Origin of the sequence: Actinopolymorpha alba DSM 45243, assembly GCF_000373925.1 — a bacterium.
GTDB classification, from domain to species: Bacteria; Actinomycetota; Actinomycetes; order Propionibacteriales; family Actinopolymorphaceae; genus Actinopolymorpha; species Actinopolymorpha alba.
This window is the reverse complement of sequence record NZ_KB892757.1, coordinates 115,344-173,014: the sequence shown is the minus strand read 5'-3', so window position 1 is coordinate 173,014 and position 57,671 is coordinate 115,344. Positions and strand designations below refer to the sequence as shown.

Sequence of the window (57,671 nt, the reverse complement as noted above, 5' to 3'; positions counted from 1 at the left end):
TCCCGTCAGTGGTGCGGTGACGATCCGACCGGCGTTCGCGCGCAACAACCCGGGATTCACCAACTGTGAAGGCAATCCCGGCCCTCCTGGTGAAGGCACCCGGCCCCCGTGCGGTGAGTGGGGTTCCTCGGCGCTCATGCTCCGCACCGAGCCCCGCGCCGGCGCGCCACTGCTGCGCGACGTCGGCAGCAATCCTCCTGACGGCACGAGCACGATGGACGTCGCCGACATCGGGAGCCGGGTCTCCACCGGCCAGCAGTACGCTGTTGCCGAGGTACGAGGTGACTGGACCGCGGTGTGGTATCTCGGCCAGAAGGGGTGGTTCTTCAACCCACGAAGGGCGCCGACCGCGCTGTGGGCCACCACTGTCGTCGCGACTCCCAAGCCAGGCAGGGATTCCATCCAGGTGTACGGTCGCGCCTATCCGGAGGCCGCGGCCTATCCCGAAGACGTACCCCCACAGGCATTGGTGCCCCTGCAGTACACCCTGCCGGCTGGCCAGGAGTACGTCGTCGGCATGAAGGCTGACGCGGAGTACTACCGGGCCGTGACGTTGGATCCCAGCAACCATCGGGTGATCCGCGGAGCGCTGACGTACTACCAGATACAGTTTGGCCACCGGATCGCCTACGTCCTGGCGGACGACGTCGACCTCAAGCCATCCTGGCGTTGAAAACTCTTCACAATCACGTCAACGTCCGCTTGACAACGTGGCATCGCCAAACAAGTCTGTGCCTATGGCTGACAACGACTTGGACCTGGACCAGATCATTGCCGCAATCGAATCGGCGCAGGCAGAGGGTGCGCCGCTGGATCGGGTGACGGCGGCACGCGACGTGGCAGCCCGCCTGGAAACCCTTGCCCAGCACGTGGTCGCGCACTTTGTCGACCAGTCCCGCCAGTCAGGTGCGTCGTGGACCGACATCGGCGGCGCCCTCGGCGTCACCCGCCAGGCCGCGCAGCAGCGGTTCGTGCCCGCGGACGGAGTGGATGTCGAGGCGGTCATCAACAAGCCCGCGATCCCTTACACCGCGCGGGCTTCGGCTGCGCTGACCGCGGCCCGCGACCTCGCGGCCGAACATCATCATGAGAGCGTCGAAGACATCCACCTCTTGCTTGTCCTTCTCGACAACCGCACCGGCGGTGCCATCGGTGTGGTGAAGGGCCTTGGTCAGCGTGCTGCCGACATTCGCAAGGCAGCCAAGGCTGTGCTGCCTCCCGATGGTCCCCGCCGGGCCAAGAGCCCGGTCCTCGGGCGTACAGCGGTGAAGGCATTGGACGTCGCGACCCGCGAGGCGCTCCGGTTGAAGAGCCCCGAGGTCGGCACCGAGCACGAGTTGCTCGCTCTGGTGAGTGACCCGCAGTCCCTGGCCGGACAGACGCTTGCCCAGACCGGGGCGACATACGACGGCGTCCGGACCGAGGTCGCCAAGCAGGCGGCGGCCGGCGCCGAACGCGCCGCTCAGAAGCGCACCCGGCGCAAGCGGGCCTGACGCTTCATCCAGATCAATTCACGGTGGCGGGTCCGCCGGCATCCTTCGCCGGTGTACCCGCCACCGTGCGCGTACGGACCCCTCGGCGCCGGTCGCTGCTTACCAACCGTCGGAGGTGAGTAGCTCGCCGAGCCAGCCGGGTACGGATCCGGCGTAGGTCGCTCGTTCCGTCGCACTCGCGCCGGCGAGCGCACGCTGCCAGGCCAGCGCCCGGCCGACCTTGGCGAGCTGGGTCGCCCAGCGCACCGCGTCAAGGAGGTCCGCTCGATCGAAGCTGGCGCTCCACGGCTCGAGGTAGGCGTCGCGCAGCTTCTGGAGTTCGGCCGCGTCCATGGGTACGTCGAGGCGGCTCGCGACGTTGCGCAGGCTGGCGAGCAGGGATCCGAACGGATGCGCGAAGGACGCGTCTCCCCAGTCGAGGAAGACGTACGCCGGCCCGCCACTGGCCTGGCGGACGAAGACGTTCCCATCGTGGAAGTCGTCGTGCTGCAGGGTCGGCGGGATGCCCACCGCGGCCAACTGGCGGGCCCACCGCGAGACCTCAGAAGCGAGGGCCCTCAGCCGGTGCGCGTCCGCGACGGACAACCCGTCAGGTGCGCCGATCCGCAACCACCCGGTGTCGGCGAGGAGCCCGACGTAGGCGCCGGAGATCGCCTCGGGTCGCAGGTCAGGAACGCCGATCGCCAACAACTCCTCCGTGCGAGGAGTGAGCCCGCGCTGGAGTTCGGCGTACGTGGGCAGGACGTCCACCCAGTAGCCCACCTCGGGTCGGGCGGCGAGGAGGCTCCGCAGGGATGTGCCCGCGTCGGGAAGCAGGCACCATCCGCGGTCGAGGTCGACGGCGAGCGGGGTGAGGACGTGGGGGGTTCGCCACCGACCGAAGCTGGCGAGCAGCCGGGGTTCGTACGCCGTACCCGGACCGCTGGCCTTCAACCAGACCGGGCCGTCGCTCGTCGGGACCCGGAGCAGGGTCGACCACGGGCGCAGGTGGGGCTGCTCGGCGGGGCCGGTCACCCGCAGCCCGAGGTCGGCGAGCCGCTGGGTGGTCCAGGCGAGCGCATGCGTGCGCCACTCCGCGGTCTTCCAGACCCGCGTCCTGGCGTCGTACGGCGACATCACCGTGGGGTCAGCTCCCGCTCATCCGCATCGTGCGGACTTCTTCAGTCGAAAAGGTCTTCCAGGAAGGAACGCTTCTTCTTGTACGGCCGCCCATGTCCATAGCCATACCCATGCTTGCGGCGGTCGTCATCGTCATCATCATCGTCGTCATGCCTGTCGTACGGCGCCGCACGTCGCGGGGAGTCCCCGCGGCCGCCGTGCCAGGTTGTCTCGCCATCGACCAGGCGCTCGAGTTCGCCACGGTCGAGGAAGATCCCCCGGCATTCGGTGCACTGGTCAATGGTCACGCCGCTGCGTTCGTACTGGCGCATGGACCCAAGACATTTGGGGCAGCTCATCGTGGTCATGCTGTGCAACGTAGCCGATGTGTCCTGAAAGAAGGCTGAGCCCAAGGAACCGTGGGACGCGTCGATCGACCCAACGATTGAAAGCGTCCCGCCCGGAATGCCCGGAACGTAGCGGTCAGAACATCGTGTGGGCGATCTCGACGATTCGGTCGTCATCGTCGAGCACCGGCACCAACCGCCACTTGTCGAATGCCGTGCACGGATGGGAGATCCCGAACCACACCAGGTCACCGACCGCGAGGTCGGAGTCGATGGGGATGTCGAGGAACCCGTGCTGGTCGTTGAGCGCGGTGACCCGCATCCCCTCGACCGACCGGCGGGTGCCGTCCGGCGCCACGGCGCCGTGCACGAACGGCAGGTGGACGTCGAAGGGCACGTCCCGCCGACCCGCGCCGACGAGGACCCGCCCGGGCTCCGGCCGCGACAGGACGTACGCCCACGCCTCCAGCGCGGGCCGCAGCGCGTACGGAGATCCCCCGGCTGGCAGCGGCGTCGCATGGGCGTACAAACCGTCGTCGTGGGTGACATAGCCGCCGCTGCGGACCACGGCCGTGCCGGGCCCGCCCACCAGCTCCCGGGCCACCACGTCGAAGTAGGTGCTGCCTCCGGCTGAGAGCAGGAGCTCCTCGTCGGGTACGTCCAGCAGGCCCTCCTCGACCAGCCGCTGACCGAGTCGGCGTACCTCCCGGCAGAAGTGCGCGGCGGCCTCGAGGCCAGCGTCGTCGCGCGCATGCCCGAGCACACCCTCGTATCCGGTCGCTCCGACGACCGCCAGTCGGGTGCTGGCCGAGGCGGCGCGGGCAACGTCGAGGGCCGCATCAATGCTCCGCGCGCCCGTGCGCTTGCCGGGTACGCCGAGTTCGACGAGCACGGGAAGCGGTCGCGTCGCGCCGCGCCGGGTCAGCTCCCGATCGAGGAGGGCGACGCTGTTGGCGGAGTCGACGTACCCCACGACCGTGAGCGACGGATCCGCCGACATCGCCCGGGCGAGCCAGCCGATTCCGGCCGGGTCGACGAGTTGGTTGGCGAGAAGGATCCGGCGGACTCCGATGTCGACGTAGGCGCGCACCTGTCCGATGGTCGCCGCGGTGATGCCCCAGGCGCCGGCCGCCAACTGCCGGGCGGTGACCTCCGGCGACATCGAGGTCTTGCCGTGCGGCGCCAGGACGACGCGGTGTTGGGTACACCACGCGGCCATCGTCGCGACGTTCGAGGCGAGCGCGCTTTCACGGAGCACCATCAAAGGAAAGGTCAGCTCACCGCCGCGCAAGGTCACCTTGCGGTCGACGAGCTCCGCGGCGGTGGCGGAGTCCAGGGCGGCGAAGCCCTTCTCCGCTGGGTCGATCGGGCGGTGGGCGAGCATGTCCAGCGTCTTGCGGAGTGCCTCCGCGTCGTACGCCGTCGTACCCGTGACTGCTGTCATAGTCCAGGCTCTCCTCGTCGCAGGGCGCGTCCTGGGGTCGCGCCGGTGAGCGTGCCCGCCGAGAGCACGAGTTCGCCGCCCACAAGGACGTCGCTCACGCCGACCGCCAACTGCCGCGGGTCATCGTAGGTGGCCCGGTCCGCCACGGTGTGGGGATCGAAGACCACGATGTCCGCGACCGCGCTTTCGGCGAGCATTCCCCGTTGGGCGAGTTGGAACCGCTCCGCCGGCCGTCCCGCCAGGTGCGCCGCGGCCTGCGCCCACGTCCAGTCGCCCAGGTCACGGGTGTGGTGACCGAGGAACCGCGCGAACGCACCCCACCCGCGCGGATGCGGATGCCCACCGAGATAGATGGCGTCCGAACACCCCATGTGCCGGTCGTCGCGCAGTAGCGCGCGTAGGTCGCTCTCGTCACCGCCCGGTGTCGGGATGATCGCGCCGACGGCCAGGTCGGAGGCGAGCAGGATCTCGCAGATGAGGTCGGCGAAGGCGAGTCCGGTCCGGGCGCTCGCCTGCGCGACGGTGAGCCCCTCCGCCCAGCGGTACTTCTCGCTGGCGACGTAACCGAAGATCGCCGGTGCGGTCGATGGCTTGATGGCGGGGAACCACTCGCGGGCGAGGGTGGCACGCACCTCCGGCTCGGCGAGCCGGCGCAAGGTCGCGTTGACACCACCGGCCTGGACGTGTGGTGGCAGGGCCTTCATCGCGAGGATGGTGTTGCCGTACAGGTGCGGATAGGAGTCGAACGTCGCGTCCACACCGTCGGCGCGGCAGTCCTCCAGACGCCCTACCAGCGGCTCGGCCAGTCCGCGGTAGTGCGAGACGTGGACCGGGATGCCGGTGGCCCGCCCGAGTGCCTGGGCCTCAGGCATGCCGGGCGCGGTACCGCCGTCGTAGCTGCGCAGGTGGCTGACGTACGGAGCGCCAAGCCGGGCACCCGGCCGGCACAGCGCGGTGAGTTCGGCCAGGTCGGCGAAGGCGCCGGGGACGTACTCCAGTCCGGTCGACACTCCGACCGCACCGTCGTCCAGCCCCTGCTCGACCAGGCGGACCAGGGCGGGCAGGTCGGTGCCGGCTGGGCGGTCGTCGGGGCCGAGGACCTCATGCCGCACTGTGCCGAGCGGGACGAGGTAGGCGACGTTGAGCGGAGTCCGGCGGTCGTAGTAGGCGAGCAGGTCAGCGACTGTGCAGCCGGCGGCCAGCGGCTCCGGTGGCGTACCGTCCACCGCCGCGAAGTACCTCGCGACATAGTCGACGGTGGCGGCGGACCCGGGAGCGAACGACAGGCCGTCCTGGCCGAGGATGACCGAGGTGATGCCCTGCCGCAGCATCGCCTCCTGCACGTCGGGCCTGGTCAGCACCGCGTCCGCGTGCACGTGGGTGTCGACGAACCCGGGCAGCACCATCCGCCCGGTCGCGTCCACCTCCGTGCGGCCCGTCGCATCCGTGAGCTGGCCGATCGCTTCGATGCGCGCGCCGCGCACTCCGATGTCCGCGGTGTAGGGCGGGCCGCCCGCACCGTCCACGACTGTGCCGCCACGCAGGAGTACGTCGTACGCGCTCAATCGAACACCTCCGGCGGGAAGCCACCTCGTCGAGCCCGCATCGGCCCGGCCCGTCAGATGAATCGCTCGTCTGAGGCTATCCGGTCCGCACCGTAAGACCCGCTACCAGGTGACCGGGCCCGCTTCAGCCCATGCGCCGGTGTCGTCGTGCGCGGCGGGTAGTGTGATCGAACACGATGAGTTCTGAACGGCGGCCCGACGGCGCACCCCCACCGTCCGAGGCGACGCTTCTGTGGGTCCGGGAAGCCGTCGGGCAGGGCAGCATCATCGTCTCCGTACGCCTGATGAGCGTGCATTCCACGACCCTTCACGCGGTGGACGTCATGAGCGCGACCGGCGTGGTCCACCAGTTGGCGTTACGTCGCTTCCATCGCGTCGACCGGCTCCAGACCGACCCGTGGTACGTCCCCGCCAACGAGGCGACCGTGCTCGGCCTGCTCGGCAGCACCGTCGTACCCGCACCGCGACTCCTCGCCGCCGACACCGGCCCGACCATGTGTGACCTGCCCACGCTGCTGACCACCCGGGTGCCCGGCACGCCGCCGGGTGCGACAGAGAGCCCGGCGTACCTCACGACCCTGGCGGAGATGCTCGGGGTCATTCACGCCGTCGACCTGCCGGTGGTGCGCGCGCTGCCGCCGTACCGCCCCTACTACGACCCACACCTCGACGGACTGCGCCGGCCACCGGCCTGGTCCCCCAACATCCGCCTCTGGGAACGCGTGTTCACCATCCTGGGGAGCGGTCCACCATCGGCGAGCCTCGGGTTCATCCACCGCGACTACCACCCGGGGCAGACTCTCTGGCAGGACGACCGGCTCGTCGGCGTGGTCGACTGGACGACCGGCTGCCTCGGCCCGCGCGGCATCGACCTCGCCCGGATGCGGCTCAACCTCGCGGGGAGGTACGGCGCCGAGGTGGCCGACCGGTTCCTCGCCGCCTACCGCGCGACCGGGACACCGGACGCGCACCATCCCTACTGGGACCTGCTCGACGCGGCCGACGGGATCCTCGACCTGCCCGAGCCAACGACCCTCGCGACCCGGCTGGAGTACGCGAGGTTCGAGGAGTGGGTGGCCCGGACCGTTGCTCACCTCTAGCCGGCCCGCCGCTGCCCACGTGCTGACATTGTTGGCCGGCGATGCGGACGCCTGACGTCTCGAGTGCTCGCCCGGGCGGCACAATGCGGGGGTGGCGGAATACCTCGACGGCCTCGGCGCCGACCCCTCGCTCGAGGAGTTGGTACGGTCGCAGACCCGCCTCGCCCCCGTGCCCGGCGTACCCGAGATCCGGCTCCATCTCGCCGCCGACGTGATGAGTCTGTGGGAACGAACCGAGCAGGCGGAATGGACCGGGCTGCCTGCCGCGAGTACCGAAGCTCCGCCGCCGTACTGGGCGTTCGCGTGGGCAGGTGGTCAGGCGCTCGCGCGCTACCTCATCGACCATCCGGAGGTCGTCGCCGGGCGGCGGGTCCTCGACCTCGCCGCCGGCTCGGGGCTGGTCGCCATCGCGGCGGCCAAGGCCGGCGCGGCAACGGTCATCGCGAACGACATCGAGCCTCTGGCCAGCGCGGCGGCCGGTCTCAACGCCCGGGCGAACGCGGTCGAGTTGACGTTCAATCTGAGGGACCTGCTCGACGACGACCAGGTCGACGCCGAGGTCCATGCCCAGGTCATCCTCGCCGGCGACATCTTCTACGAACGCCGGACCGCCGATCGGGTGCTGCCGTTCCTCCTCCGGGCGCGGTCGCACGGTGCGGCCGTCCTCATCGGCGACCCGGGGCGCGCCTATCTGCCCCACCGCCACCTCGAACGCCTCGAGAGCTACGAGATGCCGGTGGCGGGAGCACTCGAAGACGCCGAAACAAAGCTGACGAGCGTGTGGCGCCTGCGCTCGGATTGAACCTTGAGTAGATGACCAGTTTCGGGTTGAGAGCGGAATTGCGAATGCCGCCCTGGTTGATCTGGTAGGGAGTGGAGACTCCTTGACGTCCAAACCCGCCAACCTCACGCGGCAACAAAGTCTCCACGATCTGACATGGGCCGCTGGATTGGCCTGGTTTCCGGACGTACGAGCGGCCGGTTCATACGCCGGGGATCACCCTAGGCTGCGTCGTGGATCACGTGGACGCGGCTCACGTGCGTGTTGCTCGGAGGTGGACGGGTGAGGACAAGGGCGTTCGGCACGACAGGGTTCGCGGTCAGTGAGATCGGCCTCGGCGCCTGGCAGCTTGGCTGTGCGGGGTGGAACGGCCCACGGGACGAGGCTGCCCATCGCGTTGTCGACGAGGCGTTGGCCCTGGGCTGCACGTTCATCGACACCGCACCGCCGTACGCCGACGGCCGCAGTGAGGAACTCCTCGGCGAGGTCCTCGAAGGGCGCCGGGACCAGGTCGTTCTCTGCACGAAGTTCGGGCACACACCCGAAGGGACCACCGACTACAGCGCCGACCGGATCGAGGCGTCCGTCGAGGGGAGCCTGCGTCGCCTGCGCACCGACCACCTCGACATCCTGTTGATCCACAGCCCGCCGCGTGACCTCATGAACGGCACGGCTCCCCACTACCGCGTTCTCGAACGCCTCAAGGACGCGGGCGTCATCCGCGCATACGGCGTCTCGCTCCGCGAGGGCAGCTGCGACGAACTCCGCGAGGTGCTCGATACGACCGGGAGCGAGGCGGTCGAGGTGCGGTTCAACCCCCTGTGCCAGGAGCCGGCTCCCGCGATCGCCGAGGCTGGCGAGAAGGGCGTCGGGATCATCGTCAACGTGCCGCTGGAGTCTGGCTGGCTCTCCGGGCGTTACCGCGCGGACAGCACCTTCGATCCGGTCCGCAGCCGCTGGACCCGTGCGGAGATCGCGCGGCGGGCCGCGCTCGTCGAGGAGTTCGAGCAGGCACTTCCGGCGGGGACCAGCACCGTGCACGGCGCCCTGCGCTTCATCCTGGCTCAGCCGGGGGTGGCCACCGTGATCCCGGGTGCGAAGTCGGTCGAGCAGGTCCGCGACAACGTCGCCGGCGCGGACCGCTCCCTGCCCGCCGAGTCGGTCGACGCCATCCGTGCCTTCTGGGAGACACGGCTGCGCGACGACCCCCTGCCCTGGTGACCAGATGACCGCCACGTAAGTTCGATCGGCTGCCTGCCCTCCGCAAGAAGGCAATCCCTTGAGCCGATTCGTCCGACCGCGCACAGCATCACATGTCAGTAGATGAACCGTTCAGGAGCGCCAGTCCGATCGCGGGTGTCAGCGGAGTGTCTGCGCTCCGAGGACGGACAACAGCCGCAGCTTCTCGTGGCTCTCGCTGCCGGGAAGGGCGGTGTAGACGAGCAGCCGGTGCGACTGGTCCGGGTCGAGGAGGGATTGGCAGGTCAGCTCCAGTGCGCCGATCTCGGGATGCACGAAGCGCTTGACGTCCTTCGGGCGGATGCCGACCTCGTGGTCGTCCCACACCTGCCGAAACTCCTCGCTCCGGGCCAGCAGGAGACGGGCGAACTCCGCCGCGCGGGAGTCCGGGCCCCGCAGTGTGACGATCTGCCGCAGGCCCGCGGCGAACATGCGCGTGAGGAACGGATGGTCCTCGGGAGCGTAGAGCCGCCGGGTGGCGGGGTCGGTGAACCAGCGGTAGCCGATGCTGCGGGCCGGGCCGCTGTAGCTGGTCGTGTCGCCGGTGAGCGCGACGCCGAGCGCGGTCTGCCGCAGGGTCTCGCCGAGCTCGGTGACAATCTCGGCGGGAGTGTCGTCGAGACGGTCGAGGATGCGTAGCAGGCCGGGGCTGATGTGCTCGCTGGTCACGCCCCGTGTCGGTGCGTTGTGCCCGGCGAGCCGGAACAGGTGGTCGCGTTCGTCGAGCGAGAGGTGCAGCCCTTGCGCGATGGAGGCGATCATCCGCTCGGACGGCTGGGGTCCGCGGCAACCACAACATGACGGAGCAGAACCAATGCCACGTACACCAATCGACATCACCGTCCCCGACCTGTCCGGAAAGCGCGCCGTCGTCACCGGGGCGAGCGACGGAATGGGCCTGGGGATGGCCGCGCGGCTGGCCGCGGCCGGCGCGGAGGTGATCATGCCCGTTCGTAACCCGCGCAAGGGCGAGGCCGCGATCACCACGATCAGGCGGGCCGCGGGCGCGAACGTCTCGCTGCGTAGCCTCGACCTGTCCTCGCTCGACTCCGTCGCGGCGCTGGGCGACACCCTGCGCGAGGAGGGCCGCCCAATCCACCTCCTGATCAACAACGCCGGCGTCATGAGGCCGCCGAACCGGCAGACCACGGCCGACGGGTTCGAGCTGCAGTTCGGCACCAACCACCTGGGCCACTTCGCCCTCGTCGGCCGGCTTCTCCCGCTCCTGCGCGACGGTCACGCCCGCGTCACCTCGCAGATCAGCGTCGCGGCCCGTCGCGGCACCATCAACTGGGACGACCTGAACTGGGAACGCTCGTACGACGGCATGCGCGCCTACATCCAGTCCAAGATCGCGTTCGGGCTGTTCGGCCTGGAGCTGGACCGCCGCAGCAAGGCCCACGGGTGGGGCGTCACCAGCAACCTCTCCCACCCCGGGGTGGCCCCCACCAGCCTCCTGGCCGCCCGCCCCGAGCTCGGCCGCAGCCAGGACACCTCCCAGATCCGCCTGATCCGGGCTATGTCTGCTCGCGGCATCCTGATGGGCACCGTCGAGACCGCCAAGCTGCCCGCCCTCCTGGCCGCGACCGACCCCAGCGCCAAGCCCGGCGCCCTCTACGGCCCCAGCGGCCCCGGGAACCTCGGCGGCCCTCCCGCCGAACAGCGGCTGTACCCGCCGCTGCGCAGCAGCGAGGAGGCCCAGCGCGTCTGGCGAGTCTCCGAGGAGCTGACGAAGACCGCCTTCCCGACCGCCTGACATTCCCGCCCCGAGAACCGCGGAGCCACCGGAGCAGCCACATGAGTTCTGTCACCCATCCGACCGCCAAGCGACGAAGCCCCTGGTGGGTGGTCGTCGGCGGTGGTACGGCCAACGCCGTCGGCCCTCAGATGTACCTGGCCACCATCGGCCCGTTCGTCCTGCCGATCGTCGAGGAGACCGGATTCAGTCGCACGACCGTCACCGGCGCCTACTCGGTCGCCGCGGTCGGGATGGCGATCGGCCTGGTCATCGTCGCGCAGCTCGTCGACGGATACGCCGCGCGCTACATCCTCGTGCCGGGTGGCCGCATCGCAGGTGCTGAGCGACATCGCCGAGAGCAGCGACACCCACGTCTCATCAGGCAGGCCACGCGCCCAGGTCCATGACTGATCGACTCAAGCCGTTAGGCCACCGGACGATTACGGGTCCAGGGACCACAGTCTCGCCCCGTCTGCCCAGGTCAGGGCGTATGGAGATCCCCTGACCTGGGCAGACGGTCAGCACTTCCAAGGAGACATCGTGATCGAGCACGTTGAGTGGCCGACGGGCGGGCGGGACGGTCGACCGTTCTCGCTCAGTTCGGCCAAGCCCGGGCGGGTCATCCTCGCCGGACGCATCGGCAACACGGGCTCCTACGAGTCCGGCATGCAGCTCTGGAAACTGGCGCCCAACCCAGTCGATCTCATGGTGATCGACGGCGCCGGCCACTACGAGATGTACGACGAGCCCGAGTACGTCGACGCCGCCGTCGATCGGCTCGTCGACTTCTACTCGGACAACCTGTAAGTCGGCGGCGCCCAGGCCAGCCGGCGCTGTTGACCTAAACCAAGGTTGAGGTCCTAGCGTCCTCTCCAGGTCGCCGGACCGTCGGCGAGCTCGTGAAGTCCCAGAGAGGAACGCCGAATGACAGAGCAGGACCTGATCCTGGTGACCGGAGCGACTGGAACCGTCGGCCGGCAGGTCGTCTCCCAGCTGCTCGACGCCGGCGCCCGGGTGCGCGCGCTGGCACGCCACCCCGAGTCGGCCGACCTGCCCAGCGAAGTCGAGGTCGTCCGCGGCGACCTGTCCGCGCCCGACACCCTGGAACCGGCCCTGGACGGGGTCACCTCGGTGTTCCTGGTCTGGCCGTTCCTCACCGCCGACCTCGTACCGGCGGTCCTGAGCGTGGTCGGCCGGCACGCCCGCCGGATCGTCTACCTGTCGTCGCTGGGCGTCCGCGACGACACGGACCAGCAGAGCGATCCGATCAACCAGTTCCATGCCGACGTGGAGCGCGCGATCGAGCGGTCCGGGATGGCGTGGACCTTCCTGCGTCCCAGCAGCTTCGCGAGCAACATCCTCGGCTGGGCTGACCAGATCCGTGCTGGCGGCGTAGTCCGCGACCCGTTCGGCGGGGCTCGACCGCTGATTCATGAGCGGGACATCGCCGCCGCCGCCGTACGCGTTCTCACCAGCGACGGTCATGCGGGCGCGAAGCTCCCGTTGACCGGACCCTGGGCACTGACCGGCGCTGAGCAGGTCCAGGCCATCGCCGAGGCCATCGGTCGGCCGCTGCGTTACGAACAGATCCCGCCGGAGGTCGCGCGGGAGCAGATGCTCGCGGCGGGTTATCCAGCTCCGTTGGTCGACGCCCTCGTCGTGGGCGCCCAAACTGCCGCGCCCGCGCCGCAACAGATCACCAGTGTGGTGGAGGAACTCACCGGGAAGCCTGCCCGTACGCTCCAGGAGTGGGCGCTCGACCACGCCGATGACTTTCGGGCGCCACCGCAGTCCTAACCGGGAGGGCGCCGCTACCGGGCGCCCTCCCTTTGATGTCACCGAGTAGCCCAGCACTGAAAGGACCCAGTCCGGATGGACATGGAGACGACCGCGTGGATGTCGCTCTACCACGCGATGAACGCCGAGGAGGACCGCCGTCCCTTCTCCCGGGCAACCCTGCGCCGGATCGGGTCGTTCGCCACACCGCACCGCCCTCTCCTGATCACGTTCCTCATCCTCAGCGTCGCCAGCGCGGTCCTGGCAGTGGCGACACCGGTGCTCGCGGGACGGGTCGTCAACGCGATCGTCACCCGTGCGGAGCTACGGATCGTCGTCAGTCTCGCGTTGATCATCGCGGTCATCGCGGTGGCCGAGACCGGGATCGGGATCGTCTCGCGCTGGCTTTCGGCCCGGATCGGTGAAGGGCTGATCCTCGACCTGCGCACCACGGTGTTCGACCACGTCCAACGCATGCCGATCGCGTTCTTCACGCGTACCCGCACCGGCGCGCTCGTGAGCCGCCTCAACAACGACGTCATCGGCGCCCAGCGGGCGTTCAGCGACACGCTGTCCGGGGTTGTCAGCAACCTCGTCGCACTGGCCCTGACGCTCGTGGTGATGGTCAGTCTGTCCTGGCAGGTCACCGTGCTCGCACTGGTGCTGCTCCCGATCTTCGTGGTGCCCGCGCGCCGGATGGGCAACCGGCTGGCCCGGATGGAGCGGGAGGCCGCCAACCACAACGCGACGATGAGTACGCAGATGACGGAGCGGTTCTCAGCTCCCGGAGCCACGCTGGTCAAGCTGTTCGGCCGGCCGGCGCACGAGTCCTCCGAGTTCGAGCTGCGGGCGCGGCGGGTCCGCGACATCGGTGTGCGCGCCGCGATGGTGCAGTGGGTGTTCATCTCCGCGCTGACCCTGGTGTCGGCGCTGGCACTGGCCCTCGTCTACGGCCTCGGCGGCTTCTACACCCTGCGTGGCCAACTCGACGCGGGTGACGTGGTTGCCCTCGCCCTGCTGCTGACCCGGCTCTACGCGCCGCTGACCGCACTCGCCAGCGCCCGGGTGGAAGTGATGAGCGCGCTGGTCAGCTTCGAGCGGGTCTTCGAGGTCCTCGACCTCGCTCCCCTGATCCAGGAGAAGCCCAACCCGGTCACCGTGCCGGACGGTCCGGTCTCGGTGGAGTTCGACGACGTTCACTTCAGCTACCCCTCCGCCGACAAGGTTTCCCTGGCCTCACTGGAGGAGGTCGCCAAGCTGGACCGGCGCGGAGGCGTGGAGGTGCTGCACGGTGTTTCGTTCCGCGCCGAGCCGGGCCAGATGGTGGCGCTGGTGGGTTCCTCCGGTGCCGGGAAGTCGACGATCGCCCAGCTCATCCCGCGGTTGTACGACGTGGACTCAGGAGCGGTACGCCTGTCAGGCGTCGACGTTCGCGACCTTTCCTTCGACGCGATCCGCGACACTCTCGGGATGGTGACCCAGGACGGGCACCTTTTCCACGAGACGATCCGCGCGAACCTCGCCCTGGCCCGACCTGACGCCACCGAGGACGAGGTGTGGGCGGCCCTGCGGCGTGCTCGCCTCGACGACCTCGTGGCCTCGCTTCCGGATGGGCTCGACACGGTGGTGGGCGAGCGCGGGTACCGGCTTTCGGGTGGCGAGCGGCAGCGGCTGACGATCGCCCGGTTGCTGCTGGCCCGTCCCCGCGTGGTCATCCTCGACGAGGCGACCGCACATCTGGACTCCACGTCGGAGGCGGCGGTCCAGGCGGCGCTCGGCGAGGCGCTCGCCGGTCGGACCGCGGTGGTGATCGCACACCGGCTGTCGACGGTGCGGGCGGCCGACCTGATCCTCGTCATCGAGGACGGCCAGGTGATCGAGCGCGGCACCCACGTGGAGCTCCTCGCCGCCGGAGGTCGCTACGAGCAGCTGTACCGCACGCAGTTCGACCAGGACGAGCCCGCCGGGTTGGGGGTGGGCCCGGATGGGCGAAGCCCGAGCGGGGCCGGAACAACACCGTTGGGGGTGTCGGTCGGCGGTCAGGACCGGTAGCCCGACAGGGCCTCGATCACCTTCGCCTGCGCCGTGTCCTGACCGAGGCCGAGCTGGGCGAGCACCCGCGCCGCGATGCCGGCCGAATCCTGGTAGAGCGCGAGCAGGATGTGTTCGGTACCGACGTAGTCGTGGCCGAGCTCGAGAGCCACGATGACCGCACCCTCAAGTGCGGCGTTCGCACGGGGGGTGCGTGGCAACGCGCCCTCGGGGGTCTCGGCCCGCTTCGGCGTTAGCGCCAGGACGGCCGTCGCGACGTCGTCCGAGGTGGCCCCGACCGACAGCAGGACCTTCGTGGCGATGCTCTCGGGCTCGGCATAGAACCCAAGGAGCAGGTGCTCGGTGCCGACGTAGGCGTGCCCGAACCCTCGGGCCGCCTCGGTCGCGGCCGCCAGAGTGTTGCGTGCGCGGTCGGTGAAGCGTTCGAACTCCCCTACCGGCACCCCGCTGGTCGCGAACCGCTTGTGGACCGCTTGCTTGGTGACGCCGAGAACGTTGCTGATCTCGGTCCATGACCGGCCGGTGCCGCGGGCCCGGTCGACGTAGTGCCCGAGCAGCGCGTCGCCGGTCTCGCTGAGATCGGCGACCATCGCGCGGGCGGTGGCGAGTTGGTCGAGGACATCGTTGGAGGAGTCGCGCCGGACGATGTCGATGAGGTCCTGAAGGCTGGGTGGCGGCGTCATGCAGTCAACCCTAGGTTGACCGCACGGGTGCGTCAACCCCAGGTTGATGGGATCCTGATCATGAATCACCGGACAGCCCGCCACTGACCCGGCATACTTCCGGCGTGCCCGCGACGTCACGCAAGCGCCACTACCCGTTCCTCGACCACCCGGGGCCGATTCCGTTCGCCCACCGAGGTGGCGCCCGCTACGGGCCCAACCTCGGCATCGAGAACTCCATGGCCGCGTTCGCCAACGCCATCGAGCTCGGCTACCGCTACCTCGAGACCGACGTCCACGCCACGGCCGATGGCGTCCTGGTGGCCTTCCATGACGACGACCTCGACCGCGTCACCGACCGGACCGGCACGATCGCCGAGCTGCCGTACGCCGAGGTCGCCAGGGCGAGGATCGGCGGCCGCGAACCCATCCCGACCCTCGAGGAGATCCTCGGCACCTGGCCGGACATTCGCATCAATATCGACGTGAAGGAGGACAACGCGGTCCGGCCACTCGCCGAGGCGGTCGTGAGGACCGACGCGCATGACCGGATCTGCGTGTCGTCGTTCGCCGGTCACCGCGTCCAGGCGGTCCATCGCCTCCTCGGTCCGCGGGTCGCGACCGGTCTGGCACCACTCGGCGTCGCGCTGCTCAAGCTCGGACTCCCCCGCTTCCTCACCAACCTGCTCGCGAACGACGCGCCCTGCGTACAGGTGCCACTCGGCTACAAGGGGATCCGCCTGATCACGCCGAAGTTCGTCGAACGCGCCCAGAACCTTGGTAAGCAGGTACACGTCTGGACCATCGACGACCCGGCCCAGATGAACGCCCTCCTCGACCTCGGCGTCGACGGCATCATCACCGACCGGATCGACATCCTGAGGGGGGAGCTGGCCGCACGGGGCCAATGGGCGGAATGATCCTCCCATGACAGCAGCGACGACGGCGTCGTATCCGGACGCGGCCGAACGCCAACGCGAGCAACGGGCGTGGTACTTCTACGACTGGGCCAACTCCGCCTATGTCACGACCGTCCTCACGGTGCTGTTCAGCCCCTACCTCGCCTCGGTCGCCGAAACCGCGGCCTGCGGGGCCCCGGGCACTCCCGGGCACCCGTGCACGACGAATCTCCGCATCCTCGGGATCCCCGTCTCCCCCGGCTCGCTGCCGCTGTACGTCATCACGGCCACCACGCTCCTGTCGGCCATCCTGCTCCCGGTCATTGGAGCGCTCGCGGACCGTTCCCGCCGCAAGAAGGACCTTCTCGGCGGATTCGCCTGGGTCGGTGCGGCCGCCGCCACGTCGATGGTGTTCGTCGCCGGCAGCAACTGGCAGCTCGGCGTCCTGCTCCTCTTCGTCGGCAACCTCTGCCTCGCGTCGTCGATCGTCGTGTACGACGCGATCCTGTGCGACATCGCCACACCCGACGAACGCGACCGCGTGTCCTCGCGCGGCTGGGCGCTCGGATATCTCGGTGGCGGGCTACTGCTGGCGCTCAACCTGGGCCTGGTCCAGACCCACGAGCTGCTTGGCCTGTCGACGACCGCCGCCGTCCGCATCAGCCTGCTGTCCGCCGGTTTGTGGTGGGGTGGGTTCACCCTGATCCCCTACCTCCGGCTGCGGAGCCGGCCGCCGCTCGCGGTCGTACCCGAGCACGGGAACGCCGTACGCCAGAACCTCGGGCAGCTGTTCACGACGCTGCGCGAGGCGCGTGCCTACCCGATGACGCTGCTGTTCCTGATCGCGTACCTCTTCTTCAACGACGGCGTCCAGACGGTCATCTACGCGTCGTCGATCTACAGCGCGCGCGAGCTTGGTCTCGGTCAGAACATCCTCATCGCGACGATCCTGCTCGTGCAGTTCGTGGCCTTTGGGGGCGCGTTGTGGTTCGGGCGGCTGGCCGGAAGGTTCGGCAGCCGGCGAACGATCCTCGGGGCGCTGTGGGTGTGGATCGCGATCGTGGTGGCGGCCTACTTCCTCCCCGAGCGGACGGCGCTGCCGATCCTCATCCTCGGCATCTTCATCGGCATCGTGTTGGGCGGCACCCAGGCGCTGTCGCGCTCGCTCTACAGCCAGTTCATCCCGAAAGGTCGGGAAGCGGAGTACTTCAGCCTCTATCAGGCGTGTGAGCGCGGCACGAGCTGGCTTGGAACCCTCGTGTTCGGGCTCGTCCACCAGCTCACCAACTCCTACCGGCCGGCGATCGTCGCCCTGCTGTTCTTCTTCGTGGTCGGCTTCGTGCTGCTCCTGCGGGTGGACCCGCGCCGGGCTGTCCGTGAGGCCGGAAACGAGCTACCCACCACCATCTGAAGCCGCCGGTTAGGCCGCGGTTAGGCCCGGGTTGTCAGACCTGGAGGAGTGGGGCCGGCCAAGGGATTTGGTCGGTCTGGACTTGGGGACTTGTTGGAGGATTGTCGGCTCCTTTGCCGACGTTCCTCCAACAAAGTGACGACGACCTCGGCGAGCGTCTCACCCAGTGAGCGATCCCGAGCTCGATCATGTGAGACGGCGGCGGCGTCACGGAGCAATTCCCGCCAGGCCGCAGAATTCAGCGTGCTTCGTGGGGAGATACCGCGTGGGGTGGCGGCTGTCTCGAATGGCGTACACCCGGCTGTATCGGATAGTGAGAAATCAGGCTCCGGTCTCACATTGTGTACACCCTTTGGTGGACCTCACGCGGCAAGTTTCCACCTAACTAGGCGAATTTGCCTTGCCTGGTAGGGAAATGTCCTGCCTGGCACCCCAGAAGGTGTACACAATGTGAGACACACCTGCGGCGCCGTCTCGACCTGGCGCAGATGCGGCGCTTTCCTCGCCGAGACGCCGCCACCAAGCCGCCTCCCGCTCCCTTCACGATGCCGCAAGCTGCCGGAGCAAAGGAGCCTTGAATAAGCTTCCATGATCAACTGTCAGAAACCGCCCACGATCCGTACGCGGCAGACCTGGGGTTGATCACGTGGTGCAGTGCCGGTCAGGGGCGCAGTAGATCGGCCACGGGGCGGCGCGGAGTTGGGAGTGGCCAGCCGCCGATCGGCCGCCCGAGCCGGAGGATGAGCTGCGGGAACCCCACCAGCGCCAGCGTTTCCCGGACCCGGGGCCGCAGATCCGGCAGCTCCAGCGGCTGGTTGAGGTACGACGCCGCCAGACCGTGGGCGGTCGCGGTGAGCAGGACCCGCATCAGCGCCTGTCCTGCCCGCAGCCAGTCGACCGGGCGGTCGCCGTCGGTGGTGAGCACAGCGATGGTCGGCTCCATCTCCTGCTCCACCGACGCCGGGGAGAACCTCGGCCGCCCGCCGGCGAAGTCCCGCTGCTGGAACTCCTCCCGGCCGCTCTCACCACTCGGACCAAGCGCCTCCTCGGGAATGCCCGAGCCGTACCGCACGGTGCGCCCACCCACCCACCGCGCGAGCTCCTCCTGGATCCGCGGATCGGCCTGTTCGCGGCGTTCGGCCAGCGCCACGAGGTGGGCGAGTTCCGTCCGCTGCGCCGGGTCCGTGACCCAGGTCAGCGTCGCGGTCTCCTCCGTGGCCTCGGCCGTCAACTCCTCGCGCACCTTGGCCGGCACCTGCGGATCGAACCGGTCACGGATCGTTCGGCGCAGGGGCACCTGCTGCATCAGCCGCGCCTCTTCCATCGCCGGCAGGTGCTCGGGGCCAAGGGTCACCGAGGCGGCGAGCTCGCCACGTTCGGGCCCGGGTAGCAGGGCCGTGGTGGGTGTCGCGCCGAGGAGGGAGATGCCCAGGCGGATGGTGAAGACCGCCGCGCCCACGCCGATCAGCATCTGCCGCCCGGCAGGATCGAGGACGGGCACGTCGCGAGAATGATCGAGGTAGATCTCGACGGCGTTCGACTTGATACGGAACGCCCACGGCTGGGCGTTGTGGAGGGACGGTGCCATTCGCGCCTTGTCCACCAAGTCCTCCGCGTGCTTGCGAAGGTCGAGGCACACGAACATGGCAACAGACTCTGCCCGGTCCGGTTGATCGTCCAGTGCCGAAGGTCCCGTGTGCGGTGGGGGTGGGCCCGGACGGGCGAAGCCCGAGCGGGGCCGGAACCACACAGCGCGGAGCCCGCCGTCAGCCGCGCGGCTGTGGGATGAAGAGGTCGCCGTCGGGCTGGCCGAGTTCGCGGGCCTTCAGGAGTCGGCGCAGGACCTTCCCGCTCCGGGTGCGTGGCAGCTGGGCCTCGAAGGCCATCTCCTTCGGTGCCAGCGCGCCGAGCGCACGCCGCCCGAACGCCAGGATGTCGAGGCGGAGGTCGTCGCTGGGTTCGCATCCGGGTCGGAGGGTCACGAACGCCTTGACGATCTCGCCCGCCACCCGGTCCGGCTTCCCGATCACGCACGCTTCGGCGACCGCGGGGTGGCTCATCAGCACGCTCTCGACCTCGAACGGCCCGATCAGCTGTCCCGCGGACTTGATCACGTCGTCGGTGCGCCCGAGGAACCAGTAGTAGCCGTCGTTGTCGCGCCGGGCGACGTCGCCGGTGAGATACCAACCGTCAGCGAAGCAGGCGTCGTACCGCTGTGTGGTTCCGGCCCCACCCGGGCTTCGCCCGGCCGGGCCCACCCCCACCTCCGCGTCTCCGACATAGGAGCGGAACATCGACGGCCATCCCTGGCGGAGCGCGATCTCACCAACCGCCTCGGGGCTGCGGATCTCGTGGACCTCACCGTCGATTACCAGCGCCCGGCCGTCCTCACCGCGTTCGAGCAAGGCCACCTTGACGCCGGGCACCGGCCGGCCCATGGATCCAGGTCGCACGTCCATGCTGGCGAAGTTGCTGATCATGATGGCGCCCGTCTCGGTCTGCCACCACGTGTCGTGCACCGGACGTCCGAACGCCTCCTGCCCCCACAACACCACCTCGGCGTTGAGGGGTTCGCCCACACTGGCGATGAACCGCAGCGCCGACAGGTCGTAGGCCCGCGCCCGGTCGACGCCGTACCGCATCAGCATCCTGAGCGCCGTCGGCGTGGTGTAGAAGACGTTCACCCGCTGCTCCTGCAGCAGTTCGTACCACCCGTGGACGTCGAAGTCGGCCGCGTCCACCACCAGCGTCGCGCCGTGCGTGAGGGGCGCGATGATGCCGTACGACGTTCCGGTCACCCAACCCGGATCCGCCGTACACCAGAAGACGTCGCTCTCGTGCAGATCCAGCGCGTACGCCGCGGTCGCGTGGTGCGCCACGACCGCCTCGTGGACGTGCAGCGCACCCTTCGGGCGGCCGGTCGCTCCGCTGGTGAAATGCAGCAGCGCGGGCGTGCGCGGATCGGTCGGCGGGATCTCGAACGTCTCGTCCGCCCGCGCCAGCGCCGCGTGCAGGTCGATGGTGTCGCCCGCGGCGGTGCGGTTGCCGACCAGAAGGACGTGCGCGAGACCGGGAACGCGGTCGCGGATCGGCGCGACTTCGCGTTTGTAGAGCTCCGGAGTGGTCACGAGCACCCGGGCGTCCCCGAGGAGCAGCCGCTGGCGGATGGGTTCCGGACCCAAACCAGGGAAGAGCGGCGCGAACACACTGGTGTGCTTGAGCGTGCCGAGCGCCGTGACGTACAGCTCGGGAACCCTTCCCAGTAAGGAGAAGACGCTCTCCCCCGGCGCCAGCCCGAGATCGCGGAGCAGGTTGGCGAACCGGCTGGTCGACGACCGCAGCTGCCCGTAGGTGAGTTCACTGATCCGGCCCTGGCGGTCGCGACACACCACCGCGACCTTCCCGGCGCGTGGTCCCTCCGCATGCCGATCGACCGCCTCGTGGGCGATGTTGAGCCCGCGCTCGTCCGGCAGGCCCGCGAGCCACCCGCGGGCGGAGTCCCAGGTGAAGTCCCGGCGTACCCGTTCGTACTCGCCCAGGTTGGGTTGTACGCGGGCGGCACCGGGCGGCGCGACCTTGCCGCGGCCCACACGTACGGCGTCCAGGGGCATCCATCACCTCCGGCTCAGTGGTACTTCCTGGTCCACCGTGGCGCGACCCGCGCCCACTCTTCCTCCCAGGCCGCGAGCCGGCGCCGGTCGATCAGCCACCGCAGGAGGAGGTAAACCAGGGTGACGCCGAGTTCCATCGCCATCAGGGTCGTCACGCCGGTCGCGACCGCCCGGTCCGAGACCTGGGCGGGACGCAGCGGCGGCCGGGTCACCTGGCCGGAGGCGTTCATCCACACCCGCACCGACGAGCCCTGCGGCGTCCCGGCACGCACCGGCACGTCTCCGACGCGCCACGTCCCGGCGGGCGTCTCCCAACGCGCACGGGCCAGGGAGGTCATGACGTTGGGCGTGTCGGACACGGCAGAGTTCGGTGCGGTCTGGAGCAACCGTGCCTGACCCCAGTGGCCGGAGGCCATCTGCACCGCCGCGTTCTGGATGCCGGTGTCGTACGCCGTCCTGCCGACGGACACTGCCAGCGGAACGGCCACCAGCGCGGCGACCACGACCCCCACGATCAGCAGCCCCTCCACCCGGTCCCACACCCGACACATCGGGTTACGGCTCCATCCCAGCCGTCGAGCCACGAGGAGTGCCAAGCGCCGGACCCGGCGTCGAATCATGGGCGACCTCCCCCGGTGCGCACCTTCCAGGGTCGTCAGCGCCGGGTTGACGGGCCAAGGGCCCTTGGTCAGCAGTCCCCGCGCCGACCGGCCTCGGCAGCCGGGTCTTGCCGCTCTCCCAGGCAGGTTCACTGCGATGGTGTGCTGAGAGCGACCGTCGCGGGGATTCCGGTCGCAGATGTACGCAGGGGTACGCAGACAGGGTCACAGGGAGGAACTCCCACATGCCGCGTACTTTCGCCAGGCCTGCCCTGGTCGTGGGCGTGGACGGCTCCGAGAACTCTCTTCGTGCCCTGGACTGGGCCGTCGAGGAGGCCGCCCGGCGTGATTCGCCGGTCAGGATGGTCTATGCGTTCGAGCTGGCCGGACGCCGTACGCTGGCCCGGCCGCAGTCGAACATGGCGGAGATGTACGCCGAGGGCACGGAGGTCTTCGCGGCGGCGCGGGCCCATCTCGGCGATCGCCGCGGCGCGAGCTTCGTCGTCGGCACGGCTCTCCACGAGGGCCGGCCGAGCCAGGTTCTGATCGACCTCACCACCAGGGCGCAGATGTGTGTGGTCGGCCGTCGAGGGAGGAGTCGTCTTGCGAGCTTCGTGTTGGGTTCGACATCGATGGCCCTCGCTGTCCGCCTGCGCATACCGCTCGTCGTGGTTCCACCGGAGTGGCGGCCAGACGATGGAGGTACGAGTCCGGTGCTCGTCGGCCTGGACCCGCGGTCCCACAGCGAGGCGGCGCTGGCGTTCGCGTTCGACGCCGCGGGCGTGCGCGCGGCGCCGCTGGTAGTCGTCAGCGCGTGGGACCTGCCCAGCCCCGACGCCTTCGGCCCGGACGCTGCGGAGGGCGCGATCAGTCGCCGGCAGGTGGAGTTCTGCCGCATGCTCGCCGCGACGCTCACGCCGTGGCGGGAGAAGTATCCCAAGGTCGACGTCAGCACGGTCTGCGAACGTGCCCACCCGGTCTCGGCGCTCACCGAGCGCAGTGCCGGAGCGTCCCTGCTCGTCCTGGGCGGGCATGGCGACCCGACCCCGCTCCGTGGTGCGATCGCCCGTGGCGTCCTGCGCCGGGCCAGCTGTCCGGTGGCTCTCGTCCGCGAACCGTCGGCACCGGCGTACGACGAGCTGTCAGGTCACTTCCTCGGCCCCCTGCCGGACGAGGCGCCGGCGTAGCATCGCGCCGATCCACGTACCGTCCAGGGATTCCCCCGCGATGAACTCCACCTGCCCGCGCTGCAGCATCACCCGGGCCAGCATCTCGTCCACGATGTCGGGCACCAACCTGGCCTGCTTCCCGCACCGTGGGCACGGAAGGCCCGCCCCCACCTCCGTCTCGTCGACGACGAGCTGCCCGCAGGCGTCACACACGTACCCGGGTACGACGTTGTCGCCGCTGACGACCAGGAGCTCCGCATCGGACTGGCTCACCGCCTCCGCGCACCGCTCGAGGCCGCTGACCGCCCGGCCACCGGCCTCACGGTCGGCGAGCTCGGCCCGCAGCCGCCGCTCGCGTTCCTCGCTGGCCTGTCCCCGGGCCTGCTCGCAGCGCTCGCGAAGCTCACCGGAGGTCATCGTGTGCGGGTCGACCACGAACGTCCCCGCCACCCGCTGCCGCAGCCAGTCCGGCAACAGCCCGATGAACTCCACGATGCTGACCTCGTGCCCGCCGACCACGAACTCGCGGTCGTTGTCGCGGAGCAGCGCGTCGAGGGTCGAGGCTGTCGAGCGGTAGTGCCGGCGGGCGAGTTCCGCCGCGCGCTGGCGTACGCGGTACTCCTCCAGCCCGGCCCAGCCCGCGTGGGACGGGTCCCGCAGACCCTTACCGACCAGGCGGCTGACCGGCTCGATGCTGTCCCCGTCGATCCGGAACACCCAGGCGTTGCGACGGTCGACCACCACCGCGTGGTACGGCCGGCATTCGCGCACGGCCGCGAGGAGCGGACGAAGGTACGGGCGTGGACCAACCACCACGCGGTCGGGAACGCTCCGGCAGACGGGCAGGTTCTCGTGCACCCGCAGCATCCCCGAGTGCAGGATCGCCACCCCGTGCCCGAGCCAGTCACGGACGTGCTCGGTGACCGCCTCCCGTACGGCGCGCTTGGCCTCCTCCACCGCCAGGCGCACCGCGTGCCGGGAGCGTTCCGGCACGCCTGGCGGCGGCTCGATCGAGGCGAGCAGGCCGTCCAGGCGTACGGACAACTCACGCAGCCCGGCGGCCTCGGTCGGAACCGTGAAGTAGACGGACACCAGCGCGCCGTCAGAGTCGTGGTAACGCAGCAGCCGCTCAACCTGCTTGACGTCGATCATCCTGATCCCTCGATGCCTTCCGAACCGTCCGAACCGTCGACGCCCTAGGCCCCGGGGTACTTCGCGAGGATTTCCTTCAGCTGGTCGACGAATGCCAGCGACTCGTCGTAGGAGCGCTGCCACACGTTGCGGCCGAAGATCAGGCCGAGCGCGCCGGCCTCCATCGCCATCCGGGCCTTGTCGAGCATGGCCGCGTCGCCGGCCTTCTCCCCACCGGAGATGAGGACGTAGGTGCGGTTGGCCGAACGTACGACCGACTCGATCGCCTGCTGCGGGGCGATGGAGCCGAGGTACTCCGACCGCACCCCGGCCTGCATCTCCGGCCGGGGAAAGTTGACCTTGACGATGTCAGCGCCCAGCTCGCTGGCCACTCGCGCCGCGTAGTCGACCGCGTAGAAGGAGTCCTTGCCACCTTTGGCGTCGATGGCGGCGCCACGCGGGTAGGCCCACACGATCAGCGGCAAACCGAACTCATGCGCCTCGACGCGGACCTGATGGAGTTGCTCGAAGTCGCGTTCCTGTGCGGGCGAACCGACGTACAACGTGTAGCCCACCGCGTCCGCGCCCAGGCGTACCGCGTCGGCGACGCTCGCGTTCAGGGGCGACACGGGCTCCGCATCCGACGGGATCTCCGTCTTGCCGTTCAGCTTCAGCACCAGCGGGACCTCGCCGGCGTAGTCCCAGTAGAACTTCTCGGCAAGTCCGACCTGCAGCGCGATGCCGTTGAAGCCGCCCTTCACGGCAAGCTTCACGATATAGGCGGGATCGCTGGCGAGGGGGTTCGCGGTGAAGTCGCGCGGTCCGTGTTCGAGGCCCTGGTCATACGGCAGGAAGATGGCCGTTCCGTTACGGACGCCGTGCTCGAACAGGATGCGGTGCAACCGCGCCTTCTTTCCGGTGTTGAGCCCGAGGGTGCGCAGCTGAGGTCGGGTGGTCATCGCGATGGCCTCCGCTTAGGAAACGATGGTGGCTCGGAGCACGAACGTCACGTGCTCGCCGTGCCCCCCAACATTTCGAACCCGGGCGAATCCGGACAGAGGAAAAGGTCCGCTCTGGAGCCTGACTGGCGGGGACGTTCGACCCTTGGTCTCAGCCCGATGGCTCCTTGATGGGCTCGGCGCGCGGGCTCACCGGCGGGTCGGCGCCGCCCTGGTCGAGCCGGAACGGCGGATACTCGTCCCGGAAGAGCAGGGTGTACGCCGTGACCCGGTAGATCCAGCGCCACATCCCCATCACGAAGTCGAAGATCGACGAGGGATACCTGCCGCGGAACAGCAGGGCGATCGCGGCGAAGAGCACCAGCAGGCCGATCAGGCCGAAGTTCACCGTCCACGGCCGGCCCCATTGGGCCCACCAGAGTTCGTGGCCGTCCCACTCACCCCACTCCTGCCAGCGGCCGTAGACCATGCCGCTGGTGAAGATGGAGATGACCAGGTAGTGCGGGATCGCGAGGAGCCACCACTTCACGAAGATGAGTCCGCGTGACAGGCGTTCGGGATAGTCGATCCACAGGTCGGCCGGGTAGTTCGGATCCGACTGCAGCTTGAACGGCGGATACCTGTCGGTGCCGAGCACGAACGCGTAGAAGTACACCCGCCAGGTCCACCGCAGGATCCCCTCGTTGAAGAGGAAGAGCGACCGGGGATAGCGAGCAGTGAACAGAATGGCGAACCACGCGATGATCGTCAGGATCGCGAAGACGAACCACAGCACCCACAGCACGATGTAGTGCGGGATGGCCAGGATCCACTTGATGATCCACAGTCCTCGGCTGAGCCCCGGGTCGAGACGCCCCTCCAGCCGCAGGGGGTACGACGCGTTCGTCGGCGGGTAAGTGTTCATCGCACCGATCCCTCCCTTCGGCTGCTCATCGCAGTGCGGTCAAGAGGGCCTACCTCAGTGCCATCCGACCTCCGTCGGGTGTGGGCCCCGGGGACCCGCCAGGGACCTTTGCCTTGGTTGGGCGGCGAACCTCAGCGCCCCACCCGGCCTGGACCTCATTGGTTGGCCGGCGGAAGGGTCGAAGGCAGGGCGAACGCCTCAAGCCGATCCGGGAACGGCTGCGGCCAACATTTGATCAACGGTGACCGATTCGGACATGGCCCCCGGGTGATGTCCGAATCGGCGACCGCTGATCAACTTCCCGGGCTTCCCTTCCCGGGCTTCCTGGATGCTGTCAGGCTTCCAGGTGTGCGGGTTGGCGGGTGACGCCCTCGATGTCTTCGGCCGCCGCGTGCAGGAGACGGTGCGACAACTCCGACAGGGCCCGCGCCACGGCCAACTCGTCGCCGATCTCTGGCACATTCATGTCGCGAGGGTTCCTCCGGGCCGTGCCCGTACCCACCAGTTGGGTGTTGTCCCCCATGACGAGTCTTGCCTCCGCCCGCGTCTTGCTCTCGTCCTCGTCGATGAAGATGTGAACGTCCCAGCGCTTCGCGGTTGTCATCTTGGTCGCCCCCTCGTGCGTGATGGGCCAGACCGGCGGGAGATCAGACAAGACCGGACCGGAAAGGCCCGAAAACAAACGACAAGGGAAACCCGGATCAGCGTCTTCATGGTCTTCCAGATTTCTCTGAATTTCCATGTGCGCTGAAGGAAGGGCTTCCCTCGCCGTCTCCTATTCGACTGCTCCGCGGGCGGGCCCGGCAGGGCCTTTGGTCAGGACGAGCCGGTCCGCACGTCATGAGCCGACCCGGCCATCCGCCAGGTCAGGCGGGTGACCTTGTACCCGCGGACACGTCGAGCAGGCGCAACCGGGTCGCTTGGAGGCGTGCCGTGGCCACCTCGGAGAAGCGGCGGTACATCGTTCGGCCGAACTCCGGGTTCTCCTCCGCCATCGTCCTGATCGGCGCCGCGACCACCTCCACGGCGTTCGTGTCCAGCGCGGCCACCGCCCCGAACCGCCACTCGTGCGGCGCGAGCAACCATGACCAGCCGAGTACGTCCCCAGGACCAAGGGTTTCGACCAGCAGCGTGCCGCGGCCGGGTACGTGGAGGTCGAGTAGCACCTGCCCGTCCCACAGGAGCCAGAACCGGTCCGCGTCGCCACCTTCGACGAAGATCTGGTCGCCCTTTGTCAAGGTCACCTTGCGTGCGTGCCCGGCCAGCCGGGCGACGTGGTCCTTGGGCATGCCAGCGAGGAACGGATGGGCCGCGAGCTCGTCCGTGCTCGCTCGCGTCACGTCGTCAGGTCCGGACCCACTCACGGGAATGTCCTTTCGCCGTACGGAAAAGAAAACAGGTGCGGCCTCGAAACCTGAGGCCGCACCTGCCGCACCGACCGCCCCCCGATGGTCGGTGCTGGTCCCCCGCATCAACCGCCGGTCCGCTGCACCGGGATCTGGCGCGCCTCCGCGCGCTTCTCGGTGAGGGGCACCGTCACCTCGAGGATTCCGGCGTCGTACCGCGCATTCACGTTGGACTCGTCGGCACCCTCCGGGAGGGCCACCCTGCGGGTGAAGGTTCCGTAGCGGAACTCCGTACGCCCGCGCTCCCGGCGTTCTTCCTTGCGATCGGCCTGGATCACCAGCATGCCGTTGTCGACCTCGACCGAGATGTCGCTGTCAGGGTCCATTCCGGGAAGCTCGGCGCGAACGACGTACTTCTCCCTCTTCCAGGAACTCCTCGACCCTGATACCGCGGAAGCCGGCGGCGGTAGGCATGGCGAAAATCTCGGGAAGGCTCTCCGCCCACTCGAAAATCTCGGGCAGCGCCCGCGTCAGTTCACCGCGCCGCGTCCGAGCCGCCATTTGTCGTCACCACCTTCCTCGCTTCGGGTACGAGCCCATCACGGGCGCCGTGGAGGCAGTCAGAGGCCACCGGCCCGGGAAAGTACGGTCTTTCGCCATTCCCAGGGGTCGGTCGCATTCGGCCACCTCTCGCCGGACCCGCACCGGAGAATCCCGCCGGCCTCACCTGATCGGGATGCGAGGGCCGGCCGGCCGGACAGGTTGCTGGATCTGATTGAGGGGTCGCCGGACCATGATCAACCAGATCGTCAGCAGTCCGGCCCGTGAGACAACCTACGGCGGACCAAGATCATTTCGGGGAAGTGGCCCACGCCCTGCGCGGAACGTGGGCCACTTCCCGAAATGATCTTGGCCTGGGTCGAGAGTTGCCCACTATGCGAAATCGCCGTCGAGGTTCCGATGACTTGGCGGAGGAGTTTCGGCAAAGAAGCCGAGAGATCTCCGCCAAGTCGCCTCCCGCTCCCCTTCACGATGTCGCGAGCTGTCTGCGTGAGGGCTTGAGTAAAGGCAGCGTCATCATCCCGCGGCTATCCGGGCCGCGGCGACCACGGCCTGGCCGTAGCTCACCCCACTGTCATTCGCCGGGACGGCTTCGTTGACATGAACCTCGAAGCCCTCCGCGCCCAATGCTTCCATGACCATCGTTGTGAGCAGGCCGTCCTGGAAGGCGCCCCCTGACAGGCAGACGGTGCGCACACCGGTCTCCCGGCCCGCGTCCACGCAGAACGCCGCGGTGACGGAGGCAAGCGTCGTGTGGAACGCCGCCGCCAGCGCGCTGATCGGCAGCCCCTGCTCGACCCCGGCCAGGAGTGCGGCGAGCGTCGGCGTGGGGTCGTAGACGCGCAGGTCGTCAACGGTCACCACCCGCCAGGGCAGTTCCTCGGCCATCTCGGCGTGGTGGGCGGCCGCCTCCAGCATGGTCGCGGCCTCACCGTCGTACGACGCGTCCTCCCGCAGGCGCAGCACGCACGCGGCGGCGTCAAAGAGCCGGCCCGCGCTCGTTGTCAAGGGACTGTTGACGTCGGCCCGCAGCATCTTCCGGACCGTCTCGACCTCCCGGTCGGGCAGCCGCTGGACGAACGCGTCGACCAGGTCGGGATCGATCGGTGCTCCACCGAGCCGCTCGCCCGCCAGCAGGTAACCGAGTACTGCTCGGGCCGGGCGCCGCACCGCCACCTCCCCTCCCGGTAACGGTGCGGCGCCGAATCTCCCCACCCGGCGGTAGGCCCGCAGGTCGGCGACCAGGACCTCACCGCCCCACAGCGTCCCGTCGTCGCCCATGGCCAGGCCGTCGTCATAGGCGATGCCGATGAACCGGCCGGCCACGCCGTGCTCGGCGGCGCACGAGGCGACCTGGGCGTGATGGTGTTGTACGGAGATTCGCTGGCTGGCCGGCCAACGACTCGCGTACTGGGTGGAGAGACAACCAGGGTGTGGGTCGTGCGCGATGACCCGCGGAGTGATGCCGGTGAGCCGCGACAGATGCTCCAGGCCCTGCTCGAAGACCTCGAGCGTCATCGCGTTCGAGAGGTCCTCGAGCGGTTGGCTGAGCACCACCCGGTCCCGGTCTGCCAGCGCGAAGGTGTGGGCGCGCTGCGCGCCCACCGCAAGGATCGGTTGACGGGCGGCCACGGGTAGGCGCAGCGGCGACGGTACGTGGCCGCGGGAACGCCGGAGAAGCACCGGGCGGTCGGCGACCACCCGCGCGACGGATTCGTCGTACCCGGAGCGGATCGGCAGGTCATGGGTCAGGAACCCGTCGGCGATCTCCCCCAGGCGTTCCGTCGCCTCCTCATCGTCGACGACGATCGGCTCGTTCGTCCGGTTGCCGCTCGTCACGACCACCGGCCGGTCCACTCCGTGGAGCAGCAGGTGGTGCAGTGGTGTGGCCGGCAGGACCAGGCCGATCCGGCTGGAGCCCGCACTGACCCCCGCGGCGATCGGCAGCCGCCGCTTGCCGACCCGCGCGAGGACGATCGGCCGCGCCGCGGACCCGATCAGGCGTTCCTCGGGGTACGTCAGCTCGCCGAGGGACCGGGCCACCTCCAGGTCGGCCACCATGACCGCGAACGGCTTGGTCCAGCGTCCCTTGCGGGCACGTAACCGCGCGACCGTCTGCGGCAGCGTGCCATCACACACCAGCTGGTAGCCACCCACGCTCTTCACCGCGACGATCCCGCCCGAGCAGATCAGGTCGATCGCCGCCGTCAGAGCCTCCTCCCCCGTGCGCACACCAGCCGCGGACGGGTCAGTACGCCAGCTGAGGGACGGCCCGCAGTCTGGGCAGGCGAGGAGTTCGGCGCGGAAGCGGCGTTCCGTCGGATCCGCGTACTCCGCCTCGCAGGCCGCGCACATAGGGAACGCCGCCATCGTCGTGTGGGCCCGTTCGTACGGCAGCTCCTCGACGATCGAGGCGCGCGGCCCGCACGCTGCGCAGCTCACGAAGGGATACCGGTAGCGGCGGGCACGCGGATCGAAGAGTTCCTGGACGCAGTCGGCGCACGGCGGAAGGTCGGGCCGGAGGTCGCCGTCGATCGCACTGGCTCCGTCCCCGGCACGGATCGGGGTCTCCACGATGTGGAAGCCGCTCCCCGCGACCGGCCCCGCACCGTCGAGGTCCGCGACCGCGACATCGGCCACCGCTGCGGGCGCGGGCGCCTCAGCCGTGAGCCGTTCCAGGAACGACGCGACGACCTCCGCCGCACCCGCGACGTCGATCACCACCTGGCCACCCGCGTTACGCACCGACCCGTCAAGCCCGAGTTGACGTGCGAGCCGGGACACGAAGGGCCGGAACCCCACTCCCTGAACCGTGCCGCGTACCTCGACGCGGCGAGCCACCCCCGCCCGCTGGGGATTCCCGGTGGCGGGCTGGAGCGCGGGGCCGCTCACGGACTCGTCCGCGGGTGGGCACCACCGTTCAGAACCCCCAGGACCATCATGGCTTCCCCCTCGTCGTCAGAGGCCACAGTCAGAGACCACAGTCAGAGGCCACAGCGCACGCCGCCGCGCGAACCGTCCGCGGCGCGCAGCAGCACCACCGGACAGCTCGAGTGTCGTAGGACGTCGTGCCCCACCCGCCCAAGCCGGCGAAGCCGCCAGCCGGCGGTCCATCCGCGGCCGGGCCCGAGTACGAGCAGCCCGGCATCCATCGACTCCTTGATGAGCACCTCGTCCGGCTCCCCATCCACGACCTCCGTGCGCACGTTCACCGCCGGATAGGCGTTCCGGTACGCGGCGACAGCCGACCGGAGCGCGGCCGCCACCTCCGTGGTGCTCGTCGAAGACATGTACCCCGGCCGGCTCGGCTGGCACAGCACGAATCGGACGGGCACCCCACGGGCCAGGCCCTCGGTGAAGGCGAAGTCGAGGGCTGCCGGTGCCGGAGTCGCCGTCTCCACGCCCACCACGATGGGTGCGTACGGGCTGGCGTACGACGCTTCGGTGGGTACGGCGACCACCGGGCTCGCCGCCCGCCGCGACAGGCCGACCGACCCGAGCACCGCCTCGGCGACCCGGCCATGAGCGTCCCGGCCGACAACGACGAGCCCGGCGTCGCCCGCCAGGTCGGCGAGCGCGGCCACGGTGGCACCGCAGCGGGCGTACATCGCCACCGGGAGCTCCGGATACTCCGCGGCCAGCAGGTCCATGGTCCGCTCCAGGGTGTGGACCGCCCGCTGCGCACCTCCCGCCGCGGCCCGCCGTCCGCCCAGGTAGGCGTGCACGAGCCACAGGGGTACCCCGCGCAGCATCGCCTCCCGCGCCGCCCAGCGCACCGGAAGTCCGAGGCCGACCGGCCCGTCGGGAGGGGCCGTCCGTTCAACGGACACACTCCGGCTGCCCGGGACGCCCACCACGATCGGCGTCCGGGTAGGTTGCCACGTCATTGGCGAGACCTTCCTGTCGAGGTCACCTGCTCGGCAGGTCGTCGTGGTGTCGGGACCGAGCCACCCTGCGGATATCCCAGCCGCAACACCATTTGCGGATACTCAAGACCGAGCGCGGTCGACCGCAGCTGAGCGCGGTCACCACGTTCGACCGGTGCGTTCAAGAACGACGCGGCGACGCCGTGCAGTGCGGCGGTCAGCAGGACGCACTCCAGCGCCATCCCGGCACGTACCCAGTCCTTGTGCGAGTCACCCGGCGTCGCCAGCACGGCCAGAGTGGGGCGCCGCTCAAACGTCGCGAGGTCGCGCGGGCCGGTGTGACCGTGCGGATCCAGGTCGCGAACCGGGGTGCGCCGGTCCACCGGGCGGGGCCCCAGCGCGGCGGCGGGGATACCGTCCTCGACCCGCCGCTCCCCGATCCAGGACGCCATCTCCTGGTCGAGATCGCGCTCGCCTTCCTCGACCTGCTCGGCGGCCTGGATGATGTGACGTACCCGCTCCGTCTCGTGGGTGGTGAGCACCCGAAAGTACGCGCCCTCCGCCTCCGCGGCCTCCTCCAGCCGGGTGATGAGGGAGAACGGCAGCCGCCACTCGCGGTAGGGCCCCCGCGCGGTGTGGCGGGCCGGGATCATGTCGAACTTCGCGAAGTCCTCCGACGCGACCGGGCGGCGGACCCCGATGTGGACGGCGGCCGCGAGGTGTTCCGACTGCGGACGGGGCTGCACCTGGATCCACGCCTCGTGCCCGAGCGAGCGGATCGCGAGGCAGGCGTTGTATGCCGCGGCACCACACGACACGGCCATGAACCGGCCGTCGGGATCCGTGTCCGGCAACAACCGGTCGGGGTCCTCCCAGACCTCCAGACGGTCGTCACTGAACACGAATCGCCACGGCTGCGTGTTGAGGACCGACGGCGCGCGGATCGCCGCGTCCACGACACGACGTTCCTCTCCAGAGGTCAGGACATGCCGCCGAGACATGGTTCGAGGTTCGTCGTTCGCCGTCCTTGCCCCCAGAGGCCGAGGCACCCTGGGCCGGGGCCCAAAGGCCCTGCCACCCGATCTCGGCGATCCGGTTACGCCTGATAGGCAGGCGACAGCATGGTGTTATGTACGACCGCCCGCATCGCGTCCGCGATCTCCTCGGCATCCCGCGCGTCAAGGTCAGACTCCAACAACGGCAGCACAATCTCGTCCTCCACCGTGAAATGGAGGCGAGCCACGGCATGCAAGCCGTAAAGAAGGCGCCGAAGGTTCGTCCACGCTCCGTTTTCGCCCAAGGGCAGGGAACGCCGGGCTTCGTCCAGTTCGCCGGTCATCCGCGCGATCTCGACATGCTCAGCCCGCAGGACGTCGATCGGCGTCGACGTCTCCGACGCTGCTGCCAAGGCTGGATAGAGGATCTCGTCCTCCACCGAGGTGTAGGGCAGCAGGTCGTGGACGAGAAATCCGACGGTGGCGGTGAGCCGATCCCACAGCTCGAGCCTGGTCCCGCTCTCCATCTCATCGGCGGTTCGCCGGAGAGTATCCAGCGCGGCGCCAAACTCCGCGTGCTTGCGACGCAGCTCAATCAACTCCGCCATTCTTCCTCCTTGCCAGACCACACGAGGCCGGCGGTCGCCGCCCCGGGAGTTCGATCACTCCCAGGATCAGGTGGAGATCCCGCACCGCGCTGTGGCCGATAGTCCCGCTCCGGCCGACGATGGTCCCGGCTATCGGCTTCCGTGCACCACGGCGACGGGGCAGGTGGCATGGTGCAGGACGCCCTGGCTCACCGAACCAAGCAGTGTGTCGGCGATCGCGTGCCGTCCGTGCGCACCGACCACCAGCAGCCGCGCGTGCAGCGACTCCTCGAGCAGCCCTTCGACGGGCTGCCGTTCGATGACATGCCGCTCGACCCGGACATCGGGGTACTTCTCCTGCCAACCCGCCAGCGCCTCGGCCATCGTCAGCGCCGCCCGGGTCCGTTCCTCCGCCGGCGGCCGCTCCTCACGGGTCCGGCGGAGCAGCCCAGCGGCGCGAGGCGCCCAGCACATGACGGCCCGCAACGGCAGGGAGTACCTGCTGGCGTGGTCGAACGCGCACTGCAGGACGTCCTCGGACAGGTCGGTCCCGTCGACACCGACCACGACGGGTCCGTCGGGTCGGGACGGGAGGCCACGGATCACCACCACCGGGCACGCCGCGCGCGCCGCCACCGCCGAGCTCACCGATCCGAGCGCCGTCGCGGTCAGCCGTCCGAGGCCGCGCGCACCCACCACCAGAAGGTTCGCGCGTTCGGACTCGTCCAGGAGTACTCCGACCCGCATGCCGGGGACGGTCGTTCCCGTCACCGACAGGTCGTCCACGCGTCCGCGGGTCTCCGCGAGCGAACTGGCGAGCACGTCCTCAGCCGCCAGCCTGATGCCGTAGACGTCGTAGTCGCTGGGTGGGTACCACCCGATGACGCTGGACATCTGGTACGCATGCACCAGGCGAAGCGGTGCCCGTCGGCTGCGCGCCTCGTCGATCGCCCACCGGATCGCCAGTGCGCTGCCCGCACTGCCATCCACCCCGACGGTGATCGGCCGCGCCTCCTCAGCCACCGGGACCTCCCCTGCCCTACGGCGAGCCGAGAGCCTTTCGGGCGCGCTCCACCGCGAACACGGCCGCCTCGGTGCGGCGTTCCATGCCGAGTTTGCGCAGCATGCCCGAGACGTAGTTCTTCACGGTCTTCTCGGCGAGGAACATCGTCTGCGCGATCTGGCGGTTCGTCATTCCCGCCGCGATCAGGTCGAGGATCCGCCGCTCCTGTTCGGTCAGCGAGGCGTACCTCGGATCCTCCTGGTCAGGTCCTTTGCGCAGGCGTTCGAGCACCGCGGCCGTGAGCGCCGGATCGAGCATCGACTCCCCGGACGAGAGCCGGCGCACCGCGCCCACCAGGTCGTTGCTGCTGACCTGCTTGAGCAGGTAGCCGGCCGCGCCCGCCATGATCGCGTCGAACAACGCCTCGTCGTCGGAGAACGACGTCAGCATCAGGCATGCCGGCGGCGGGTCCATCGAGGACCGGATGTCCCGGCAGACGGTGACACCGTCTCCGTCGGGGAGCCGCACATCCAGGACCGCGACGTCAGGACGGAGCGCGGGTATGCGCGCCCGCGCCTGCGACGCGGTAGAAGCCTCGCCCACGACCTGGATGTCGGTCTCCTCCTCGAGCAGCTGTCGCAGGCCCAGGCGGACTACCTCATGGTCGTCCAGGAGGAAGACCTTGATGGTCATCCCGACACCTCACCCTCTCCGTCACCGCAGAGCTCAACCCCCGCTACCAACGTCCAGCGTGCGCCCGCGGCACCGGCCGCGTCATGACGGCGGTCCCTGTCCCGCTGGTCGCCAGGAGGGCCGCCGTGGTGCCGGTCGGGGTACCCGCGCCCACCGTGGTCGCCGCGCGCTCCGTCACCGGAACGACGGCAACCGGGACCGAGACCCGGCGCGACTCACAGTGTGGGATCCGGCTCCCACGGGTTTCGCCCGCGGGGCCCACCCACCCGAGCGCGCCTGCCAGTGTGGTCGGTGGGGGTGGTCCCCACGTCCCGTCTGAATGGCTCGTCGGCGAATGTGAGTACAGGAACGGTACGGTCGGCGTCACGTCACCGACTGCCCTACCCATCACGAGCAGGTCCGCATCCTTGGCGGTCACCAAAAGCGATTCGTGAGCGTCGGGAACGCCCGGACCGAACCACGGAACCGGCACTTCCACGACGTGGGCGCCCCACCGGTCAGCCTCATCGGAGGCGAACCGCAGGACCTCGTCGTTGTCGCCGTACACCGCCGTCGCGACCACGACCCGGCCCGTCCGCCGCGTACCGCGGCCCCGCCGGCCAGGCGAGTTCCGGCCCAGTCCACCGATCCGCGACGGCACGGCCACGATCGGGCAGGGGCCGGACAGGTCCAGCCGCTCGCCGAGGGAGCTGACGAGCTCGGCGGCCAACCGGCCGCGGCTACGGAAGCCGACCACGATGAGTTCGGGATCCTTGACGGCGCCGACCAGCACCTGCGACGGCGAACCCTCAGCCACCCATGGCACCGCCTCCACGCCCGGCGCCTCCGCCTGGGCGATCTCCGCGGCGTACGTCGCCGTGCGCCAGGCACGGTTACGTGCGGCGCACTCGAGCTCCCGCCCGCCGGTGGGCTGATAGGCATGGCAAACGACCACGGGAAGGCGGCGCGCCCATGCCGCGCGCGCCGCCCAGATCACCGCACCGTGGGCCGACCGCCCGTCGTCGGCTCCCACTACGATCCCGCCCGGGGGCGGAAGCCCATGTCTCATAAAGGGCATCCCTCCAGGCCCCGCACCTGCGCGGCGACCTGGGCCAAGACTTTCGTGAGACACAAACCGGGAACAGGGACCTAAGTCCCGTCCGGCCGGGCCTTTACCCGGTTCCAAGGTCACCAGCCCTGACACCATTGTTTCCTCTTGCGCCGGAGCTGCTTACCTGTGTTCGTTCCACACCGATCGTCGGGCCGTGGGCGCAGGCGGGTCATCTCGGGGCGCCAACCGGCGAAATGGGGCAGGTCTTCCCTCTCGTGTGGGGTGACCTTCGTCCCTTTTTCCCAGCTGGGCCACACCGCAACCATGAGACCGAGCACGAGTGTGCACCGACGTTCAGCGGATAAGGACCCGCATGTTCGACAGTAAAGGACTGGAGGTACTCCAGCCCACGGAGTGTCTACGCCTCCTCAGCGAGGCGCCGATCGGGCGCATTGTGTTCACCGACCAGGCGCTCCCGGCGGTCCAGCCGGTGAACTTCGTGCTGGACGGCGACTCGGTGGTGATTCGTACGGCTGTGGGTTCCAAGCTCGCCGCCGCCGCGCGGAACTCGATCGTCGCGTTCGAGGTCGATGACATCGACCTCAAGTACCAGCGAGGGTGGAGCGTCACCGTCGTGGGGCACGCGGAGATGGTGACCGACACCTCGGAGATCGACCGGCTCTCTACGCTGCCGTTGCGTCCGTGGGCGCCCGGGGAGCGTAACCACTTCGTGCGCATCCGCATGGAGTTGATCCACGGCCGCCGGATCTGTCCGCCGGCGCAGGCCGCGTCCTGACAACGACCGCGTCCTGACAACGACCTGCCCGGAGCGGAGTTCCGTCTTGACGACGGGGAAGTCTGCGCGGCAACGCCGTCCGCGCCAACCTCTCCACCCCGGGCAGGAATACGGTCTGGTCAGCACTTTCCCAGCCGCACTCCCACGCTCGCCTCGACGCGGTTCGCCCGTCAGGGACCAACGTCCCCGCCGGGCGGGCCTTCCGCCTTTCGGAGGCGCGGTGCCCCCATCACGAGGCTCGCCGGTGGGTTCACGAGGCTCCTGCACCTGGTGAACCCACCACCGGCCTGGTGATGGGGGCCGCGTTCACCTCACCTCTCCGGATGCTGAGACATCAGGCGATTCGGGGCCGCGCATTGGGTTTGTGCTGGCGAGGCAGGAGAGCTCACGCCTTAGACGGTCAGGAGGAGCCTATTTGTTGTAGATATCTCGGCTTCTATGCCGACAAATCTCCACCAACTCACCACAACCCCGATCAGCCATCCCGCATAGCGAGGAATCGGTCCTCTCCGTTCAAGATGCCGCGATCTGTCGGCGCGAGGGATCTGAATAAGCCCACAGGAGGCTTCTTCGAAACCTCTCGCCTGGGGCACGAACGGGCGCCTTGGTTGGTTGGTCCAGGCGGGAGAGCGGCAGGCGTACGGCCCACGGTTCCTCAGGATCCGATCGAGCGAAGTTGATCAACGGCGGCCGAACCGGACACCCGCAGCGGCAAACGCCCGAAACGAGGACCGTTGATCAACTTCGCCGGAGCGGCGGGCCTTGGTCATGAAAGATTTTCGTCGCTCTATGACCTAAATCTTTCATGATCCTTGAAGGCACGGCCACTTGTCTCAACATCCAGACCGCTCTCCAATGCGAGATTGCTCGAGAGGTTGCGGCGATTTGGCGGAGGAGTTTCGGCAAAGAAGCCGAGATACCTCCACCAAGCCGACTCTGGCTAACCCGCACCGTCCACGATGCGGCGATCCCCTCGGCGCCACAGTTTGTACAAGCCTCTCAGCGCAACCGGCGCAGGGACGGGTCGTACGCCACCGAGGGCGCCAACCGCACCTTGACATCCACCAGGGACAGCCCGTCCGCGCGGGCGAGGACTGGGTTGAGGTCGAGATCGGCGAGCTCCGGGACCCGGTCGGCAAGGACAGAGAGCCGCAGCAGCAGGTCTTCCAGGGCGGCCACGTCGACCGGACCGCCGGCCGCGGCCTGGTCCAAGAGCCGCGCCGCCCGGATGCCACGTACCATCCGCGCGGCCGTCACATCCGTGAGCGGCGCCAGGCTGACCACGCGGTCTGCCAGGGCGTCAGCCTCCGACCCACTGAGACCGAACGCCGCGACCGGGCCGAAGACCGGGTCGCTGCTCACCCCGACCAGGAGCTCGACGTCTCCCCGGCGCATGCGCTGGACGACCGCACCGGTCATGGCGGTCCCGAGTCGGGCGGCAAGCCCCGCGAAGGCGGACGCGACGGCTCCCTCGTCGGCGAGGTCGAGCACCACGCCGCCGGCGTGCTGTTTGTGCGGCAACGCCGGACCCGATGCCTTCACCGCGACCGGGAACTCGAGTTCGCTGGCGGCCTCGACCGCCGCGGCCGTGCTCCGCACCAGACGGATCGGCTCCGGCGCGATGCCGGCGGTGGTGAGGAACTCCGCCGCGTCGTCCGGCTCCAGAAAGCCGCCCTCGGGGTGCCCGGCGAGGAACTCCTGGGCCCGCTGACGGGCCGCCACGACCGCGAGGCCGCGCAGGTCGGGCAACGTCCCGGCCGGACGCTGCCGCCAGGTCGCATAGCTCACCGACCGCGCGAAGGCGAGCGCCGCGTCTCGTGGGGCGGCGAAGGCCGGCACCGATCCCGCCTCCGTCCTTACGCGTTCGGCCTGGTCCACCCGGACCACCACCAGGGGAACCGTGGACCGCAGTGGCCAGGCGATCTGGGCCAGGTCGTCGAGCGCGGTCGGCACCGGAAGGACCAGGACCCCATCGATCCCGGGGTCAGCGGCGAGCACTCCCGTCGCAACGGCGAGCGTGTGCCGGTCACAGCCCGCCGTGGCGTCGACCGGGTTGCCGCACACCGCTCCTCGCGGAAGGAGGCGCGCGAGCTCCGCCCGGGTCGAGTCGGTGAGCTCCGGCAGGCGCAGGCCCGCGTCCTCACAGGCGTCGGCGGCGAGGATTGCGGCGCCAGCCGCATTGGAGAGAACGGCGATCCGCCCGCCGGCCGGCAGCGGCTGGGTGCCGACCAGGGCCGCCGTCGCCACCAGATCACCAAGATCGGGGACCGCGACGACGCCGGCGTCGGCGAACAACGCCGCCCGGGCCGCGGTCGGGGTCGCCGCGGCGGCGGTGTGCGAGGCGGCGGCCCGCTGGGCTGGAACCGACCGGCCACCGTCCACGGCCAGCACCGGGATCCGGCCCGCCAGCCGGCGAGCCACCCGGGCGAACCTTCGCGGGTTGCCGAACGACTCCACATAAAGGAGTGCGAGCCGGGTGCCCTGGTCGGCGTACCAGTAGTGCAGCAGGTCCGTCGCGCTCACGTCGTACTTCTCGCCGAGCGAGGCGAGCGTCGACACACCGATCCCGAGCCGGTCGAGTTGCTCGGTGAGCGCGATGCCCACCCCGCCGGACTGCACGGCCACGCCGGCCGCGCCCGGGGACGGTGGATGCGCGAGGAACGTCGCGTCGAGCCCGTACGCGGGGTTCGCCACGCCGAGGCTGTTGGCGCCCACCATCCGCATGCCGTACCGGTGGCAGATGTCCCGCATCTCCCGACCCACCACGGGCCCGGCACCTGAGGTGAGGACGACCACGGCCCGCACGCCGTGCCGCCCGCAGTCGAGCAGGGCGTCGAGGAGTGCCGCGACTGGGACGGCGATCACCGCGAGGTCAGGTACGAACGGCAGATCGGAGACCCGCGGCCGGGCTCTGACGCCAGCCACGGTCGCCGCTTGGGGATGTACGACGCCGAGCGGCCCCGGCAGGCCGGCCGCCCGGAGGTTGCGGACGACGGCTCCACCGACGTTGCCCGGCCGTTCGCTCGCCCCGACCACGATGACGGACGCCGGTGTGAGGATGTGGGCGAGGCTGGCCGCCTGGGCCACGCGTTCGCGGTCCGCGACCGCGTCCAGGTACGCCTCTCCGAGGCCGAGCTCGGCGTCGACGACCACCACCTCGCGTTCGTGGTGTTCGACCACCGGCAGTCCGGCGTCCTCGAAGACCCGCAGCATCGCGGCGTTGCGGGCGAGCACCTCCGCCGTGAACGCCCCGATGCCCTGCGCGCGGGCCTGCGACGCGAGGCGCTCCAGCAGCAGGGTCGCGACGCCGCGTCCGTGTGCGTCGTCGGCCACCGCGAACGCCACCTCGGCCCGGGTCGGGTCCTCCGGATCTCGCACGTAGTGGGCCACCCCCACCAGCTGGTCCCCGAGCCAGGCACCCAGACCGGCGCCCTGGTCGGGCGGGCGCTGGCAGATCCGCGCGGCGATGCCGTACGGCGCGTGCGGCGACACCCCGAAGAAGCGGAGGTACTGGTTGTCGGGCGACATCTCCGCGTGGAGGGTCGCGACCGCTTCCTCGTCGTGCCGGTCCACGGGTCGGATGAGGACGAGCGTTCCGTCCAGCAGCAGCGTCCAGATGAACGTCCGTTCCGCGCCCGCGGCGGCCACCGACGTCATGACGCCACCGTCCCCTCGGCTGTTCCCCGGGCAGACGCCGACCGCCGGCCGAAGACCAGGGCCATCACCAGACCCGGGAAGGTGGCGAACGCCACCGCCATCCCGAGGTCCGCGGCGCTCAGCGGGACCAGCCGGAGGAGCTCCTGCAGCCCTGGCACGTACAACGGCGCCACCTGCAGAAGTGCCGCACCCGCCACCGCGACGAACAGGAAACGGGTCGGGCCCATCCCCCGGCCCCGCGAACGCAGGGCGAGGGCGATGCCGAGTTGGGCGAGTCCGAGTACGACGAACGCCGTCGACTGCCAGTGGCCGCCGCGCGCCGCCGCCCACTGCGCCGCGACCAGCACGACCGCGGTGATGAGCCCGCCGCCGAAGACGATCTGACGCCAGAGTCCCGCCCCGAGCACCGACTCCCGTGGGGACAGCGGTCGTCGGCGCAGCGCGCCGGGTTCGGCCGGCTCCGCACCCATGGCGACGCCCGGAAGCCCGTGCGTCAGCATGTTCACCCACAGGATCTGGCCCGGAAGCAGTGGGATCGGCTGGCCGAGGAACGGTCCGATCAGCATCACGAGGACTTCCGCGAGGCCACCGCTCAGGGCGTACCCGAGGAAGCGGCGCACGTTCGCGTAGATGCGCCGCCCTTCCTTGATCGCGACCGCGACGGTCCCGAGGTTGTCGTCCACGAGGACGAGGTCCGCGGCCTGGCGGGCCACCTCCGTCCCGCCGGCACCCATCGCGACCCCGATGTCGGCGCGGCGCAGGGCGGGGGCGTCGTTCACCCCGTCACCGGTCATGGCGACCACCTGGCCGTGGTCCTGCCAGGTGCGGATGAGGGCGAGCTTCTGTTCGGGACGGGTCCTCGCGAACACGTCGGCCCGGTCGAGCAGGTCCTTGTCGGTCGCCTTCCCGGTCACGGCGTCGCCGAGGACGACCTGGCCGTCACCGATGTCGAGCCGCCGGGCGATCACCGCCGCGGTCGCTGGATGGTCCCCGGTGATCAGGACGAACCGCACCCCCGCGCCGTCGAACACGTCGGCCACATGCTCGGCCTCGGGGCGCAGCGGGTCGACGACGCCCACCAGACCGACCAGTCGCAGCCCGCGCTCGGGTTCGGGCGGCGTGCCCGCGGTAACGGCGTCCGCCACCGCCAGAACGCGGTATCCCTCCGACGCCAGCTCCCCCGCCGCGGCCGCCACCTCGGCGATCTCCCCTGCTGGATCCGCGAGCAGGTCCGGCGTGTCGAACAGGCGCTCCGGCGCACCCTTGCAGACGACGAGCCGGCGCCGGTCGTCGAGTTCGTGCACGGTCGTCATCCGGGCGCGCGAACTGTCGAACGGCACCTCGGCACACCGCGGCAGCACGGCTCGCAGCCGCATCACGTCGACGCCTCCGCGGCCAGCGAGTGCCACCAGCGCCGCCTCCTGCGGGTCGCCGACTGGGCGCCACTGCGGAACGCCGTTCCCCGGCGGCAGAAGGTCGGCGTCGTTGCACAACGCCACGTCCCGGAGCAGACGGCGCAGGCCCGCCGGGGGTTCGGACACGGGGACACCGTCCTTCGCCAGCGACCCGTGCGGCGCGTACCCCTGACCGCTCGCGACGTATCGGCCCTCCGGCGTCCACACGATCTCGGCCCGCATCCGGCCTTCGGTGAGCGTGCCGGTCTTGTCGGAGGCGATGACTGTGACCGAGCCGAGTGTCTCGACCGCCGGAAGGCTGCGTACGACGGCCGAACGCCGCGCCATCCGGTGCGCTCCGATCGCGAGGGCGAGGGTCACCACGGCGGGCATGGACTCTGGTACGGCCGCGACCGCGAGGCTGATCGCGACCACGACCATCTCCTCCAGCGACTGGCCACGCAACAAGCCCAGCACCACCACCACGGCGCCGATGACGAGGACCGACACCGTGAGCACCCTGGCCAGCCGGCCGAGCCGGCGCTGCAGAGGGGTCGGGCGGACCGGCTGCTCGGCGAGCAGGGCCGCGATCTGACCAAGGGCACTGTCCTTGCCCGTGGCGGTGACGGCGCCCTCGCCCCGGCCGCGGGTCACGACTGTGCCGGCCCGCAGCATTCCGGTCTCACCCGCTCCGACGGACTTGTCGACGGGCAGCGATTCGCCGGTGAGCGCGGACTCGTCGGCCTGGAGATGAACAGCGGTCGCGAGTTCGATGTCGGCGGGGACCACGTCGCCGGCCTCGACGAGGACCTGGTCGCCGGGCACCACCAAGGCGGCCGGAACGATGGCGGTACGCCCGTCACGCAGGACCCGGGCCGAGGGCGCGCTGAGTCGACGCAATGCCGAGATCGCCCGGTCGGCGCGTACCTCCTGCACCACACCCACAGTGGTGTTGACCACCACCACGACGCCGATCACGAGCATGTCAGAGAAATCCCTCATCACCGCCGTGATGGCGCCCGCGGCCAGCAGCAGGACGATCATCGGATCGCGTAACTGCTGGAACACCCGACCCGGCAGCCGGCGCGGCCGGGGCTCGGCGATCGCGTTGGGTCCGTGCTCGGCGAGCCGGCGGTCGGCTTCCGCCGAGGTGAGTCCGGTCCCGGCTGGCGCGGCCGCCGAGGGCGCGGGAGTCGTCACGGCCGCCTCCGCCAGTCTGGACTACCCGAGGCTGGCCGGGTCAGAGCAGCCAGCGGTGGCGCCGTACGAACGGCACCCTCGCCCAGGTCCGGCCAAAGCCCCAGGTCCCGCCGGCGTGCGTCGCGGCGAGCACGATGAGAACGGCGACGAAGAGGAGTTGGCCGCTGACGATGGGAATCACCGAACCCGTGACCCCGGGCGAGCTGTCCTGGGCGAGCGGCCACGCGGTCGACCAGGTGGCCACTGCGAGGATCGCGCCGGCCACCGCGGACACGCGCAGGCCGACGCCGAGTAGCAGCGCCAGCCCAACGCCGCCGAGGCCGACCAGCACCAGCCAGTCCGCCCAACCGCCGACGGCGACTGCCTGTCCGGCCGGTGCCGGGTGGCCCCAGCCGAAGGCCTTGTCGAGGAACGCCCAGACGAGCACCAGACCGCACGCGACCCGTAGTGCGGCGAGCCACCGTGCCGTGCCGGGTCCGACGCGGGTGGCACCCGACTCGGCCCGCACCCGCCGCTCAAGGTAGGCAGGATCGGGCGGCGCGGAACGCTGCGCCGGAATGAACGGAGTGCTCCGCATACCCGGCCCGCCCGACGACGACGCGGTGGGGGGTGGGCCCGGCGGGCGAAGCCCGTGGGGGCCGGATCCCACACCGTAGGGGGGTGGGCCCGGCGGGCGAAGCCCGTGGGGGCCGGATCCCCCGCTCGGATGTGCCGAGCGGCGGTAAAGGGACATGTCCACTCCTCAGCCGGACTCTCCGATACGCGACCACTCTGCTGGCGGAGACGGGTGCCCGCCCTCGGCCAGAGGTCACACCGCGGCCGCCGAATGGTCCACTCCGGGTGGGACCGGTGTCCCTGCCGCTCCCACTGACCGCCAACCCACCCTTGACACGGGAAGGGGTCAGCCAGCAGCCGAGGGGAGCGATTTCTGATCGTCACCATCACTCTGGCGGTCTGGGTATTTCTGCACTTAACCGACCGTCCGACACCGGTAACGCGCGACCGCACACCGAAGAAAATTTGCGCGAGCGCATTGCGCGGGAGGAGATCGATATTCGCCGACTCCGCTTGAAATTTGTCATCTAGGCACGATCGATTGGACGAGTTGCGCAAAGCCGCTCACTGCGCGGCGCTGGAAGCCTTTCTCCGCAACGGATTCGGCCCACTGCGAGAGAGGTATATTTTCGCGTACCGTGACCATGAGGCGTCGACTAGCCTGGGGGACGGTTCACCGTAGGAGGCCCCATGGACGCGGACAAATCGCCGGGTCCTGACAATCCCAGGGAGGCCTTGACCCCGCACGACCTGGTTTTGCCTGACCTGAGCCGGCTTCGGCTCGACACATTGCTGCATGAGCTGGTCGACCGTGCCGACCAGCTCGTCGAGAACGAACGCCGAGTGCACCGGTTGCTCGACGCCGTCGTTTCGGTGGCGAGCAACCTCGCCTTGCCTGAGGTGCTCCAGCGAATTGTTCGTTCCGCCTGCGACCTCGTCGGCGCGCAATATGGCGCACTGGGCGTCATCGGACCCGACCGGACTCTCATCGAGTTCAACACAACCGGCTTCAGCGACGAGTTACGCGCGAAAGTGGGCCATCTGCCCACAGGTAAAGGCATCCTCGGGCTGCTCATCAATGAACCGCAGCCGTTACGCCTGCACGATCTCACCCGGCATCCGCATTCGTCCGGATTCCCGCCCAACCATCCGCCGATGCGGTCGTTCCTCGGCGTACCCGTCCAGGTCCGGGGCGAGGCGTTCGGCAACCTCTACTTGACAGAGAAGATCGGTGGGGGCGACTTCACCGAGGAGGACGAGGAAGTCGTCGTGGCGCTGGCCGCCGCGGCCGGCATCGCGATCGACAACGCCCGGCTGTACGACGTGTCCCGCCGTCGCGAGAACTGGCTCCTCGCCTCGACCGAGATCACCGCCCACCTGCTGAGCGGGGCCTCTCCGGGCGAGACGCTCGACCTGATCGCCGAGCGGGCCCGCGCGGTCGCCAGCGCCGAACTCTCGATGCTCGCCCTGGTCGACGAGCAGGGCGGCGATCTGGTCCTCGAGGCGGTCGCCGGACCAAGCGCTGAGCAACTCCGCAACGAACGCGTCCCCACGGCCGGCACCCCGCTCGGTGACGTCCTTCGTACCAGCCGCCCCTACGTCTTCGACGGCGACGCCGCGACCCTCGGGTGGGATGACCACGGGGATCGGGGCGCCCTGCTCAAGGGCGGGTCGATCATGCTCGTGCCGCTGGCGTCCGGGCCGCACATGCTGGGAGTGCTGATCGTCACCCGGCCCGAGGGGCAGCCGTTCGATCCGTCCGACATGCACATGGTGACGACGTTCGCGGGCCACGCGGCCCTTGCCCTGGAGTTCGCCCGAGCCCAGGAGGACCGCGGCCGGCTGGCGGTGTTCGAGGACCGCGACCGGATCGCCCGCGACCTCCACGACCACGTGATCCAGCGGCTGTTCGCGGTGGGGCTCGGCCTGCAGGGCATCTCGCGGCAGGTCGTCCGCGCCGACCTCGCCGACCGGGTGAGCGGCTACGTCCGCGATCTCGATACCACCATCCAGGAGATTCGGCGGACGATCTTCTCCCTCCAGGAACGCGCCGGGGATCGGCGGAGCCTACGGGGCCAGGTCCTCGAGATCGCGCAGGACGCGGCCACCTCGCTGGGGTTCGAGCCACGGGTCGCGCTCGAGGGCCCGCTCGACTCGGCGGTTCCAGATGCGGTACGCCCGGAGGTTCTCGCCACCTTGCGAGAAGCGCTGACCAACGTCGTACGCCACGCGCACGCGAGCCAGGCCGACGTCCTCATCCGGGCGGATATCGTCCACCGGATGTTCGAGCTCCACGTGACGGACAACGGCATCGGGATCCCGGCCGACCCGCCCCGCCGAAGCGGCCTCACCAACATGGCCGAGCGCGCCCTCCGGCTCGGCGGTCACCTCAGCATCGGGCCCGGCCCCCAGAACGGCACGGCCGTGGTCTGGCAGATCCCGCTCAACCGCTAGGCGGCGACGGGGCCGCCGGGCGCCGGGATGATCACCACCGGGCAGGCGGCGTCCCGGACGCACCGCTGGGCCACCTCGCCCAGGAGCAGGCCCCGGTGTTGGCCTTCGCCCTCGGCCCCGATGACCAGCAGGTCAGCGGTCTGGGAGGCCTCGATCAGGAAGTCGCTCGGAGAACCGTCGCCGACCCGACCCACCGCGTCCACAGCCTTGGACCGCAGGGTGCTGACCTGCTGCCACAGCCGGCCGACCGTGTCGGTGAGCGCGAGGGCGCGGTAGCGCCGATGCTCCACGGTCATCACCGAACCAAGGACCGGCTGGCGGACATGCACCAGCACCACCCGGGCATCCCGGCGATGGCATTCCTCCGCCGCCCACTGCACGGCAGCCTCAGACGACGGCGAGCCGTCGACTCCCACCACGATGGTGGAACGTCGAGCGGTCTTGCCGTTCAACGAGTCCAGACCCAGGCTGACCTCATCCATCGCCGGTCCTCCAGGACAGACCATCTGACGCCTTCAACCATCCCCCGTGCCGGCACGGGTCCACAGTGACCAAATACCTGATCCCCGGAGCCGATGGTCGTCCCACCACCAACCGTCAGGAGTCGCCCGCCGGAGACCGCGGAGTGTGCCGCGCTGTCACACCGGATCGGCCGAAACGAAGTCGATCAACGGCGGGCGAATCGGCCGCCGGCAGCGGCGAGCTACCGGAACCGGGACCGTTGATCAACTTCGCCGGGAGCCCGCGGGCCGTGATCGTGAAGGATTTTCGTCGCTATTTGACCAAAATCCTTCACGATCCTTGAAGGCGCCGCCTCAGGTCTCACGGACCCGACGGCTTACGGCTCACCCGCCGGCGCGTGGCGTCAGCACCAGCAGCGACACCGCTGGCAGCGGCAGATCCACGGCGAGTTCGACCGCGCCGTCGACCACTCCGACCACTCGATCGGCCTCGTAGCGCTCGAGCCCTTCGCGTTCATGGATCGCCCGCAGCTGTTCCGGGGTGGGCTCCTGGGGCGCGCCCAGGTCCTGCCACACGGTGTGTGCGTTGCTGTGTTGGCGGTCGATCCGCCAGTGGGTGAGGTCGTACGCCGCCACGTCCGGCGGCAGGTTCGCCGCGCGCACCGTCACCTGGGCGGCCGCCGGATCAACCGAGTACTGATCATCTGCGTGCCGCCACACGAGGACGCACAGACGACCGTCGTCAGCCCGGGTGGCCAACGCGTCCACCTCCTCCGGCATCCCGCTGGCGGCGCCGTCGAGGTCGACCAACCGCCAGGCCGCACCGGACTCCACCGCCAGCCGCTCCCCGCCCAGCTGGGCGAACATCCGGTAGGCGTTGAGCACCGGCTTGTCGATGCCGCCGGTGGTGACAAGACTGCGGGTCCCTTCGAAGTAGCGCTCGCCCTCGAAGTAAAAACTCCACGTCGTCGCCAGGTCGACCTTGGCGGTCGAGACCAGGTTGAGGTCGAGCAGCTTCTTCATCAGCTTGGCCTGAAAGACCGGGTAGTACTCCGTGTTGCGGTAGGCGAAGTTGGCGTTGTCGTAGATCCCCCAGTGCGCCGGCACCGAGGCGTCACATTCGTCAACCAGGCAAGGGAGTCCGGCGAACGCCGGAAACTCCGCGACCACGTCCAGCAGCCGGCGTACCTCCCGCAGCATCTTCAGCGTGGACGGCGACTGCCGCTCCGGAGCCGGCGCACCCAGCGGGCCATAGACCCGCCAGGGTTCGAACGACGCTCCCTTGGTGTGGAACGACACGAAGTCCAGCGGCGCTCCTGACTCGGCGCAGTGCGCGAGGAAGCCGCGTAGAAAGGAAGCGCCGCCCGCTCCCCCGGTCACCGCCGGCCCCCCGACAGACGCCTCGGGCAGCGCCGCGCGCACCGCCCGGCTGGTCACGTCATAGAGGGCGTAGAACCCCTCCGGGGTGCCCCGCCAGTAGAAGATGTCGGGCTCGTTCCACAGCTCCCAGTGCCACCCCGCCACCTCGGCGGCACCGTAGCGGTCCACGCAGTGCTCGACGAGCGCCGAAACCAGGCCGCCCCACTTCTCGTAGTCCTTGGGTGGATAGGACCACCAGCCCGCCTCGTATCCGCTGTAGGCGGTCGGGCTGTTCGCGAACGGAAACTCCTCCTTCGCGTGCTCGGGCACCAGGGCCAGCGGGGTGAACGCCAACTCCACCAGCGGTTTGTGACCGGCCCCGACGATCGCGTCATAGACCTGGTCAGCGATCGTGAAATCATAGAACGGCTTACCGTCGGCGTCCTCGTGATAGACGTTCCCGGTGCCCCAGTGCGGGATCCCGAAACCGGTACCACTGCAGAAGACGTAATGCGGCCGGACGTGATAGGCCCGATCTCCGAATCTCCCGATCTTTGTCAACGTCTGCTTGCCGGTCGGCGTGTAAGTCCAGTTGATCTCGTCGTATCCGAAGCTGGTCCACAACCGCTTCAGCGGTCCGAGCGTGGTGGCGCCGTCGACCTGAACGACCGCGGACTCGATGTGACGGGGGCTCTCCTCAGGCAGTGCGTGCGGCGGGTAGGTACGACGCTGGTCGGTCTCGTGGGTCATCGATCAACCTTTCCGGAACCGGCTCCCGGGGCCAGGTAGCCTCGTCGTGGCATGAAGGACGTCAGGATTGACTGCTGATGTGAGTCTCGCCTAGCAGCTGCTGGGAAGGAGCGAGCGTGACTGGCCAGCTTCGACGCGGTGAGGGTTTCTTCCGGGAGTCGGGCGTCGCGGGATTCACCCATCGCGCGTTCACGAAGTCAATGGGTCTGGATGATGACGACCTGCGCCGCCCCCTCATCGGCATCTGTAACACCTTCAGCGAACTCAACAACTGCCACCGGCACTTCCGGGAGCTGTGCGAGGCGGTGAAGCGGGGAGTCCTGCAGGCCGGTGGGACACCCCTGGAGTTTCCGACGATCTCGCTCGGTGAGATCTTCCTCTCCCCCACCTCGATGCTGCACCGCAACCTGGCCGCGATGGACACCGAGGAGATGATCCGCAGTCAGCCCCTCGACGGTGTGGTCCTGCTGGCTTCGTGTGACAAGACCACACCCGCCGCGCTGATGGGTGCCGCGAGCGCGGACCTGCCGGCGATCCTCGTGAGTGGCGGGCCCATGCTCAACGGCAACTTCCGCGGCGAGACGCTCGGCGCCTGCACAGACTGCCGCCGGCTCACCGCAGAGCACCGCGCGGGCACCCTCGACGACGCCACCTACCAGGCGATCGAGGACGGCATCGTCCGCAGCGCTGGCCACTGCATGGTGATGGGTACCGCGTCGACCATGAACTCCCTCACCGAAGCGCTGGGGGTGGCTCTCCCAGGCAACGGTGCCATCCCGGCCGTCGACTCCCGGCGGATGCGCCTGGCGCAGGCTGCCGGGCGCCGGATCGTCGCCATGGTGAGCGAAGGGCTGCGGCCGTCGCGGATTCTCACCCGTGCGGCGTTCGAGAACGCGATCGTCCTTCTCAGCGCGCTGGGCGGAAGCACGAACGCCGTCGTCCACCTTCCGGCCATCGCCGGCCGGTGCGGCGTCGAACTCCCCCTCGAACTCTTTGACGAGATCAGCGCGCGCACCCCGCTGCTGGCCAACCTGCGCCCCGTGGGCGCCTACCAGATGGAGGAACTCTTCTATGCCGGCGGCATACCGAGCGTCCTTCGTGAGCTCCTCCCGCTCCTGCACGGCGACCAGCTGACCGTCACCGGCCGGACGTTGGCCGAAAACGTCGCCACCGCCGAACCCGCTGACGGGCAGGTGATCCGTCCGCTCTCCGATCCGCTGCAGGACCACGGCGGCCTCGCGATCCTGCGGGGCAACCTGGCCCCCGATGGTGCCGTCATCAAACACGCCGCGGCGAGTCCGGAGCTACTGCGGCACCGTGGCCGCGCCCTCGTCTTCACCGACCTTCACGACCTACGGCGCCGGATCGACGATCTCGAGCTGGATGTCCGTGTCGACGACATCCTTGTCCTCCAGAACGCCGGCCCGCTCGGCGGACCCGGCATGCCCGAGGTCGGCAACTTCCCGATCCCACGCCGACTCCTCCAGCAGGGTGTACGTGACATGGTGCGGATCTCTGACGCCCGGATGAGCGGAACGGCGTACGGCACCATCGTGCTCCACGTGGCTCCCGAAAGCGCCGCCGGCGGGCCGCTCGCGTTCGTTCGTACCGGTGACGAGATCGAGCTCGACGTGGAGCGGCGCCGCCTGCAACTCTGCGTTGACGACGCCGAGCTGGCGCGCCGGCGGGCGGCGTGGCGGCCTCCGGCGCCGGCCTATGCACGGGGCTATGGCCGGTTGTTCCTTGACCACGTCCAGCAGGCTCCCCTTGGCTGCGACTTCGACTTCCTCCGGGGACGCGACCCCGTGCGGCTCGACGACCAGGCGAAGTTCTGAGAGCTGGTTCAGGAACATGCCCTGGGTTAGAGGTCGCGCGACCTCTTAGCCGACCGGAAGTTTGCGGCCCTGGCGTTCCTCCTCCGTGAACGGCACTTCGTACAGCCCGGCACCCGGCCGGCGACCCCACGGAAAACGGGAGGCCTTGCCGGAAACCCTGTCCACGGCCAGGTGTTCGACCGCCGCCTCGTCGAAGGTGACCCCCAGGCCTGGTTGGTCACCGAGGATGATCCAGCCGTCCTCGATCCGCTGATCCTTGGTGACGAGCCGGTCTGTGCCGGCGGCGACAATCTCCTGGGCCAGGTGGTTGGGTAGTGCCGCCGCCAGGTGGACCATGAAGTCCGCCGCGGAGTTCATCATGGCGACCGGCAACTCGAACGCGTTCGCGAGCTCGGCCACCTGGAGCGCCCCGGTGATCCCGGAGGTGTAAATACCTACCTGCACGATATCGACGGCCTCGTTGGCGACCAGAGGCATGAACTCCCTTACGTCGTTGAGGTTCTCGCCCGTCGCCACCGCTGCGGTGACGCTCTCGGAAACCTTCCGCAGTCCCCGGTAGTCCCAGCGCCGGGCCGGCTCCTCACACCACAGCAGGTCGAAATGGCGCTCGATCTCGCGAATTCGTCGGATGGCCTGCTTGGGTGCCCAGTACTCGTTCGAGTCGATGGCCACCTCCGCACGACCACCGGCCGAACTCAGGGCGTCCCGCATGATTTCCAGCCGGCGCAGGTCAGCTTCCGGGTCGATGCCCACCTTGAGCTTGCCGATGGTGATGCCCTGCGCCGCCATGCGTTCGTAATAGGCGCGGAGTTCGTCGTCGGACAGCGGCAGGTCGATGCCGCTCGCGTACGCCCTGACGCGTGGGGTGACGGCTCCAAGCGTCCGCCACAACGGCTCGCCGTTGGCCTTTGCCTTCAGGTCCCATAGGGCCATATCGAGGTGGCACATCGCCTCCTTCGCGGGACCTTCGTTGCCGCGCTTGAAATTCTTGCTGACCATCCGCTGCCAAAGACCTTTGACACCAGCCGGATTCTCACCCTCGATGAGACCGGAGAGCCAGTGCACGGCCTCCTGCGCACCCGGGTTGCCGAGGCTGATTCCGGTAAGCCCTTCATCGGTGTCGACCTGTACGACGAGTTGCCCTATCCGGTTTCGGCCAGTCGGATCATTAGCGTCACCGAGCGGTCTGTCGAGGTCGAATTCGTAGAGCTTGGTCCGCACCCCGGTCACCTTCATCAGATCACCTTTCTACGCATCGAACAGCAGAGACATGAATCGCCGTAAAGGGAGTTCAGGTATATGCGGAATTCGCGATCAGAATCGACACTAAGGTCGCCCGACAAAGGCGTCAACGAGAGCACGAGGCCGGTCTCCGAACGTGGCGAACGTTACACGATCTGCAATGTTGCAGACCCTGCAACCTTGCGCGTACGCTTGCGAGCGTGGTCACCCCAGCCGACGGCGCGGCGAGCAGTCGCCGAGACCGCAAGAAGCGCCAGACGCGGGACGCACTCAGCCGAGCGGCCGTACGCCTCGCCGCCGAACACGGAGCCGAGCATGTCACGGTCGACGCCATCAGCGAGGCCGCCGACGTCTCGACACGTACGTTCTTCAACTACTTCGCCAGCAAGGACGAGGCGATCACTGGACACGATCCCACGATCGGCGCGGAGTTCCGCGAACGCGTCGTCACCGCGCCCGCCGATCTGCCACCTCTGGAGGCGATCCGGCGCGCTCTCGATGGTGTGATCGCCCACGTTGAGGACGACCGGGAGCAGTGGATCCTGCGGATGACTGTGATCGAACGCAGCCCCTCACTCCTACCCCGCCTACTCTCCGCGAGTGCCGCCGACGAGTGTGCGCTCGCGCACGTGATCGCTGACCGCACCGGCACGAGCGTCGAGACCGACAGCTATCCCTCCGTGGTCGCGGCGGTCACCGGCGCGGTGGCGCGCGTCGCCGTCACCCACTGGGCGACGAGTGACCGACCGAAGCCGTTGCACACGACCGTCGACGAGGTGTTCGACATGCTCTCCGTCGGCCTCGTGGCACCTACCCGGCCACGCCGGAGGCGCTGAAAGCAGACCCTCGATCCTTGTCCCGCCGCGACCTGGCGGCGGCCATCTCTGTCCGGATCTGCTCCGCAGACATCTGACCATCAGCCGATTTCAGCCGGCCGCCGACGCGTGCCGGATAGCCAAACAGAACGAACAGCAGAACTAACCAAGGGGGAAACCCGTGACCGCCACCGCGTCGCCGGCGGAAGCCACCACCACGACGATGACCCACCGCGAGGTGATGCAGGCGCTGTCGGGCCTGATGATGGGCATCTTCGTCTCCATCCTCGCCTCGACAGTCGTCTCCAACGCACTCCCCCGGATCATCGCCGACCTGGGTGCGAACCAATCCGTCTACACCTGGGTCGTCACGACAGAACTCCTCGCGATGACCGCCACTGTGCCGCTGTGGGGCAAGCTGTCCGACCTCTACAGCAAGAAGCTCCTCGTCCAGCTGTCCCTGGTGTTCTTCGCGGTCGGGTCGCTCGTCGCCGGCCTCAGCCCCAATGTCGAGGTCCTGCTCGCCAGCCGGGTGGTGCAGGGCATCGGCGCCGGTGGTCTCACCGCCCTCGCCCAGGTCGTGATGGCCGCGATGATCTCGCCGCGCGAGCTCGGGCGGTACGCCGGAATGTTCGGTGCGGTGTTCGCCGTCGCCACCGTCGCCGGCCCTCTTGTCGGGGGCGTGATGGTCGACACCGACTGGCTCGGCTGGCGCTGGTGCTTCTTCCTCGGCGTACCCTTCACCGTCGTCGCCATCGCGATGCTCCAGCGCACGCTGCATCTACCGCTCATCAAGCGTGAGGTGAAGGTCGACTACCTGGGCGCCTTCCTCATCATGGCTGGGGTCTCGACCATCCTCGTGTGGTCGACGCTGGCCGGCCAGCGGTTCGCGTGGGCGTCGGGATGGACCGCCGGGCTCGTCTCCGCAGGCCTCGTCCTGCTCGTGCTCGCGGTGCTGGTCGAACGCCGTACGCCGGAGCCGGTCGTTCCGCTCGACATCTTCCGCAACCGCACCGTCACCCTCGCCACCGTCGCCAGCCTCCTCGTCGGTGTCGCGATGTTCGGCGGGACCGTGTTCCTCTCGCAGTACTTCCAGATCGCTCTCGGCAAGTCGCCCACCGTGGCCGGACTCATGAGCCTGCCGATGATCGCCGGACTGCTGGTGTCGTCCACGGTTGCCGGTCAGCTCATCACCAAGTGGGGGCGCTGGAAGGGATTCCTGGTCGCCGGCGCCATCATCATGCCGGTCAGCTTCGTCCTCCTCTCCACCATCGACACGAGCACCAACGCGGTCACGCTGGGTCTGTTCATGGCCCTGCTGGGCGTCGGCGTCGGCATGCTGATGCAGAACCTCGTCCTCGCCGCCCAGAACGACGTTCCCGCGCACGAGCTCGGTGCCGCGACGTCGGTGATCTCGTTCTTCCGCAGCATGGGTGGTGCGGTCGGCGTGAGCGCCCTGGGCGCCGTTCTCGCCAACCGGGTGGGCACGATCATGGCTGACAAGCTCGGTCCGGCCGCGCAGGGTTCGGGCGGGGACGCGGTTCCCGACATCTCGACCCTGCCCGAACCCATCCTCCGGATCGTCCAGGACGCCTACGCCACCGCGACGTCGGAGATCTTCCTCATCGTCACGCCGATCGCCGTTCTCGCGCTGATCGCGGTGCTCTTCATCAAGGAGAAGCCACTCCACACCACCTCAGGAAGTGAGCGGCTCGCCCAGGAGGAGCAGGCGAACGCCGGTATGCCCGCACACTGAGCACCCGCGGGCCCCGTCGCCCGCTCGTCCCGCTCACCCCGCCGCCGCCCGCTCCCCGAGTGGGCGGCGGCGGGGTGCCGGGCGTGCGAGGCAGTGGAGCACTTCCGGTACTCCCCGCACCGAAAAAGCTCCACTGCCTCGTTCCAACTCCCGCCTCACCCGTGACGCTCATCCGAAACTCGCAAGACACCCCGTCGCGGCGTCATTTCGGGAAGATTGTGAAGACTTTCGGGTCTCATAGCACCCCAAAGTCTTCACAATCTGAGATGGCCTGCCCATGACGGGGCTTCCACCAACCCCACGCGGCTCCAGGCTGGTTGATCAGATGGGTGATCGCCGACGCTCGAAGTAAGCCGCAAAGTTTGATCAACGGTCCCCGGTTCCGGCGTTCACCGCCGCTGATGTCCGAGTCACACACCGTTGATCAACTCGACTCCGATCACACCAGAAGAACCGCGCCCCGGACGAGAGGCGCAGCGGCGGATTGGGGTGTACCAGGGCATCCTCCGGCAGATCGCCGAAAACCAACAATGTGGCCCACGATCGCCAAGACTGAAGATTATTAATCGTCACCTTTGGTAAAACAGGGCAAATTCTCACACTCAAGTACGACCCCAATTTCGCCAATGGCACCCTCCGGCCTTACCGTAATGGCGACCATCGGTTCGGCAATAGCCTGACCGCCCACTTTTTGATGAGCTACGGGCTGATCACCTGCGGGCGGTAATGGGCCATGCAGTTTGAGGAGGTGACCGGGCCGTATGTCCATTTCGTCGAACGCCCGGCGTCGAGGCTGGCGTTGGGTCTCCGCGACTGGATTGTGCGCTGTCGCCCTGATCGCCACTGCCTGTACAGGAACAGTACCGCCCGCGCAGTCAGGGTCGAATTCGGGCCAGCCCGCCAAGGGCGGAACGCTCAACATGCTCGGCTCCGGCGACGTCGACTACATGGACCCGAACATCAGCTATTACTCGATCGGCTACCTGGGCCTGCGGATGTGGAGCCGGCAGCTCTTCACCTATCCAGCCGACGCGAGTAAGGCCACCTCGGCGGTTCCGGACCTGGCGAAGGACATCCCCACCCAGGCGAACGGCGGCGTGAGCGCCGACGGCAAGACGTACACGATCACGATCCGGCAGGGCGCGAAATGGAACAGCTCGCCGGCCCGGCAGGTAACCGCCGAGGACCTGATCCGGGGACTCAAGCGCACCTGCAACCCCGTCCAGCCTTTTGGTGGCACGCCCGACTTCGCTGACCTGATTGTCGGCTATTCGACGTTCTGCTCTGGATTCGCGAAAGTTCCTCCGAACGCGAAGGCCATCGCCGACTACGTCAACACGCACAAGATCTCCGGCGTGCAGGCGAAGAACGACACCACGGTGGTCTTCAAGCTGGCCCACCCCGCGACGTACTTCGTCGACATGCTGACCCTGCCGGCGTTCTCTCCCGCTCCGGTGGAATCCCTGAAATACCTTCCGGCAAGCCTCGAACTGGCACGGAACAGCCTTTCCGACGGGCCTTACCAGATCAAGAGCTACACGCCCACCAAGAAGATCGTGTTCGATCGCAACAAGGCGTGGGACCCCGCCTCCGACCCCGTTCGCAAGGCGTACGTCGACCAGGTGGTGGTCGACCAGACCGTGAGCCAGGAATCCGCCCAGCAACAGCTCGAGACGGGTTCCCCCTCGGCCGACATGGAGTGGGACAACTTCCCGCCCCCGTCGCGGCTGCCGGCGCTGATCGCCCGGAAGGACCCGAACCTCAACCTCGGCATCACCGGTTCGTCAAACCCGTACATCGTCTTCAACACGGTGTCGACCACAAACCGCGGCGCGCTGACCAAACCGGGCGTTCGGCAGGCCCTGATGTACGCCCTCAACCGCGCGCACATCATCCAGGCACTCGGTGGCCCGAAGATCAACGAACCGCTCACGCACGTGCTCCCGTCGAACATCCTGGGGAGCAAGAACATCGACCCCTACCCCACCAACCCCGCGAAGGCCAAGCAGCTGCTGAAGGCGGCGGGTTACCCCAACGGCCTGACCCTGAAACTGCTGTACCGCAACGCGTCCGAGGGCAACCGCAAGACGTTCGCGACGGTGCAGCAGGACCTCAAGGCCGCCGGTATCAACGTCCAGAGCGTGGCGGTGCCAAACGCCGACTTCTACACGAAGTACCTCCAGGTGCCGAGTGTCGCCAAGCGCGGCGTGTGGGACCTCGCGCTGGCCGGCTGGGCGCCTGACTGGTACGGCAACGCCGCCCTGTCGTACTTCGCGCCGTTGTTCTCCGGCGCACCGTCGTTCCCGCCGGCTGGAAGCAACTTCGGCTTCTACAACAGTCCGACGACCAACAAGCTGATCCAGCAGGCGTCCACGGCGACGACGACGGCGGGTGCCGAGAGCGCGTGGGCCAAGGCGGACCAGCAGGTGATGAAGGACGCGGCGTTCTATCCGATCACCAACCCCAAGCAGCCCAACTACCACGCCGCGCAGGTACGCAACGCCGTCTACATCCCGGCGATCCAGAACTTCGACCCGACGAACGTCTGGCTGCAACCGGGCAAGCAGGGCGGCTGAGGTGGCGGTGGCGGCAGCTGACTCCTCGCCCCCGCTGCTCGCGGTCGAGGACCTGCGGGTGTCGTTCCGGACGCACGACGGCGTGGTCCGGGCGGTGCGCGGGGTTTCCTTCGACCTCGCGAAGGGCAAGACGCTCGCCATCGTCGGCGAGTCCGGCTCTGGCAAGAGCGTGTCGACGCAGGCGATCGTGGGCCTGGTCCGCGGCGCCGAGGTCAGTGGCCGGGCGACCTTCGCCGGCAAGGACCTGTTGACGATGAACGCCGAGGAGCTCCGCCGCATCCGGGGTGCCCGGATCGGCATGATCTTCCAGGACTCCCTGTCGAGCCTGCATCCGTACTACCGGATCGGCTGGCAGATCGTGGAGATGATCCGCGCCCACGACGGCTCGGTGAGCCGTGCCGAGGGCCGGGACCGGGCTGTCGACCTGCTCCGGCGGGTCGGCATCCCGCATGCCGAACGCCGGGTCGACGACTACCCGCATCAGTTCTCTGGCGGGATGCGGCAGCGCGCCCTGATCGCGATGGCCATGGCGTTGGGTCCGGAGCTGCTCATCGCCGACGAGCCCACCACGGCGCTGGATGTCACTGTGCAGGCGCAGGTGCTGCAGGTGATGGCGGACCTGCAGCGGGAGTTCGGGACCGCGATCATCCTCATCACCCACGACCTCGGCGTGGTCGCGGAGGTGGCCGACGAGGTGGTCGTGATGTACGCCGGCACGGTCATGGAGCGGTCCGGGCGGCGGGAGCTGTTCTACCGCTTCCA

Annotated in this window: 47 protein-coding genes and 1 pseudogene (2 of these 48 cut by a window edge); 20 read left to right on the top strand and 28 right to left on the bottom strand. The window is 69.2% G+C overall.

The annotated features are described in order from the left end of the window. Positions 1-673, top strand: the 3' portion of a protein-coding gene (locus B141_RS0118375) for an N-acetylmuramoyl-L-alanine amidase (RefSeq protein ID WP_237742726.1). 1,343 nt of this gene lie to the left of the window's left edge; the window shows 673 of its 2,016 coding nt (coding positions 1,344-2,016); its start codon lies beyond the left edge, outside the window; the stop codon is at positions 671-673. 64 nt (positions 674-737) lie between these two features. Further along, the gene (locus B141_RS41405; RefSeq protein ID WP_020576650.1) at positions 738-1,493 is read left to right on the top strand and encodes a Clp protease N-terminal domain-containing protein; all 756 of its coding nucleotides are present in this window, start codon (positions 738-740) and stop codon (positions 1,491-1,493) included. Positions 1,494-1,592: 99 nt separating this feature from the next. On the opposite strand, the gene B141_RS0118365 is transcribed toward B141_RS41405, so the two are convergent. From B141_RS0118365 to B141_RS0118350, 4 genes are all read right to left on the bottom strand, one after another. Continuing rightward, positions 1,593-2,609, bottom strand: coding sequence for a phosphotransferase (locus tag B141_RS0118365; protein WP_020576649.1), 1,017 nt, complete (start codon positions 2,607-2,609; stop codon positions 1,593-1,595). A gap of 44 nt (positions 2,610-2,653) precedes the next feature. Continuing rightward, on the bottom strand, positions 2,654-2,959 hold the full coding sequence (locus B141_RS0118360; RefSeq protein WP_026257341.1) for a TFIIB-type zinc ribbon-containing protein: 306 nt from the start codon (positions 2,957-2,959) through the stop codon (positions 2,654-2,656). 115 nt (positions 2,960-3,074) lie between these two features. Next, complete coding sequence (locus B141_RS41400) at positions 3,075-4,382, bottom strand: type III PLP-dependent enzyme domain-containing protein (protein ID WP_020576647.1); 1,308 nt, start codon at positions 4,380-4,382, stop codon at positions 3,075-3,077. Continuing rightward, positions 4,379-5,947 carry an N-acyl-D-amino-acid deacylase family protein gene (locus tag B141_RS0118350; RefSeq protein ID WP_020576646.1) on the bottom strand — a complete coding sequence of 523 codons (1,569 nt, stop codon included), beginning with the start codon at positions 5,945-5,947 and terminating at the stop codon, positions 4,379-4,381. Before B141_RS0118350 ends, B141_RS41400 begins: the two co-directional genes overlap by 4 nt. 176 nt (positions 5,948-6,123) lie before the next feature. Between B141_RS0118350 and B141_RS45810 the strand changes: the two genes are divergently transcribed. The 3 genes from B141_RS45810 to B141_RS0118335 all read left to right on the top strand — a co-directional run bounded on the left by B141_RS45810 (position 6,124) and on the right by B141_RS0118335 (position 9,049). Further along, on the top strand, positions 6,124-7,047 hold the full coding sequence (locus B141_RS45810; protein WP_020576645.1) for a phosphotransferase family protein: 924 nt from the start codon (positions 6,124-6,126) through the stop codon (positions 7,045-7,047). A gap of 91 nt (positions 7,048-7,138) precedes the next feature. Further along, complete coding sequence (locus B141_RS0118340; protein WP_020576644.1) at positions 7,139-7,849, top strand: class I SAM-dependent methyltransferase; 711 nt, start codon at positions 7,139-7,141, stop codon at positions 7,847-7,849. A 261-nt stretch (positions 7,850-8,110) separates the two neighbouring features. Beyond that, entirely contained in the window at positions 8,111-9,049 is a 939-nt protein-coding gene (locus B141_RS0118335) for an aldo/keto reductase (RefSeq protein ID WP_020576643.1), read from the top strand. Positions 9,050-9,187: 138 nt separating this feature from the next. Here B141_RS0118335 and B141_RS0118330 read toward each other — a convergent pair whose 3' ends face one another. Further along, positions 9,188-9,829 (bottom strand): MmyB family transcriptional regulator, encoded by a 642-nt coding sequence (locus B141_RS0118330; protein ID WP_020576642.1) that lies wholly within the window; start codon positions 9,827-9,829, stop codon positions 9,188-9,190. A 52-nt stretch (positions 9,830-9,881) separates the two neighbouring features. Here B141_RS0118330 and B141_RS0118325 point away from each other — a divergent pair, with 52 nt between their 5' ends. The 5 genes from B141_RS0118325 (at position 9,882) to B141_RS0118305 (ending at position 14,633) form a co-directional block, all read left to right on the top strand. Further along, entirely contained in the window at positions 9,882-10,823 is a 942-nt protein-coding gene (locus tag B141_RS0118325; RefSeq protein ID WP_020576641.1) for an SDR family oxidoreductase, read from the top strand. A 41-nt stretch (positions 10,824-10,864) separates the two neighbouring features. After that, positions 10,865-11,212 carry a hypothetical protein gene (locus B141_RS50765; RefSeq protein WP_202805825.1) on the top strand — a complete coding sequence of 116 codons (348 nt, stop codon included), beginning with the start codon at positions 10,865-10,867 and terminating at the stop codon, positions 11,210-11,212. A 133-nt stretch (positions 11,213-11,345) separates the two neighbouring features. Beyond that, on the top strand, positions 11,346-11,612 hold the full coding sequence (locus B141_RS0118315) for an alpha/beta hydrolase family protein (RefSeq protein WP_020576639.1): 267 nt from the start codon (positions 11,346-11,348) through the stop codon (positions 11,610-11,612). A 117-nt stretch (positions 11,613-11,729) separates the two neighbouring features. Next, the gene (locus tag B141_RS0118310) at positions 11,730-12,602 is read left to right on the top strand and encodes an NAD(P)H-binding protein (protein WP_020576638.1); all 873 of its coding nucleotides are present in this window, start codon (positions 11,730-11,732) and stop codon (positions 12,600-12,602) included. A 75-nt stretch (positions 12,603-12,677) separates the two neighbouring features. Beyond that, complete coding sequence (locus B141_RS0118305) at positions 12,678-14,633, top strand: ABC transporter ATP-binding protein (protein ID WP_020576637.1); 1,956 nt, start codon at positions 12,678-12,680, stop codon at positions 14,631-14,633. Here the strand turns inward: B141_RS0118305 and B141_RS0118300 are convergent. After that, the gene (locus tag B141_RS0118300; protein WP_020576636.1) at positions 14,621-15,316 is read right to left on the bottom strand and encodes a Clp protease N-terminal domain-containing protein; all 696 of its coding nucleotides are present in this window, start codon (positions 15,314-15,316) and stop codon (positions 14,621-14,623) included. The genes B141_RS0118305 and B141_RS0118300 overlap by 13 nt on opposite strands. Before the next feature lie 104 nt (positions 15,317-15,420). Here B141_RS0118300 and B141_RS0118295 point away from each other — a divergent pair, with 104 nt between their 5' ends. Together B141_RS0118295 and B141_RS0118290 are read left to right on the top strand one after the other, a co-directional pair. Next, positions 15,421-16,215, top strand: a complete 795-nt coding sequence (locus B141_RS0118295) for a glycerophosphodiester phosphodiesterase family protein (protein ID WP_020576635.1) — start codon at positions 15,421-15,423, stop codon at positions 16,213-16,215. A 7-nt stretch (positions 16,216-16,222) separates the two neighbouring features. Beyond that, complete coding sequence (locus B141_RS0118290; protein ID WP_020576634.1) at positions 16,223-17,605, top strand: MFS transporter; 1,383 nt, start codon at positions 16,223-16,225, stop codon at positions 17,603-17,605. A gap of 661 nt (positions 17,606-18,266) precedes the next feature. Here B141_RS0118290 and B141_RS41390 read toward each other — a convergent pair. The 3 genes from B141_RS41390 to B141_RS41385 all read right to left on the bottom strand — a co-directional run bounded on the left by B141_RS41390 (position 18,267) and on the right by B141_RS41385 (position 21,836). Then, entirely contained in the window at positions 18,267-19,250 is a 984-nt protein-coding gene (locus B141_RS41390; protein ID WP_020576633.1) for an Acg family FMN-binding oxidoreductase, read from the bottom strand. A gap of 121 nt (positions 19,251-19,371) precedes the next feature. Then, positions 19,372-21,216 carry an acetate--CoA ligase gene (gene acsA, locus B141_RS0118280; RefSeq protein ID WP_020576632.1) on the bottom strand — a complete coding sequence of 615 codons (1,845 nt, stop codon included), beginning with the start codon at positions 21,214-21,216 and terminating at the stop codon, positions 19,372-19,374. A gap of 14 nt (positions 21,217-21,230) precedes the next feature. Then, entirely contained in the window at positions 21,231-21,836 is a 606-nt protein-coding gene (locus tag B141_RS41385) for an Rv1733c family protein (RefSeq protein ID WP_157181098.1), read from the bottom strand. Positions 21,837-22,060: 224 nt separating this feature from the next. On the opposite strand from B141_RS41385, the gene B141_RS0118270 reads away from it, so the two are divergent. Continuing rightward, positions 22,061-23,002: a universal stress protein gene (locus B141_RS0118270; protein ID WP_020576630.1), complete on the top strand. Its 942-nt coding sequence runs from the start codon at positions 22,061-22,063 to the stop codon at positions 23,000-23,002. Here the strand turns inward: B141_RS0118270 and B141_RS49395 are convergent. The 13 genes and pseudogenes from B141_RS49395 to B141_RS0118205 all read right to left on the bottom strand — a co-directional run bounded on the left by B141_RS49395 (position 22,958) and on the right by B141_RS0118205 (position 36,077). Then, on the bottom strand, positions 22,958-24,136 hold the full coding sequence (locus B141_RS49395; protein WP_020576629.1) for a baeRF10 domain-containing protein: 1,179 nt from the start codon (positions 24,134-24,136) through the stop codon (positions 22,958-22,960). The genes B141_RS0118270 and B141_RS49395 overlap by 45 nt on opposite strands. A 44-nt stretch (positions 24,137-24,180) precedes the next feature. Further along, positions 24,181-25,074, bottom strand: coding sequence for a class I fructose-bisphosphate aldolase (locus tag B141_RS0118260; RefSeq protein WP_020576628.1), 894 nt, complete (start codon positions 25,072-25,074; stop codon positions 24,181-24,183). A gap of 151 nt (positions 25,075-25,225) precedes the next feature. Beyond that, positions 25,226-25,978 carry a DUF4389 domain-containing protein gene (locus B141_RS0118255; protein WP_020576627.1) on the bottom strand — a complete coding sequence of 251 codons (753 nt, stop codon included), beginning with the start codon at positions 25,976-25,978 and terminating at the stop codon, positions 25,226-25,228. Between the two features lie 334 nt (positions 25,979-26,312). Continuing rightward, complete coding sequence (locus B141_RS0118250) at positions 26,313-26,582, bottom strand: DUF1876 domain-containing protein (RefSeq protein ID WP_026257338.1); 270 nt, start codon at positions 26,580-26,582, stop codon at positions 26,313-26,315. A gap of 262 nt (positions 26,583-26,844) precedes the next feature. Continuing rightward, a complete protein-coding gene (locus B141_RS0118245; RefSeq protein ID WP_020576625.1) occupies positions 26,845-27,342 on the bottom strand; it encodes a cyclic nucleotide-binding domain-containing protein in 498 nt (165 codons plus the stop codon). A 107-nt stretch (positions 27,343-27,449) separates the two neighbouring features. Next, positions 27,450-27,737 (bottom strand): annotated as a pseudogene (locus B141_RS47565) (Hsp20/alpha crystallin family protein); the annotation flags it as partial. Positions 27,738-28,401: 664 nt separating this feature from the next. Continuing rightward, positions 28,402-30,777: a carbamoyltransferase HypF gene (gene hypF, locus B141_RS0118235; RefSeq protein WP_020576622.1), complete on the bottom strand. Its 2,376-nt coding sequence runs from the start codon at positions 30,775-30,777 to the stop codon at positions 28,402-28,404. Between the two features lie 92 nt (positions 30,778-30,869). Continuing rightward, complete coding sequence (locus tag B141_RS0118230) at positions 30,870-31,772, bottom strand: universal stress protein (protein ID WP_020576621.1); 903 nt, start codon at positions 31,770-31,772, stop codon at positions 30,870-30,872. Continuing rightward, positions 31,769-32,752 (bottom strand): Acg family FMN-binding oxidoreductase, encoded by a 984-nt coding sequence (locus tag B141_RS41375; protein ID WP_157181097.1) that lies wholly within the window; start codon positions 32,750-32,752, stop codon positions 31,769-31,771. Before B141_RS41375 ends, B141_RS0118230 begins: the two co-directional genes overlap by 4 nt. A 95-nt stretch (positions 32,753-32,847) precedes the next feature. Continuing rightward, a complete protein-coding gene (locus B141_RS0118220) occupies positions 32,848-33,354 on the bottom strand; it encodes a hemerythrin domain-containing protein (protein ID WP_020576619.1) in 507 nt (168 codons plus the stop codon). A 129-nt stretch (positions 33,355-33,483) separates the two neighbouring features. Next, positions 33,484-34,356, bottom strand: coding sequence for a universal stress protein (locus B141_RS0118215; protein WP_020576618.1), 873 nt, complete (start codon positions 34,354-34,356; stop codon positions 33,484-33,486). 16 nt (positions 34,357-34,372) lie between these two features. Further along, positions 34,373-35,029 (bottom strand): response regulator, encoded by a 657-nt coding sequence (locus B141_RS0118210; RefSeq protein WP_020576617.1) that lies wholly within the window; start codon positions 35,027-35,029, stop codon positions 34,373-34,375. A gap of 43 nt (positions 35,030-35,072) precedes the next feature. Next, entirely contained in the window at positions 35,073-36,077 is a 1,005-nt protein-coding gene (locus B141_RS0118205) for a universal stress protein (protein WP_157181096.1), read from the bottom strand. A 355-nt stretch (positions 36,078-36,432) separates the two neighbouring features. Here B141_RS0118205 and B141_RS0118200 point away from each other — a divergent pair, with 355 nt between their 5' ends. Beyond that, positions 36,433-36,855 carry a pyridoxamine 5'-phosphate oxidase family protein gene (locus B141_RS0118200; protein ID WP_020576615.1) on the top strand — a complete coding sequence of 141 codons (423 nt, stop codon included), beginning with the start codon at positions 36,433-36,435 and terminating at the stop codon, positions 36,853-36,855. 999 nt (positions 36,856-37,854) lie between these two features. Here B141_RS0118200 and B141_RS0118195 read toward each other — a convergent pair. From B141_RS0118195 to B141_RS0118185, 3 genes are read right to left on the bottom strand one after another with little or no spacing between them, the layout of a single operon-like run. After that, the gene (locus tag B141_RS0118195; protein WP_020576614.1) at positions 37,855-40,512 is read right to left on the bottom strand and encodes a bifunctional acetate--CoA ligase family protein/GNAT family N-acetyltransferase; all 2,658 of its coding nucleotides are present in this window, start codon (positions 40,510-40,512) and stop codon (positions 37,855-37,857) included. Then, a complete protein-coding gene (locus B141_RS0118190) occupies positions 40,509-43,106 on the bottom strand; it encodes a cation-translocating P-type ATPase (protein ID WP_020576613.1) in 2,598 nt (865 codons plus the stop codon). Before B141_RS0118190 ends, B141_RS0118195 begins: the two co-directional genes overlap by 4 nt. A 40-nt stretch (positions 43,107-43,146) precedes the next feature. After that, positions 43,147-43,683: a DoxX family membrane protein gene (locus B141_RS0118185; RefSeq protein WP_020576612.1), complete on the bottom strand. Its 537-nt coding sequence runs from the start codon at positions 43,681-43,683 to the stop codon at positions 43,147-43,149. Positions 43,684-44,351: 668 nt separating this feature from the next. On the opposite strand from B141_RS0118185, the gene B141_RS0118180 reads away from it, so the two are divergent. Then, on the top strand, positions 44,352-46,115 hold the full coding sequence (locus B141_RS0118180; protein ID WP_020576611.1) for a sensor histidine kinase: 1,764 nt from the start codon (positions 44,352-44,354) through the stop codon (positions 46,113-46,115). On the opposite strand, the gene B141_RS0118175 is transcribed toward B141_RS0118180, so the two are convergent. Continuing rightward, positions 46,112-46,597 carry a universal stress protein gene (locus B141_RS0118175; protein ID WP_020576610.1) on the bottom strand — a complete coding sequence of 162 codons (486 nt, stop codon included), beginning with the start codon at positions 46,595-46,597 and terminating at the stop codon, positions 46,112-46,114. The two genes, B141_RS0118180 and B141_RS0118175, sit on opposite strands and share 4 nt — an antisense overlap. Positions 46,598-46,960: 363 nt before the next feature. After that, positions 46,961-48,685, bottom strand: coding sequence for a GH39 family glycosyl hydrolase (locus B141_RS0118170; RefSeq protein ID WP_020576609.1), 1,725 nt, complete (start codon positions 48,683-48,685; stop codon positions 46,961-46,963). A 116-nt stretch (positions 48,686-48,801) separates the two neighbouring features. Here B141_RS0118170 and B141_RS0118165 point away from each other — a divergent pair, with 116 nt between their 5' ends. After that, complete coding sequence (locus B141_RS0118165) at positions 48,802-50,520, top strand: IlvD/Edd family dehydratase (RefSeq protein ID WP_020576608.1); 1,719 nt, start codon at positions 48,802-48,804, stop codon at positions 50,518-50,520. Positions 50,521-50,565: 45 nt separating this feature from the next. Here B141_RS0118165 and B141_RS41370 read toward each other — a convergent pair whose 3' ends face one another. Next, the gene (locus tag B141_RS41370) at positions 50,566-51,756 is read right to left on the bottom strand and encodes a mandelate racemase/muconate lactonizing enzyme family protein (RefSeq protein WP_020576607.1); all 1,191 of its coding nucleotides are present in this window, start codon (positions 51,754-51,756) and stop codon (positions 50,566-50,568) included. A gap of 206 nt (positions 51,757-51,962) precedes the next feature. Between B141_RS41370 and B141_RS0118155 the strand changes: the two genes are divergently transcribed. The 4 genes from B141_RS0118155 to B141_RS0118140 form a co-directional block, all read left to right on the top strand. Further along, positions 51,963-52,598: a TetR/AcrR family transcriptional regulator gene (locus tag B141_RS0118155; RefSeq protein WP_020576606.1), complete on the top strand. Its 636-nt coding sequence runs from the start codon at positions 51,963-51,965 to the stop codon at positions 52,596-52,598. A gap of 160 nt (positions 52,599-52,758) precedes the next feature. Further along, entirely contained in the window at positions 52,759-54,333 is a 1,575-nt protein-coding gene (locus tag B141_RS0118150; RefSeq protein ID WP_020576605.1) for an MDR family MFS transporter, read from the top strand. 920 nt (positions 54,334-55,253) lie between these two features. Then, positions 55,254-56,909: an ABC transporter substrate-binding protein gene (locus B141_RS0118145; RefSeq protein WP_020576604.1), complete on the top strand. Its 1,656-nt coding sequence runs from the start codon at positions 55,254-55,256 to the stop codon at positions 56,907-56,909. A gap of 7 nt (positions 56,910-56,916) precedes the next feature. Next, positions 56,917-57,671, top strand: the 5' portion of a protein-coding gene (locus B141_RS0118140) for an ABC transporter ATP-binding protein (RefSeq protein WP_020576603.1). The gene runs 295 nt beyond the window's last position; 755 of the gene's 1,050 nt are visible here — the first part of the coding sequence; it begins with the start codon at positions 56,917-56,919; the stop codon falls past the right edge of the window.

Bases quoted from the DNA above. Each gene is read 5' to 3' on its own strand.
- B141_RS0118300 (WP_020576636.1), bottom strand. From the start codon at position 15,316: ATGACGCCGCCACCCAGCCTTCAGGACCTCATCGACATCGTCCGGCGC.
- B141_RS0118210 (WP_020576617.1), bottom strand. From the start codon at position 35,029: ATGACCATCAAGGTCTTCCTCCTGGACGACCATGAGGTAGTCCGCCTG.
- B141_RS41405 (WP_020576650.1), top strand. From the start codon at position 738: ATGGCTGACAACGACTTGGACCTGGACCAGATCATTGCCGCAATCGAA.
- B141_RS0118310 (WP_020576638.1), top strand. From the start codon at position 11,730: ATGACAGAGCAGGACCTGATCCTGGTGACCGGAGCGACTGGAACCGTC.
- B141_RS0118170 (WP_020576609.1), bottom strand. From the start codon at position 48,685: ATGACCCACGAGACCGACCAGCGTCGTACCTACCCGCCGCACGCACTG.
- B141_RS41400 (WP_020576647.1), bottom strand. From the start codon at position 4,382: ATGACAGCAGTCACGGGTACGACGGCGTACGACGCGGAGGCACTCCGC.
- B141_RS0118360 (WP_026257341.1), bottom strand. From the start codon at position 2,959: ATGACCACGATGAGCTGCCCCAAATGTCTTGGGTCCATGCGCCAGTAC.
- B141_RS0118365 (WP_020576649.1), bottom strand. From the start codon at position 2,609: ATGTCGCCGTACGACGCCAGGACGCGGGTCTGGAAGACCGCGGAGTGG.
- B141_RS0118145 (WP_020576604.1), top strand. From the start codon at position 55,254: ATGCTCGGCTCCGGCGACGTCGACTACATGGACCCGAACATCAGCTAT.
- B141_RS0118260 (WP_020576628.1), bottom strand. From the start codon at position 25,074: ATGACCACCCGACCTCAGCTGCGCACCCTCGGGCTCAACACCGGAAAG.
- B141_RS0118175 (WP_020576610.1), bottom strand. From the start codon at position 46,597: ATGGATGAGGTCAGCCTGGGTCTGGACTCGTTGAACGGCAAGACCGCT.
- B141_RS0118250 (WP_026257338.1), bottom strand. From the start codon at position 26,582: ATGACAACCGCGAAGCGCTGGGACGTTCACATCTTCATCGACGAGGAC.
- B141_RS41370 (WP_020576607.1), bottom strand. From the start codon at position 51,756: ATGAAGGTGACCGGGGTGCGGACCAAGCTCTACGAATTCGACCTCGAC.
- B141_RS0118230 (WP_020576621.1), bottom strand. From the start codon at position 31,772: ATGACGTGGCAACCTACCCGGACGCCGATCGTGGTGGGCGTCCCGGGC.
- B141_RS41375 (WP_157181097.1), bottom strand. From the start codon at position 32,752: ATGTCTCGGCGGCATGTCCTGACCTCTGGAGAGGAACGTCGTGTCGTG.
- B141_RS0118330 (WP_020576642.1), bottom strand. From the start codon at position 9,829: ATGATCGCCTCCATCGCGCAAGGGCTGCACCTCTCGCTCGACGAACGC.
- B141_RS0118325 (WP_020576641.1), top strand. From the start codon at position 9,882: ATGCCACGTACACCAATCGACATCACCGTCCCCGACCTGTCCGGAAAG.
- B141_RS45810 (WP_020576645.1), top strand. From the start codon at position 6,124: ATGAGTTCTGAACGGCGGCCCGACGGCGCACCCCCACCGTCCGAGGCG.
- B141_RS0118290 (WP_020576634.1), top strand. From the start codon at position 16,223: ATGACAGCAGCGACGACGGCGTCGTATCCGGACGCGGCCGAACGCCAA.
- B141_RS41390 (WP_020576633.1), bottom strand. From the start codon at position 19,250: ATGTTCGTGTGCCTCGACCTTCGCAAGCACGCGGAGGACTTGGTGGAC.
- B141_RS0118270 (WP_020576630.1), top strand. From the start codon at position 22,061: ATGCCGCGTACTTTCGCCAGGCCTGCCCTGGTCGTGGGCGTGGACGGC.
- acsA (WP_020576632.1), bottom strand. From the start codon at position 21,216: ATGCCCCTGGACGCCGTACGTGTGGGCCGCGGCAAGGTCGCGCCGCCC.
- B141_RS0118195 (WP_020576614.1), bottom strand. From the start codon at position 40,512: ATGACGTCGGTGGCCGCCGCGGGCGCGGAACGGACGTTCATCTGGACG.
- B141_RS0118205 (WP_157181096.1), bottom strand. From the start codon at position 36,077: ATGAGACATGGGCTTCCGCCCCCGGGCGGGATCGTAGTGGGAGCCGAC.
- B141_RS0118255 (WP_020576627.1), bottom strand. From the start codon at position 25,978: ATGAACACTTACCCGCCGACGAACGCGTCGTACCCCCTGCGGCTGGAG.
- B141_RS0118200 (WP_020576615.1), top strand. From the start codon at position 36,433: ATGTTCGACAGTAAAGGACTGGAGGTACTCCAGCCCACGGAGTGTCTA.
- B141_RS41385 (WP_157181098.1), bottom strand. From the start codon at position 21,836: ATGATTCGACGCCGGGTCCGGCGCTTGGCACTCCTCGTGGCTCGACGG.
- B141_RS49395 (WP_020576629.1), bottom strand. From the start codon at position 24,136: ATGATCGACGTCAAGCAGGTTGAGCGGCTGCTGCGTTACCACGACTCT.
- B141_RS0118305 (WP_020576637.1), top strand. From the start codon at position 12,678: ATGGACATGGAGACGACCGCGTGGATGTCGCTCTACCACGCGATGAAC.
- B141_RS0118185 (WP_020576612.1), bottom strand. From the start codon at position 43,683: ATGCGGAGCACTCCGTTCATTCCGGCGCAGCGTTCCGCGCCGCCCGAT.
- B141_RS0118180 (WP_020576611.1), top strand. From the start codon at position 44,352: ATGGACGCGGACAAATCGCCGGGTCCTGACAATCCCAGGGAGGCCTTG.
- B141_RS0118220 (WP_020576619.1), bottom strand. From the start codon at position 33,354: ATGGCGGAGTTGATTGAGCTGCGTCGCAAGCACGCGGAGTTTGGCGCC.
- B141_RS50765 (WP_202805825.1), top strand. From the start codon at position 10,865: ATGAGTTCTGTCACCCATCCGACCGCCAAGCGACGAAGCCCCTGGTGG.